Consider the following 57,671-nt stretch of genomic DNA (forward strand, 5'->3'; position numbering starts at 1 on the left):
AGGCGCCGGGCAGCGACAGCAGCGGCTCGTACGCGGCGAGCACGCCGGGGACGGCGTCGGGGTGGGCCATGTTGTCGCCGGTGACGACGACCAGGTCCGGGTCGAGTCCGGCCAGCTCGCTGACCCAGCGCTGCTTGCGCTTCTGCCCGGGGGTCAGGTGCAGGTCCGACAGGTGCAGTACGCGCAGCGGCTCGGCCTCGGGGGCGAGCAGCGGCACGTCGTACCGGCGGAGGGTGAACATGTTGCGTTCGATCAGCGTGCCGTACGCGAGGGCGCCCGCGCCCACCACGACGGCACCGACGGCGATTTTCCCGAGCGGACCCATGTCCCTAAGGGTAGTTTCATCGCCCATGAGGAAGCACACTGCGTGTCGCGCGTCCGGCGCCGACCGCGAGCCGGGCAGGGAGTCGTCATGGGCCTGAAGGAGCAGCTCACCGAGGACATGCGGGCCGCGATGAAGGCCCGCGACGAGGTGACGACCGGCACGCTGCGGATGGCGCTGGCCGCGGTCGGCGTGGCCGAGGTCGCGGGCAAGGCCAAGCGGGAGCTGAGCGACGACGAGGTGCTCGCCGTGCTGGCCAAGGAGGCGAAGAAGCGGCGTGAGGCCGAGGTGGCGTTCGCCGACGCGGGCCGCGCCGAGCAGGCCGCCAAGGAGCGGGCCGAGGAGGAGGTGCTGGCGCGTTACCTGCCCAAGCAGCTCTCCGACGCGGAGCTGGTGGACCTCGTGACGCAGACGCTGGCCGCCGGCGGCTTCAGCGGCATGGGGGCGATGGGCCCGGCCATGAAGGCGGTCCAGGCCGCGGTGGCGGGCCGGGCCGAGGGCGGCAAGGTCTCCGCGGAGGTACGGCGCCAGCTGGCCGCCTGAGCCCGCCGATGACGAAGGCCCCGGCCGCTGTACGTACAGCGGCCGGGGCCTGATCGTTTCCTCGTCGTGCTATTCGAGCAGCTTGCGCAGCCCGGTGACCAGGTTGGCCGGGGGCGGGATGATCGGCCCACGGTGATTGTTGCCACCGCCGTTGCCGCCCGGACCGCCGTTACCGGGGCCGGGGGGCGTGCTCGGCGCGACACCCTTGCCGTCGCTGACGTTGATGATCACGATGGCGCCCCGGACCGTCTTGCCGGTCGGGCCGGTGCCGGCCGCGGTGCCCTTGGGGCACGGAGACGCGATCTCCTTTGTCGCGACGCTGACGTCGAAACCGGCACCACGCAGGATCGACTTGGCCTCGGGGATGGGCTTGCAGGTCACCGGCGGGATGTTGATCAGGTTGCCGGTCACCAGCTTGTTGCTGCTGGGCTTGCGGAACTGGATGCTCTCCTTGCCCTTCATGGCGTCTCGCATCGCGTTCTGCACGGCCGGGTTGATGATGTTGTGCGACATCTTGTGCGTGCTGACCTGAGCCCAGTCCGGGTCGGTGAAGAAGCCGGACATGGCCAGCTGCTTGGTGGTGATGGTCAGCGTCACCGACTTGGAGTTGTCGGTGGTGCCGGTCTTGCCCGCGATCGGGTGCTTGATGATGTCGTTCGAGTCGCCGGCGGTGGTGGCGCCGTCGCACCGGCCGTAGAGCGAGGAGTCGCCGACCGGGCAGCGGGCCGCGTCGATCGCGGCGCGGGCCACGTCGGTGGAGACACCCTGCTTGCAGTTGGTCTGCGAGCCGATCTCCAGCTTCTCGCCCTTGCTGTTCGTGATCGACTCCACCGGGATCGGCGCGCAGTACTTGCCGTCGGCGGCCAGCGTCGCGAAGGCGTTGGCGATCTGCAGCGGGGTCTGGTCCGAGGCGCCCAGGGTGAACGGGCCCCAGTCGTCCGGGTGCTGCGAGTGGTAGAAGTCGTCGATCTTCTGGTTCGGGTTGTCGTAGAACGTCAGCCCGAGCCGCTTGGCCACGTCGATGACCTTGGCGCCGCCGACCATCTCGAACAGCGGCACGAAGTACGTGTTGACCGAGTGGCCGAAGCCGGTCCACATGTTCTGCTGGCCCCAGTCCTTGTTGCCCGAGTTGTTCGGGCACCAGTAGCCGCCGCAGTTCGGGTCGCCGTCGATCTTCATGTGCGACACGTAGGGTGCCGTGGTCTGGATCGGCGTGGCCAGCGGGAAGCCCGCTTCCAACGCCGCCACCAGCGTGAAGATCTTCATCACCGAGCCGGCCTGGTAGCCCGCGATGTCCGGGCCACCGGACATGAGCGGGTTGGTCGTGTTCGGGTACGAGCCCTTGTAGCCCTTGTGGGCCAGCGCCGGGTTCGACGCGGGGCCGTTCTGCGGCTTGGTCTTGCTGTCGATCTTGAAGTTGCGGTTGGTGGCCAGGCCCCGCACCCGCCCGGTGCCGGGCTCGATGGCGGCGAGCATCACCGCGTCGGACTTCCACTTCCAGTCCGAGCCGGTCCGCTTGTTCTTGCTGCTCAGCGCGGAGGTGATGCTGGCGCGCATGGCGTTCTGGGTCTGGACGTCCAGGGAGGTCTGGATGCGGAAGCCGCCCGACTTGAGCGCGCGCTCGCGGTCGAACGTGGTCGCTCCGAACTGCTCCTGCTCGTTCCACCAGCGCTGGAAGAAGTCACAGAAGAAGCCCCAGCTGTTGTTGACCGCCTGCACACAGCCGTTCGGGGTGATCTTCCCGGTGATCTTCAGCTCCTCGGCCTTGCTCTTGGCGGCCGCGTCGGGGGTGAGCGCACCGGTCTGCACCATCTCGTCGAGCACGTAGTCGCGCCGCCCGATCGCCTCCTGCTTGCCCTTCCCGGTCTCGACGTTGAAGTCGCCCGGGAACTTGACCAGCGCGGCCAGGAAGGCCGCCTCGGCGGCGGTGAGGTCCTTGGGCTCCTTGCCGAAGTACACCGACGCGGCGGCGAAGATGCCGTAGGCCCGGTTGCCGAAGTAGGCGGTGTTCAGATACCCCTCGAGGATCTTCTCCTTGCCCATCTTCTGCTCGATGGCCAGCGCGTAGCGCATCTCGCGCACCTTGCGCTTGGTGGTGTCCTCGGTGGCGTCCACGACCTCCTGGGCGGTGTTCGCCGAGTACGAGATCGACAGCCGGACGAACTGCATCGTCAGCGTCGAAGCGCCCTGCTCGACCTCGCCGGCGGCCTTGTTGTTGATGAAGGCGCGCGCGATGCCCATGACGTCGACACCGTTGTGCTCATAGAACTTCTGGTCCTCGGCCGCGATGATCGCGTCCTGCATCACCTTGGGAATCTCGGCGAGCGGGAGGTCGCGCCGATTCTCGTCGTACATGGTGGCGATCAGCGTCTTGTTGTCGGACGCGTACAGATAGCTGATCTGCGGCGAGGTCTTCACGGTCAGCTCGTCCGGCAACTGGCCGAACGCCTCGCTGCCTGCCTTCGTCGCCAGACCGGACAGTGCCACCGCGGGGAAGGCCGCCGCAGCGACGACCACTCCGGCGAGCAGGCCGCAAATCAGTAAGGATGCGGCATTCACCAGAAGGTTGTGGTCGCTCTTACGCATGGGGGTCACCGCCTCAGGTTACGTGAGCTGCTTTCGTTCTCGCATACCGCGTCGAGGCGGCCACGCATGGGGCCGCAACCGGAGTCGGAATGCGTCGTTGTCCAAGACGCACGACCCCTGGCGTGTGGTTGCGTTGCCAGCCGTGTGATGTCTCCCCGGATGTCACCGACGGCTCATGTGTTACTCGCGATGCGACGCTCCGTGTCCGGTCGGGCCCCCGCCCACCGGTACGCGGAGTGTCGCGCCTTGGCGCGCACAACTCCAGGTCAGGTACTTGAGATGCGCCGTTTAAGACCTTTTTCAGGCATTTTGGCTGACAACGTTGCGTAATCGTCCGACTACGGAGCATGATGGGCGGGCGAGTAACGCACGCCGTTCGCGTCGGTTCGGGGGAACCATCGGGGGGATGTGTCCGCTTCCGCAGGAGCAGCTTGTCCTGCGGGAAAGGGCAGGTCGCGAGCGGTAGGGAACGTCAGGGGGGACGTGGACACATGGGCATGGTCAACGATTGGCCCAGTCTCGCGGCGTGCCGGAACGGAGATCCGGACGCGCTGTTCGTACAGGGAGCCGAGCAGAACGTGGCCAAACGGGTCTGCCGAGGCTGCCCGGTGCGGTACGAGTGCCTGGCGGACGCACTCGACAATCGCATCGAGTTCGGGGTCTGGGGCGGCATGACCGAGCGGGAGCGCCGCGCACTGCTGCGCCGCCACCCGCACGTGGCCAGCTGGAAACGAGCCTTCGAGGTGGCGATGCAGGAGCAGGACCGCCGCGAGCTGGTCCGCGCCTGAGCGGCGACACCTCACGACGCATGGGAGCCGTCGGCGAACCGGACATCCGGTCCCGGCGGCTCCTGCGTGCGCTGGCTCCTGCGTGCGCCGGTCGGGGGTTGACAAGGGGCCCCTCCGCTACGTAAAGCGATAAGAAGGGGCCCTTCCTTGCCTCGCTAGGAGGCGAGGGCGTCGCCGACGGCGCGTAGGCCGACGAGGTCGTGTACGTCCGTGGGTTGGGCGGGTACGTAGGCGACCGGGATGTTGGGGAATTCGTCGGTGAAATCGGCAGATACCGAACTTTCGCGCACCACCTGGCGCATCAGCAGCGCGTGCACCCGCAGGACGTCGGCGGTCACCGAGTGCTCGCCGGGCAGCTCGGTCGCCGCCTCCGTGCTCTGCTTGGCCGAAAGTTCGGGCAGGTCGGTGCGGTGCACCCGGTTGAGCACCAGGCCGACCAGGGGCATCCGCTCATCGCCCAGGCGCCGGGCGAAGTAGCTCGCCTCGCGCACCGCGTCGGGTTCGGGCGCGGCCACCACCAGGAACGCCGTCTGCGGGTCCTGGAGCACCCGGTAGGTCTGCTCGGCGCGCTCACGGAAGCCGCCGAACGTCGAGTCGAGCGCCGAGACGAAGCCCGACAGGTCGGTCAGCAGCTGCGCCCCGAGGATCTTCTGCACCGCCTTCGAGAACACCCCGAACGACGCGGTGACCAGGTTGAACATGCTCTTGCCGCCGGCCCGCGCGGGCACCATCAGCAGCCGCAGCATCTTGCCGTCGAGGAACCTGCTCAGCCGCGCGGGCGCGTCCAGGAAGTCCAGCGCCGACCGCGACGGCGGGGTGTCCACCACGATCAGGTCCCACCGGTCGCTCGCCCGCAACTGCCCCAGCTTCTCCATCGCCATGTACTCCTGCGTCCCGGAGAACGTGGAGCTCATCGCCTGGTAGAACGGGTTCGCGAAGATTTCGCGAGCCCGCTCGGGCGCGGTGTGGGTCAGCACCACCTCGTCGAAGGTGCGCTTCATGTCGAGCATCATGGCGTGCAGTTCGCCCGGTCCGTCGACGTCGTCGACCACGCGCGGGGTGTTGTCCAGCTCGGTCAGGCCCAGCGACTGGGCCAGGCGGCGGGCCGGGTCGATGGTGAGCACCACGGTGCGGCGCCCGTGCTTCTCGGCGGCGCGCAGCGCGAGCGCGGCGGCCGTCGTGGTCTTGCCGACCCCGCCCGAACCGCAACACACCACGATGCGCACCCTGGGGTCACCCAGCACGGCGTCCACGTCGAGCATGTGCTCAGCCTAAGCCGCGGCGCGCAGCAGCCCGGCGAGGTGCCGGACACCGGCCAGGTCGACGCCGTCGGGCAGCAGCGGCAACTCCACCATCGGGCGGCGCAGCGCCTCGAGCTCGCCGCGAAGTTGCTGCTCCAGGGCGTGCCGGGCCTGGTGGTCGCGCGCCTCGGCAAGCAGGGTCGTCACCGTACGCCGATCGCCGGGCAGGCCGGCGGCGACCAGCCCGCGCTTGAGCTCGGCCTGGGTGACCTTGGCGTCGGCCAGCAGCGGCGGGTGGGTGCAATTGACGATGATCTTGCCGATCGGGATGTTCAGCGCGGACAACTCCGCGATGGCGTCGGTCGTCTCCTGCACCGGCATCTCCTCCAACAGGGTGACCAGGTGCACCGAGGTCATCGGCGAGCGCAGCAGCGCGGCCACACTCTCGCTCTGGGTCTTGATCGGGCCCAGCTTGGCCAGGCGCGCCGCCTCCGCGGTGACGTTGAGGAAGCGGCCGATCCGGCCGGTCGGCGGGGCGTCGAGCACCACCGCGCGGTACACCCGGCGCCCGGCGTCGTCGGTGCGCGTCGTCGCCTCCTTGACCTTGCCGGTCAGCAGCACGTCGCGCAGGCCGGGGGCGATGGTCGTGGCGAAGTCGATCGCGCCGAGCTTGCGCAGGGCCCGCCCGGCCCGGCCCATCCGGTAGAAGAGCTCGAGATACTCCAGCAGCGCCTCCTCCGGGTCGACGGCGAGCAGGCGCACGTCGGGACCGGCGTCGGGCAGCCGCCGCTCGGCGTACGGCAGCGGTTCCAGCTCGAACAGCTGGGCCAGGCCCTGCCGGCCCTCGACCTCCACCAGCAGCGTGCGGTGCCCGCCCGCGGCCAGCGCGAACGCCAACGCGGCGGCCACGGTCGTCTTGCCCGTGCCGCCCTTTCCGGTGACCACATGCAGACGGGCCGGCCAGGCAGTGTCGTGTGCACTGTGCACAGACTGCCCAGACGGCCCGATCGAGTCGCTCAGCACCACATGTTGATGGTGCCAGGTGGCTACTTCACCTCGCAGACGAACCAACCCTCGTGCTTGACAAGGGTCAATGTGAGGTTCTGCTCCGACATCTTCTCGTCGCTGGTGACCAGCTTGACGGTCACCGCGGCGGTCGCCTCGGTGGTCGTCTCACCGGAGATCTTGGGCGTCTCCCAGGTGAAGGAGGGGTTCTTCAGCTTCGCCTTGTCGGCCTTGATCTGGTCGACCTTGGCCGCGATCTCCTTGTTGTCGCGGGCGCCCTCGCAGACCAGCTTCTCGGCCGCGGTCGTGTCGCCGTTCTTGTACACCGCGGTCAGGAAGCTCTGGGTCGCCTCCTTGGCCGTCGGCGCGCCGATGCCCTCGGTGTTGCGCAGCACGAAGTACGCGGTGATGCCGCCGGCGCCGCACAGCAGCACCAGCACACCCGCGATGATCCCCAGCACCAGACCCAGGCGGCCCTTCTTCGGCGGGGTCGCCGGCGCGCCCGGGAACTGCATGGGCGGGTAACCCGGGGTGCCCGGGTAGGTCGGCTGGCCGCTCACGGGGTAACCGGGCTGGCCCGACACGGGCTGGCCCGCGACCGGGTACGCGGCGGTGGGGTAGGTCGGCTGGCCACTCACCGGGTAGCCCGGCTGGCCCGACACGGGCTGGGGCGCGGGCTGGCCCGAGACGGGGTAGGCCGCGGTGGGCGCGGTGTACGGCGGCTGGGCCGCGGGCTGGCCGGAGACCGGGTACGTCGCGGTGGGCGCGGTGAACGTCGGCTGCGGCGTGACAGCCGGGGGCACCGGCACAGCCGGGGCGGGCGGCGTCGCCACGGGCGGCATCGGCACGGCGGGCCCCGTCGTCGGCTGCGTGAGCGTCGGCGGCACCGGGGTCGGCTCGGGCGCCTCGGCGATCGGCGCGGGCTCGACCGGCAGCGTGGCGGTGGGCTCGACCGGCGCGGCGGCCGGGGGCAGCGGGACCACGGGCTGCGCGGCGGTGGGGGAGTCGACCGGACCGGCAGCGAACGGGTCGACCGCAGGCGGGTACGAGCTGCCCGGTTCGACAGACGGCTGCTGGTCGTTCGGCTGCGACATGTGATCTCCCCCTGGTCGTCACTGCGCGGCGCGACACACCGGCCCCGCAGCGGCTCAGCTTAGCGGCATCCCCCACATTCCCGCAGTAGGGATCAACGGGCCGCGGTCCTGGGCAGGTTAGGTTGTGGCCATGACGAAGTGGGAGTACGTGACTGTTCCGCTGCTGGTCCACGCGACCAAGCAGATCCTGGACAACTGGGGTGCAGACGGCTGGGAGCTGGTGCAGGTCGTGCCCGGCCCCAACAACCCGGAGCAGCTCGTCGCCTACCTGAAGCGGCCGAAGACCGACTGAGTCGGGCCGCGGCCGACAGCCGTGGCATGAACAAGGAGAGACAAAGATGTCTGACCCGTACGCGAAGCTCGCTGAACTGGGCCTCAAGGTGCCCGAGGTGGTGCCGCCGGTGGCGGCCTACGTCCCCGCGGTGCGCACCGGCAACCACGTGTACGTCTCGGGACAGCTCCCGATGGCCGAGGGCAAGCTGCTGGCCACCGGCAAGGTCGGGGCCGAGATCACCCCCGAGCACGCCAAGGAGCTGGCGGCCCGCTGCGCGCTGAACGGCCTGGCCGCCCTGGAGTGGCTGGTCGGCCTGGACAAGGTCGTCAAGATCGTCAAGGTGGTCGGCTTCGTGGCCTCGGCGCCCGGGTTCTCCGGCCAGCCGGGCGTCATCAACGGCGCGTCCGAGGTGTTCGGCGAGGTGTTCGGTGAGGCCGGTCGGCACGCGCGCTCGGCGGTGGGCGTCGGCGAGCTGCCGCTCAACGCCCCGGTCGAGGTGGAGCTGATCGCCGAGGTCGCCGACTGACCGGCAAGGTGGGCTGACCGCCGGGTCGCCGTTTGGGTGGAACACCGCGCCGATGGGCCGAAGTTGACACCCAAACGGCGATCTTGTGTCAGCTACAGCGCCGAGGGGTGGGCGTACGCGGAAAGCTCAGTAGCATCGCTGGCATGACGCAGCAGGTGGGACCGGTGGCGCTGCCGGGGTGGGTCACCCTGGTCAAGGCGCCCAATCCCGGGCCGATGACCCTCGACGGCACCAACACGTGGCTGCTCGACGACGGAACGGTCATCGACCCCGGTCCGGACGAGCCTGCCCACCTCAAGGCGATCATGGATGCCGGGCCCGTGCGCCGCATCCTGGTCACCCACGGCCACCCCGACCACCTCGACGGCGTCGCCCCACTGGCCGCCCTGACCGGCGCGGTCGTCGGCGAGGTCCCCGACTGGGTGCGGGAGCTGAAGACCCCCGGCCACACCGCCGACTCCGTCTGCTTCGTCGCCGAGCGCGACGGACAGCGCGTCGTGTTCACCGGCGACACCATCCTGGGCCGGGGCAGCAGCGTGGTGGCCTGGCCCGACGGAGATGTCGGGGCCTACCTGGCCAGCCTGGACCAACTCGGCGCGTACCCGGTGCCGGGCCTGCCCGGCCACGGCCCGGTGCTGCCCGACTGCGCCGCCGCGGCCGCCTGGCTGCGCGCCCACCGCCTGGAACGCCTCGACCAGGTGCGCGCGGCGATCGCCCGGGGCGCGCACACCCCGGCCGAGGTCTGCGAGATCGTCTACGCCGACGTCGACCCGGCGATCCGCTTCGCCGCCGAGTGGACCGTCCGGGCACAACTTGCGTACCTCGAGACGTTGAGCGAGCTGTGAAGACGCCATGACCTGCCCCGTCTGCGGGACCGTGCCGGTGCCGGCGGCCCGCTTCTGCCACCACTGCGGCGCGGCCCTGCCCGCGGCGGCGACCCTGCCCGCCACCGAGCGGCGGGTCGTCACCGTGCTCTTCGGCGACCTCTCCGACTTCACCTCGTGGTCGGAGGAACTGGACCCGGAGCGGGTCGGCGCGGTCACCGACCGCGTGCTGTCGGCGCTGGCCGGGGCGGTCAAGACGTTCGGCGGGCATGTGGACAAGCTGACCGGGGACGGCATCATGGCCGTCTTCGGCGCGCCGGTGGCGCATGAGGACGACGCCGAGCGGGCGGTGCGGGCCGCGCTGTCGATGCAGCGCGCGGTGCGCCGGGTGCTCGACGACGAGCGCGGCGGCAGCGCCCCGACCGGGCTGCGGCTCGGTATCAACACCGGACCGGTGGTGGCGGGTGTGCAGGCCGGGCTGGAGTACACGGTCATCGGCGACACCGTGAACACCGCCGCGCGGCTGGCCGACGCGGCCGCCGTCGGCGCTGTGTACGCGGGTGCGCGGACCGTCGCGGCGACCCAGTCCGTGGCGGGCTGGCGCACCCTGCGGCCGCTGCGGCTGAAGGGCAAGCGGGAGCCGGTCGAGACGTACGAGCTGCTGGGGCTGCACGACGCCCGGGGCAGCCGGGCCGGGCTGGGCGAGGAGGGACCGTTCGTCGGCCGCGAGGCCGAACTCGGCCGAGTCGCCGGACGTCTGGCCGAGGTCGTCGACCGCGACGAGCCCCGGGTGCTGGTATTCACCGCCGAGGCGGGCATCGGCAAGTCCCGGTTCGCCAGCGAGGTCGAGCGCTTCGCCAACGGGTACGAGGTGAGCGCGGGCCGCTTCGCCAGCCGTACCCAGGCGCGGGTGCTGTCGGTCCGCTGTGCCGCGTACGGCGAGCGCCGCCGCCTGGCGCCGCTGGCCGACCTGGTCCGCCTGGCCGTCGGCCTGCCCGCCGACCCGAACACCGCCGTCACCCGGCAGGTGGCCGAGGAGCGGCTGCGCCGCCTGACCACCCGGCTCACCCAGCGCAGCGAGCCCGGCCGCCCGGTCAACGTGGACGTCGACGCGCTGCTGGCGCTGCTCGGCTACGCCGACCCGACCGAGCTGGCCCAGTGGCACGGCGTGTCCGGGGACGACCCCGAGCAGCCCGGCCGGGAGACGGCCGTGCTCGCCGTCGCCGTGGCCCGGCTGCTCGACGCGCTGGCCACCGAGTCCCCGCTGGTCGTGATCGTGGACGACCTGCACGACGGCACCCCGGAGACCCTGGACGCGCTCGGCTTCGCGCTGGAGGAGCTGACCGGCCCGGCACTGGTGATCCTGCTGGGCCGCCCGGAGCTGGTGCGCCGGGCAGGGCAGCTGACCCGGGTCGCCGACGCCGAGGCGACGGCGCTGCCGCCGCTGCGCGGCGCGGACGCGGCCCGGTTGCTCACCGCGTACCTCAAGGGCGGGCGGTTGCCGCAGGCCGACGAGGACCGACTGCTCACCACCGCCCAGGGCAACCCGTTCTACCTGGCCGAACTGGTCACCCTGCTGATGGAGCGCGGGGCGCTGACCAAGGCCGGGGCGCAGCGTGGCCTGCCCGCCGCGCCGAACGCACCCGGTTGGCGGCTCACGCCCGGCTCACTGGACGCGACCCTGCTGTCCCGGGACCTGGCCGCGGTGCTCGCCGCGCGTATCGACGCGCTGCCCACCGAGGCCCGCGCGGTGCTGCGCGACGCCGCCGTCGTCGGCGACTCGGTGCCCGCCGGGGCGCTGGAGGCGCTACGCGAGCGCCGGTCCAGCCGCGACGGCCGCCCGGCCGCCGTGGTCGCGGTCGAGTTGGAACGCGCCGTCGACGAGTTGCTGCAGCGCCGGATGCTGCGCCGGGTGCGGGGCGCGTTCGCCTTCGCCACCCCGCTGCTGCGCGAGGCCGCGTACGCCGGGGTCGGCAAGGCCGATCTCGCCGACCGACACGCGTTCCTGGCCCGCTGGGCCGCGCCCGGCCAGACCCAGGTCACCGTCTCGTCCGGACGAACCGTGCCCGCGCTGACCGGGGTCACCGACGACGTGCGCGACTCGTTCGTGGCCGAGCACGCCGAGCGGGCCACTCGGCTGGCCGACGCGGTGCGGCTGCGCCCCGACGTGCCCGCCCGGCAGGTCGCGCCGCTGGGCGTGGCGGCACTGGGCCGGGCCGCGCGTCGGGCCGGGCAGGCGGGCGAACCCGCCGAGGCGGTGGCGTACGGCGAGCGCGCCGCGCGCCTGGCCCCCGGTGCCCTGCCCCTGCCCGACCGGCTGGTCCACGCCCGTTCGCTGCTGCAGTACGGCCGCATCGCCGAGGCGCTGCACGACGCCGAGAAGCTGATCGCCGACGCCGCCGAGGACCCCCGCGTGCGCGCGGGGGCGCTGCTGCTGGCCGGGCGGGGGCAGGTGGCGCAGGGCGATCCAGACCACGCATACCGGTCGTGGTCGGAGGCGTTGAAGACGGCCACCGACTCGGAGCTGCCCGGCGAGCGGGCCGAGGCGATGCGGCGGATGGGCATGGCCGACTTCCTCAGCGGACGGCTGGGCGACGCGTCGAGCCGGTTCGCCGGGGCGTACCAGATCGCGGTCAGCGCGGGCGACCGCAAGTCGCAGGCCTGGTCGCTGCAGAACCTGGCCTGGGTGACCACCACCCGGGGCGACTTCGCCGGGGCCGACGCGGCCCTGGCCCGCGCGGCGCGGCTGTTCGCCGAGACCCGCGACCCGGTGGGCCGGGCCTGGCTGCGCGGCACCACCGCGTTCGCCCGGCTGCTCGCGGGGCGGCTGACCGAGGCGCAGCGGCTGGCGCATGTGTTCCTGCCGTTCGGCGAGCGGGTCGGCGAGGCCTGGGCGGTCGGCACGTTGCGCGCCGTGGCCGCGTTCGCCGCCGCCGAACTGGGCGAACTCGGCGAGGCCGACCGGGAGGCGCGCCGCGCCTACCGCGACTTCGCCGCCGCCAAGGACGTCTGGGGGCGCGGGTTCGCGCTGGTGGCGCGCGGTGTCGTCGCGCGTGGACTGGGCGAGTACGGCCACGCCGAGGACCTGCTCGCCGAGGCGCTGGAAGAGGGTGAGAAGGTCGGGCACCCGCTGCTGGTCGGCATGGCCGGGACGGTACGCGGCTTCGTGGCGCTGGACCGGGGCGACTGCGCGGCCGCCGAGACCGACGCCCGCTCGGTGCTGACCATGGTCTCGCCGTACGGCGTGCTCGATCCGGCCCGGGTCGGCCCGCGCGCGCTGCTGGCCGCCGCCCGGCTGGGGGCCGGGGACGCGCCGATGGCGCTGCGGCTGCTCGCTCCGATCGCGGCCGCCCCGCACGGACCGTCCATGCTCTACTCCCGCCGCCAGGGCATCGCCCTCTACAGCGAGGCGCTGTTGGCCGACGGGCAGGTCGAGGCGGCGCTGACCGCGGCCGAGCTGGCCCAGTCGCTGCCCGCCGTCGACGTGCGCAGCCGGGTGCGCTCGGCGGTGGCGTACGCGAAGGTGCTGTCCGCGGCGGGCCGCGACGCCGAAGCCATCGAAGCCGCTGCCCAGGCGCGTACGTTGGCGGAGGGCACACAGCAGGCGAGCGAGCGCAGCGTTGCGTTGGCGACATGGGGTGCCGTGAGTGAAGGCCGAAGCGCTACCGTCTAGCGCGTGACTGACACCCCGCCAGCCGGGCCCAAGATTCCCGGACTCACCGATCTGTCGCTGCTCGCCGTCGGCGGCTACGCGACGATCTTCCGTGCGGTGCAGGGATCGGTGGGCCGCGAGGTGGCGGTCAAGATCGAGAACCGGACCATCGACTCGGACCGGGACCGGTCAAGGTTCCTGCGCGAGGCGCGGGCGGCGGGCAAGATGTCCGGGCACCCGCACGTGGCGGACCTGTTCGACGCCGGGGTGACCGAGGACAACCACCCATACCTGATCATGGAGTTGTACTCGGGGTCGTACCAGGACCGGATGCCGCTGCGCCCGCACGAGGTGCGCGACATCGGCGTGAAGATCGCCGACGCGCTGGCCGACGCGCACGAACGCGGTGTGGTGCACCGCGACGTCAAGCCCGCCAACATCCTGATCAGCGACTTCGGCGAGCCCGCGCTGGCCGACTTCGGCCTGGCCATCCTGGCCGAGCTGCGCGACCCCGACATCACCCTCGACGTGATGACCCCCGCGTACGCCCCGCCGGAGGCGTTCCGCCGCGCCGAGCCCGCTCCGCCCGGCGACGTCTACGCCCTCTGCGCCACCCTGTACGCCCTGCTGCGCGGCACCCCGCCCCGCTGGGAGCCGGACAGCCCGCCCGGCCTGCTCACCCTCATCGAGATGTTCGCGCTCCCGGTCCCCGACCTGCCCGACGTGCCGCCCGCCCTGTGCGAGGTGCTGCGCCAGGGCATGGACAACGACCCGGCCAACCGCCCCACCGCCCGCGCCCTCGAGGAACTCCTCGCCGCCGTCGACCTCGACGGCACCGACAGGTCAGCCGCACCCCGCAACGCCAATTCCGCCGCCGCCGACCAGCCCACGGTCCACGTCCCCCAGCAGCCCCAACGCCGCAGCGGCCTGGGCGCCTTCCTGGACAACCTCTTCGGTAGGTAGGCCCCCGCCCGTCCCCCGATCGGGTCCCACGGCCGCTGAGATCACCGCAGTTTCGGGGAAACTGCGGCTATCGAGCTGCGGATTTGTGCACTTTCCCCGAAACTGCACCCTCGCCGCCTCCGTGTCGGCAGCGTCGAATTACTCGTTGCTCTGGTGTCACCAAGCCGGAGAGCAGGTTCACCATGGCGACGCTCGACACCGCGCTGGACCCCCGCGCGCCCGCCTTCCTCGACAACCGGAGCACCGCCCAGGCCGCGCTGCGAGTGCTGGAGCAGGCGCACGGCCAGGCCCGCGACGGCGGCGGGGAGAAAGAGGTAACCCGCCACCACGCGCGCGGCAAACTATTGCCCCGGGAGCGGCTGGAACTGCTCGTGGACAGCGACACGGCCCTGTTGGAGCTGGCCGCGACGGCAGGCCGGGCCAGCGACGAGCCCGCCGGTGCGGGTCTGGTGACGGCCGTGGGCGTCATCGACGGCGTCGAATGCATGCTGGTCGCCAGCGATCCGACGGTACGCGACGGCGGCCCGGCCCAGACCGGTCGGCGCAAGCTGGCCCGCGCCGTCGAACTGGCTGGACGGCAGCTGCTGCCGCTGGTGCTGCTGCTGGAGGCGACGCCCGACGCGGGCCGCCCGGCCGCGCCCGACCCGGGCCTGGCGCAGCTGAGCCGCCTGGCCACGCCGGTGCTGTGTGCCGTGTTCGGGCCGCTGGACGCCTGGCTGGCGCCGCTGCCGGACCTGTCCGATCACGCGATCGTGGTGCGCGGACGGGCCGAGGCGGTGCGGGTGGACCTGGTCGCCGAGGACGACCGCGATGCCCTGCGGCTGCTGCGGCAGAGCGTACGGCGGTTGGTGACGTACCGGCCGGGGATTCCGGTCGCCGAGGGGGTGCCGCCCCGGTACGAGGCGGAGGAGCTGCTAGCCGTGGCCAGCGCCGACCCGGGCCGCCCGGCCGACGCGCGTGAGGTGCTGGCGCGGGTGCTCGACGGCTCCGACTTCGACGAGTTCCGCCCGCAGCAGGGGCCGGGACTGCTGGCTGGGTTCGGCGCGGTGCACGGGCACCGGGTTGCGGTGCTGGCCGGGACCGACACCGTGATCGACACCGGGTCGGCGGCCAAGGGTGCCGAGCTGGCCCGGCTGGCCGCGGCCGCCCGGATGCCGGTGCTGGTGCTGGCCAACCCGCCCGTGCCGGGACCGGACGACCACTCGGCGCTGCTGCTGCGCGAGCTGGGCCGGGCCGAGCGGATCACCGTGGTGCTCGGCGCGGAGCCGGGCGCGTGGGCGGTGGCCGGGCCGGGCTTCCGGTTCACCTGGCCGGTGGGCGACCTGTCGTCCGACCCGTACGACGGAGTGATCGATCCCCGCGACACCCGGACCGTGCTCGGCATCTGCCTGTCGGTGGTCGCCCGGTCCGCCCCCGCCGACCGAGAGGTGACGCCATGATCCGTCGACTGCTGGTGGCCAACCGGGGCGAGGTGGCCCGGCGCATCTTCGCGACCTGTCGCGCGGTCGGCGTCGAGACGGTGGCGGTCTACTCCTCGGCCGACGCCGACGCGCCGTATGTGGCCGAGGCCGACTACGCGGTGCAGCTGCCCGGGTCGGCGCCGAGCGCGACGTACCTGCGCGGCGACCTGATCGTCGCGGCGGCCCGCAAGACCGGCGCGGACGCGATCCACCCGGGCTACGGCTTCCTGGCCGAGAACGCCGACTTCGCGGCGATGGTCACCGACTCCGGGCTGACCTGGGTCGGCCCGCCCGCGAAGATCATCTCAGTGATGGCCTCGAAGATCGACGCGAAGCTGCTGCTGGCCGAGGCCGAGGTGCCGGTGCTGCCGAGCTGGACCGACCCGACCGCCGTCGACGAGTTTCCGGTGCTGGTCAAGGCCGCGATCGGCGGCGGTGGTCGGGGCATGCGCATCGTGCGCGACGCCGACTCGCTCGGCGAAGCCGTCTCCTCGGCCCGCCGCGAGGCGTTCGGCGCCTTCGGCGACTCGACCGTCTTCTGTGAACGGTACGTCGAGCAGGCCCGGCACATCGAGGTGCAGATCGCCGCCGACGAGCACGGCAACACCATCACCCTGGGCGAGCGCGAGTGCTCCATCCAGCGGCGACACCAGAAGATCATCGAAGAGGCGCCGTCCCCGGCCGTCTCACCCGAGCTGCGCGAGAACCTGTGCGCGGCCGCCGTCGCGGTCGCCGAAGCCATCGGGTACGTCGGCATCGGCACCGTCGAGTTCCTGCTCAGCCCCGAGGGCGAGTTCTACTTCCTGGAGATGAACACCCGGCTGCAGGTCGAGCACCCGGTCACCGAGCTGGTCACCGGCCTCGACCTGGTCCGCCTGCAACTGTTCCTGGCCGAGGGCGGCCAGCTGCCGTTCCCGAGCGCGCCGCCCATGCGCGGGCACGCCATCGAGGTCCGGCTGTGCGCCGAGGACCCGGCCAGCAACTGGCTGCCCGCCACCGGCCAGGTGCACCTGTTCGAGGTGCCCGAGGTGTCCGGCCGGTTCCGACCGATGCTCCAGCCGGGCATCCGCGTCGACTCCGGTATCGAGGCCGGTTCCGTGGTCGGTGTGCACTACGACTCGATGCTCGCCAAGATCGTCGCCTGGGCGCCGACCCGCTACGAAGCGGCCCGCATGCTCGCCGGGGCGCTGGCCCGGACCCGCATCCACGGCCTGATCACCAACCGCGACCTGCTGGTACGCGTGCTGCGCCACCCGGCCTTCCTCACCGGCCAGATCGACACCGGCCTGCTCGACCGCCAGCCCGAAGTGTTCGCCCCGCTGCTGTCCTCCGTCGAGGCCGTCCGCCTGAGCTGCCTCGCCGCCGCGCTCGCCGCCGCGGCGCAACGCCGCGCCCAAGCCCCCCTCCAGCGCGGCATCCCGTCCGGCTGGCGCAACGTTCCCACCGTCGCCCAGACCGTCGTGTACGACGGCCCCGCCGGCCCGGTCGAAGTCGGCTACCGCCTCGACGGCACCGGCGCGCTGGCGCAGTGGTGGGTGCGCGCGGTCGACCCGGAGGAGCTCGACCTGGCCGGGCTCGGGCAGGTCGGCGTGCTCGACGACCACCCGCCTGTCGCCGTGGTCTCGGCCACCGGCGACGACGTGGTGCTCGACGTCGCCGGCATCCGGTTGGCGCTGCAGGTGCACCGCGTCGGCGAGATGTCGTACGTCGACAGCGCCGAGGGCTCGCTCGCGCTGCGGCGGCTGCCGCGCTTCCCGTTGCCTGTACAGGAGCTGGAGGAGGGTGCGCTGACCGCCCCGCTGCCCGGCGCGGTCGGCCGGGTGCTGGTCGCCCCCGGCCAGCGCGTCGGCGCTGGCGACCTGCTGCTGACCCTGGAGGCGATGAAGCTGGAGCACCCGGTGCACGCCCCGGCCGACGGCATCGTCGCCCAGGTCACCGTCCGCCCCGGCGCCCTGGTCGCCACCGGCGCCCTCCTCGCCGTCCTCACCCCCGCCTGACCCCGAGGTAAGGAAGGGCCCCTTCTTATCGCTTTGCGTAGAAGAAGGGGCCCTTCTTGACGCGCTCCCAGCGCGCAGATGCCACGCGCCATGCGCTGACGAACGCGCTGGGCCGGGCGAGCGCGGGCCGGGCGAGCGCGGGCCGGGCGAGCGTGCAGTTTCGGGGAAACTGCACGAATCCGGCCCATGATTCCAGCACTTTCCCCGAAACCGTCGCCATGCCCGGGTGCCCGGGTGCGGGGTGCGGGTGTCGGGTGCTCGGGCGGGGGAAAGGGACGTCCCCCGGGAAGCGGGCCGGATGGGTAGCCCGTCCTCGGGGGACGTCGGGTGGTGCGGGTACCGCGTGCGGACTACTCAGCGAAAGGGGCCCGTACGCATAGAACGTGGCGAGAGGCCATGTTCGTTGTCCGGCCTGCCCGCCGAGCCAGGCGGTGCAGTGTTTTGCCTGGTCGGTCCGGAAGCGACGGGAGAGAGTCGTTCGGGGCCGGGCTCGGCGGGCAGGGCCGGGGTCTACTGCTGCGCCGAGGCGCCGCCGACGCTCCACGCGGCCGCGTCGCCGAGCACGCCGACGGCCACGCTGCTCACGTTGACCGGCACCTGGATCGGCGCGTACACCTGGGTGCCGTTGAGGATGCCGTGGTTGCCCGCGCTGAGCAGGTTCACGTCGTGGTCGTGCCGGGCGTGACGGCCGTGGTCGTCACGGTGGTTGTGGTCGGTGCACGGCCGGGGCCGCGGGCGCGGGGTCGGGTGGTGGCCGTTGCCGCCACCACCGCCGCCGCCCGGGTGGGTGCCCGTGCCGCCGCCGGTGCCGCCGCTGCTGTGGTCGACGTCGTCGCTCTCGGTGGCGAAGCGGTCGACGGTGCCGACCGAGTCCAGGGCGTCGAGGTCGATGGCGTCGGCGCCGGTCGCGGCGCGCTGGCCGCCGGTCAGGCCGCCGAGCAGCGGGCCGACCAGGGGCAGGCCGTTGCCGAGGCCGCCACTGGTGAGGCCGCCGACCACGGGCAGGCTGCCCAGGCTTCCCACCAGCGGCAGGCCGCCGCTGGTCAGGTCGCCGACGAGCGGGAGACCGCCGTTGGCGAGGCCGCCGACCAGGGGCAGGTTGCCGACCACGGGCAGGTTGCCGACCAGCGGCAGGCCCTCGGTGGGGGCGGACTCGCGGCCGCCGTACCCGTCGTGGTCGTGGTGGCCGCAGCCGCAGTTGTGACCGTGGCCCTGGTCGGGCCGAGGCCGGGGACGCGGGGTCGGGTAGTGGCCGGGAGTCGGGTGGTGGCCCGGCTGCTCGGCGGAGGCGCCGCCCTCGCAGAACGCCACCGCGGATCCGAGCACACCCGCGGCCACGCCGCAGACATTGATCGGGGCCTGGATCGGGGCGAAGACCTGGGTGCCGTTCAGGATGCCGTGGTTGCCGGTGCTGATCAGGTGCGCGTCGTAGACGCCTTCCAGCTCGGCGGCGCTGCCGCCCTCGCAGCCGGCCAGCGCGTCACCGGCGACGCCGACGGCCACGCCGCACAGGTTGATCGGCGCCTGGATCGGAGCGAAGACCTGGGTGCCGTTCAGGATGCCGGTGTTGCCGGCACTGATGACACTGGCCTCGGCGTAAGCCGCGGTGCCGGTGGCCATGACCGCGCCGGCGGTGAGCGCACCGGCCTTCAGGGAACGTCGAACCCACGTGTTCATAGTGGTGAGGACCTCTTTCGATCGTCGGAGTCGTTCCGACAGACCGATCGAGGCGGCGTGAGAGGTGGTCCCTTGTCCCGGGCAGGGGCGCTGGGTCACCGCACGATCGGTCACTGTGGACACGTCTAGCCGCGCGCAATTTGCGAGGTTCGCGACCACTCGGACCAACGAGGTCTACCCAGGGGCTGACGTGTCAGGGACAGGTTCCCGACACTTCAGCGATACTATATGCCCGATTTTAGCCCGTTTTGGTATGACTCAGACGCGGGCGCGCCGAGCCAGCCGCTCCGGGTCCAGGATGATCACGCTCTTGCCGTCCAGCCGCAGCCAGCCCCGCGAGGCGAAGTCGGCCAGCGCCTTGTTGACGGTCTCCCGGGAGGCGCCGACGAGCTGCGCCAGCTCCTCCTGGGTGAGGTCGTGGGTCACCCGGAGCACGCCGCCGTCGCGGGTGCCGAACCGGCCTGCCATCTGCAGCAGGTTCTTGGCCACGCGGCCGGGCACGTCGGTGAAGATGAGGTCGGCCAGCGCGTCGTTGGTGCGGCGCAGGCGCCGGGCGAGCACGCGCAGCAGCTGCTCGGCGATCTCCGGGCGGTTGTTCAGCCAGGGGCGCAGCGCCTGCTTGCGCAGCCGGGCCAGGCGCACGTCGGTGACGGCGGTGGCGGTCGCGGTGCGCGGGCCGGGGTCGAACAGGGACAGCTCGCCGAGCATGTCCGACGGCCCCATCACGGAGACCAGGTTCTGTCGGCCGTCGGCGGCGCGGCGACCCAGCTTGATCTTGCCGGAGAGTACGATGTAGAGGCTGTCGCCCGGCTCACCCTCGTTGAACACGATCTCGCCCTTGCGGATCTCGATCGTCTCCATTTCGCGGGCAAGCGCCTCCGCGGCCTCCGGGTCGACACCCTGGAAGATTCCGCTGCGAGCCAGCACCTCGTCCATCGCCATACCTCCATCGGCGCGGGGTGCGTGGGACCGCCATACGCCGCGCGAGGTCAGTCTAGGCGCAACCGGTCTCCAACCGGACGCCAACCCCCAGAATCCGCTTCGGTCGACCGATGCCGCAGGTGGCGCGCCGCGGGTAGAGTCCCCGGCGATGTCGACAGAGCCCCTCACCCCTGCTGACCTGCCCGCCCCCGACAGCCAGCCCGTCACCCCAATCGCTGTGACGACCATGGATGTTCGACCGTCGGTGTCGACGCGGTTGCGGAACGTGCTGCGCGCCCGCCCCGGCGCCTCGGCGGCGGGTGGAGTCGTGCTTCTTGTCACAGTGATCGGCCTGGTGGTGACCGCCACAAACTCGTCGGCCGAAGTCGGCCAGTGGCACGACCCGGTCGTCGCCGCCCCGCCCGCGAGCGCGTCGGCCGCCGCGCCGACGACGGGCAAGACCATCAGCCTCTCCGCCACCGGCGACATCGTCATGGGCGACGCGCCGGGCAAGCTGCCGCCCAACGACGGCAGGGGCTACTTCGACAAGGTCAAGTCGCTGCTGCCCGCCGATGTGGTGATGGGCAACCTGGAGCAGCCGATCACCGACGAGACCGGCACCGGCAAGTGCCCCCGCCCCGTCGCCAACCCGACCCCGGCCAGTCCGGCCCCGGGCGCCAGCCCGAGCCCGAAGAACAACTGCCACCAGTTCCGGGTGCCGCCGTCGTACGCGGGACATCTCAAGGACGCCGGGTTCAACCTGCTGAACATGGCCAACAACCACGGCAAGGACTACGGCACCGCGGGCTATGCCAACACCCAGCGGTCGCTGGAGAAGTTCGGGCTCAGGCACACCGGCGAGACCAACGAGATCACGATCGTGGAGGTCGACGGGGTCAAGGTGGCGGTGCTGGGCTTCTCGTCGTACTCGGGGAACAACAGTCTGCTCAACCTCACCTCGGCCAAGAAGGTCGTGTCCCAGGCGGCGGCGAAGGCCGACATCGTGGTGGTGCAGGTGCACATGGGCGCCGAGGGCGGCGACAAGAGTCATGTGCGGCCGGGCACGGAGTTCTTCCTGGGCGAGAACCGGGGCGACCCGATGAAGTTCGCCCGCGCGGTGATCGACGCCGGGGCCGACCTGATCATCGGGCACGGGCCGCACGTCGTGCGCGGGCTGGAGTTCTACAAGGGGCGGCTGATCGCGTACAGCCTGGGCAACTTCGCCGGGGGCGGGGCGCTGAGCAGCGGGGACCGGGTCGGCTGGGGCGGCGTGCTCACCGTGTCGCTGAACCCGGACGGCAGCTTCGCCTCGGGCCGGTTCCGGTCGACCTACTTCTCCGGGTCGTACGGCATTCCGCAGCCCGACAAGGACGAGCGTGCGCTCAAGCTGATGAAGCAGATGACCGAGCAGGATTTCGGCGCGAACGGAGCGCGCGTCTCCGCCGACGGGTCGATCGCGGCACCCGCGACGTAGGCTCTCTGCCGTGGCAGCGGTGAAGCCTGAGACCGAACTGGGGCGCAAGCGGCGCGTGCGCAGGATGGCGCGCGAGCTGGCGCTGATCCACCCCGACGCGCACTGCGAGCTGGACTTCACCACGCCGCTGGAGCTGGCCGTCGCCACCATCCTGTCCGCCCAGTGCACCGACGTGCGGGTGAACCTGACCACCCCGGCCCTGTTCGCCAAGTACCGCACCGCGGCCGACTACGCCGGGGCGGACCGGGTCGAGCTGGAGGAGATGATCCGGCCGACCGGCTTCTTCCGGAACAAGACCGAGTCGCTGATGGGGCTGGGTCGGGGCCTGGTCGAGCGGTTCGACGGCGAGGTGCCCAGCACGCTCGAGCAGCTGGTCACCCTGCCCGGCATCGGCCGCAAGACCGCCAACGTCGTGCTCGGCAACGCGTTCGGCAAGCCGGGGATCACCGTGGACACGCACTTCCAGCGGCTGGTCAACCGGTGGGGCTGGACCGACGAGAGCGACCCGGTCAAGATCGAGCACGCGGTCGGGGCACTGGTCGAGAAGCGCGACTGGACCATGCTGTCGCACCGGGTGATCTTCCATGGACGGCGGGTGTGCCACGCCCGCAAGCCCGCCTGCGGGGCCTGCCCGCTCGCGCCGATGTGCCCGTCGTACGGCACCGGTCCGACCTCGCCGCTGGAGGCGGCCAAGCTGCTCAAGGGCCCGCGCGCGCCGGAGATCGCCGCGCTGGCCGGGATCGGGGTCACCGCGTGAGGCGCGTGCTGACCGGGCTGGCAGCCCTGTCGCTGCTGGCCGGGTGCACCGGGTCCCCGCCGCCGGACGAGCCGGTGCCGCAGCCGTTCGCCGCCTGCGCGCCGTACGGCCCGGCCGACCCGTCCCGCCCGTCCCCGCCCGCCTCGGGGCAGCCCCGGCCGAAGACCGTCGCGCTGCCCGACCTCGACCTGGATTGCATGGCCGGTGGCCAGCAGGTCAACCTCGCCGCCTTGCGGGGCCCGCTGGTGATCAACGTATGGGCCACCTACTGCGGCCCGTGCCGCACCGAGCTGCCCGCCCTGCAGCGCCTGGCCGACTCCGGCCGGGTGCCGGTGCTGGGCGTCGTGGGCCGCGACACCCGCGACAACGCCTCCTGGCTGGCCGACGACCTCAAGATCAGCATGCGCACCCTGTTCGACGAGGACGGCCGTCTGCTGGCCGGACTCGGTCTGATCGGCATGCCGCTGACCCTGTTCGTCGGCGCCGATGGCCGCGCCACCGTCTACCACGGGACGGCGCTGACCGACGAGAGCCTCGACACCCTGGTCAAGCAGCACTTCGGCGCCGCCGCATGAGCGCCCGCAGCGACGGGCCCATCGACCGAGCCGCGGCCGGGGCACTCGCGAAGATCGCCGCAGGGCGCGGCGCCATGGCAGACGGACTCGGCGACGCGGCCATGGAAGCGCAGCCGCTCGGCCTGCTCGGGGAGGCGACGTGAGCCGTACGCCGCCGCAGTGGCTGGAGCCGCTGCTGACGAACCTGGGCAAGGCCAGCGCCGTCGACTTCACCCGCATCCCCACGCCCGAGGACGGCGGCCGCCCGGCGGCGGTGCTGATCCTGCTGGCCGACGAGCACGAACCCGGCGCCGGACCCGATGTGCTGATCATGCAGCGCGCCGCGACCCTGCGTACCCACGCCGGACAGCCCGCCTTCCCCGGCGGCGCGGTCGAGCCGCAGGACACCGACGCGTCCGCCACCGCGCTGCGCGAGGCGCAGGAGGAGGTCGGGCTCGACCCCGACAGCGTCACCGTGCTGGCCGAGTTGCCGACCCTGTGGATCCCGGTCACCGACTTCCTGGTCACCCCGGTGCTGGCCTGGTGGCATGCGCCGCACCCGGTCGGGGCGCACCAGCCGGAGGAGGTCGCCCACGTGGCCCGGCTGCCGCTGGCCGAACTCGCCGACCCCGTCCACCGGGTGCGGGTGCGCCACCGCAGCGGCTGGATCGGCCCGGCCTTCCACGCCCGCGGCATGCTGGTCTGGGGTTTCACCGCCGGGGTGCTGTCGACGCTGCTGGATCTCGGCGGCTGGGCCCGGCCGTGGGACACCAGCCGGGTCGAGAGCCTGCCGGAGGTGGTGGTGCCGCCACACGTCACTCCGGTTAGTGGCAACCCCGATCCCCCTTCCGTAGGCTGAACCGATGTCGGTCGTCGACGTAGTCCTGCTAGCCCTGCTGCTGCTCTTCGGTATGAGCGGCTACCGACAGGGCTTCGTCGTGGGCGTGCTCTCCTTCGCCGGCTTCTTCGGCGGCGCCCTGCTCGGCCTGCAACTCGGCCCGCTGGCCGCCGGTCTGGTCTCCGACGGCGCGCTGAAGCTCGTCGTCTCTCTGATCGCCGTGTTCGGGCTGGCCGTGCTCGGCCAGTCGTTGGCGGGCTGGTGGGGCGGCAAGGTGCGCCGGGCGATCACCAACCCGGCCGGGCAGACCGTGGACGACCTGGGCGGCGCCGTCGTGTCGGTGCTCGCCGTGGCGGTCGTGGCCTGGTTGGTCGCGGTGCCGCTCAGCGACGCCGGGCAGCCGTGGCTGGCCAAGGCGGTCCGCAACAGCATGGTGCTCGGCGTCATCGACAAGGTCATGCCCGGCGAGGCGAAGAACCTGACCGAGGCGCTGCGCGAGACCGTCGACACCAACGGCTTCCCCGAGGTCTTCGGCGACCTGGTGCCCACCCGGGTCAAGGAGGTGCCCGCGCCCGACCCGAAGCTGGCCGGCTCGCAGATCGTGCTCAACGCCAAGAAGTCCGTGGTCAAGGTGCTGGGCAGCGCCCCGAGCTGCAGCCGCCGCATCGAGGGCTCCGGGTTCGTGTTCGCCAACGAGCACGTGATGACCAACGCGCACGTGGTCGCGGGCACCAAGACCATCCGGGTGGAGGTCAACGGGGCGCGGCTGAACGGCAAGGTCGTCGTGTACGACCCCGAGCGCGACCTCGCCGTGATCCACGTGCCGGAGCTGTCCGCGCCGGTGATGCGGTTCGCCAACTCGCCCGCCCGCACCGGCTCCGACGCGATCGTGCTGGGCTACCCGCTGGACGGACCGTACAACGCGCAGTCGGCGCGCATCCGCGATGTCGGCGACATCACCGGACCCGACATCTACGAGGACGGCACGGTGACCCGCGAGGTCTACACCATCCGCGGTCTGGTGCGCAGCGGCAACTCCGGCGGCCCGTTGGTCTCCGCTGACGGGCAGGTGCTCGGCGTGATCTTCGCGGCCGCCGCGGATGACCCGAACGTCGGCTACGCGGTCACCGCCGACGAGGCCAGCACCGTCGCCCTGATGGGCCGTACCCGCACCAACGCCGTCGGCACCGGCAAGTGCGCCTGACCCTGCCCGGGGGTTCGGTTGGCGGCGGGTGCCGGTGAGGTTTTCCGGCAGTTTCGGGGAAACTGTTGGAATCTTGGGCCGCTTTCGTGCAGTTTCCCCCAAACTGCACCCTCAATCGCGGCACGCGGCGCGCGCCGCCCGGGGCGTGGCGCACGGGCGCGGGTCAGTCGCGGGGGCGGCTGAGGCGGCGTAGGAGGGTGAGGGTGCCGCCGACCAGGAGGACCACGCCCGTCACGGCGACGGTCAGGCCTCGGCGGCCCGGGGCGGGCACGGGGCGGCCGGGCGTGGGCGGTCCTGCTTCCGGGGTGGGCGAGGGCTCCGGGCTGACGCCGGGGGCGGCGCCGAACCCGGCCCGTCCGGGTGGGGGCACCGAGTCCAGCCGGTTGCTCTCCACCGGGGCGACGTCCTCGGTCAGCGCGGCGACGGGGTCGACCAGGCCGAAGCCGTACTGCTCGTCGCGGCCCGGTGCGCCGAGGTCCTGCGCGGTGGCGGTCAGGCGCTCGACGACGTCCGCCGCCGACATGTGCGGGAAGCGGGACCGCACCAGGGCGGCCGTGGCCGACACGAGCGGCGCGGCGAAGCTGGTGCCCTGCACCCGCCAGTAGCCGCCCGGCCGGGCGCCGACCAGGTCGGTTCCCGGCGCGGCCAGCACCGCCTGTTCGCCGGTGAGCGAACCCTGCCACAGGCTGTGTTGCACGCCGGGGCTGACCGCGGTGACGGCCAGCACGCCGGGCTCGCGGGCCGGATACCAGACGTCGGAGGGCCCGTCCGGGCTGACGTTGCCGACGCAGGCCACCACGACCACGTCCCGCGCGAACGCGTAGTCGATGGCCTCGGCCAGGGCGTCGCTGGCGGCGCCACCGCCCAGCGACAGGTTGATCACTCGGGCGCCGTGGTCGACGGCCCAGCGCACGCCCTCGGCGACGACATGCGCGTCGTCGTAGCGGTTCTCGGCGTCGAGCACCCGTACCGGGAGGATCTTGGCGGCGGGGGCCAGGCCGACGACGCCGCGGTTGTCGTCGTCGCGGCCCGCGATCAGTGCCGCCACGGTGGTGCCGTGGCCGACCCGGTCGTCGCTGCCGTCACCGTGCTTGGCCACCAGGTCTATCCCGGTCAGCACCTGCCCGTTCAGGTCCGGATGATGCGCCGACACGCCGGAGTCGATCACCGCGACGGTGACGTTCTCGCCCCTGGACAGCTTCCAGGCGTCGGGGGCGTCCAGGGTGCGCAGCTGCCACTGGTCGTTGCGGACCGAGTCGCGGGAGGCACGCAGCGCCCCGGCGCGGTCGACCGTGAACGAGTCGGAGGTGGCCGGTGCCGCCGCGGTCAGCGACAGACCCGCCACGACCAGCATGAAGACTCCGGACACACGAAGCAGCGCCGTCGCTGGGTTACGCGGCACGGCGCTGCGGTCGGTGGAAGGGCGTCTGGGCACAGTGCCGCCATTCTCACACGCGCCTCGTCGATGCCGGAAGAAATGTCAGGCGGCCCAGCTCTGAATCAGCCCGTAGAGACCGAGCACCCAGGCCGCCACCGGCACCACCGAGATCACCACGAGCAGATCGAACAGATCCGCGGCGCGGCCGACGTACGGCGAGGGCGAGCGCCGCGACCAGGTCTGCCCGGCCAGGACCACCACCAGCGCCAGCAGCACCGCGCCGACGGCGAAGAAGGCACGCGGCCCGCCGTCGGCCAGCCACACCGCCGCGCCCAGCAGCAGCACGTGGCCGAGCAGGCCCGCCGCGATCAGCGGGGTGCGCTGGCGCACCGTCACGAACAGCCGCGAGCGCAGCAGCAGCGCCGTCGCGGCGACCGCGACCAGCACCCGCCCGGCCAGCCCGCCCACGGTCACCAGCACCAGGCTGGCCCCGGCCATCAGCACCGTGTATCCCATGAGCATGCCGGTCAGCAGCTCCTCCGAGCGCGCCACCGCCGCGAAGACGCGGGACCGGTCGGGCAGCCCCGCGTTGCCACCGCGCCGCTGGTACGGGCTCTCCGCCTCGCCGGGCGCCCGCAGTTGCGTCACCGACGGCACCGGCACCTTGCCGAACCGGATCGCCAGCACCGGCACCAGCCCGATGCCGCAGACCAGCGCGCTGACCAGCACCGCCGCCGAACCGGCCGCGCCGAGCGAGCCCAGCAGCGCGGTCAGCGCGCCGAGCAGGCCCGCGGTGCCGCCCGCGGTGAACACGCGCAGCCCGTGGCCGACACCGGCGGCGCCGAGCACCGCGAACAGCAGCACCGCCACGCAGCCGACCAGCAGCTGCCCCGCGCCGAGCCAGCCGCCCGCGCCGAAGAAGCCGCCGGGGCCGTCGCCGCCGAGCACCAGCGCACCACCGGCGAACGCGTACGGCAGGGCGAACCCGGCCAGCGCGCTGCCCGCGACGCCGTCGCCGTACGCCCGCGACGCCAGCACGCCGCCGACCAGCAGCAGCGCCGCCACGGTCAGGCCCAGGTAGCCGCCGGGGGTCCACAGGGGACCGCCGCGCAGCAGCGCCAGCACGCCCGCGACCAGCAGCACGCCCGCCCCGGCCAGGGTGGCGGTGCGGGTCGCGGCCGGGGTCCAGGCGGCGCCGCGGCGCCGGGCGCCCTCGGCGATCGCCTCGACGACGTCGTCGTATTCCAGCTCGGGCCACTCCGCGTGCGCGGCGACCAGGTGCAGCAGCTCACCGTCGCGGACCGCCTGCTGGTTGAGCGACTTGCCCTCGTCCAGCGGAGATCCGTCGCCGCGGCGCAACAACCAGCCGCCGTGCTGCTCCCCGTCGTCGGCCAGGCCCATCCCGGCGTGGCGCAGCAGGTCGGGCAGCAGTTCGGCCAGCGGCACCTGCTCCGGCAGCGCCACGTCGACGCGGCGGTGCGGCGTGTGCACGGTGACCCGGGCGAGTCCGGCGGCCGAGGGCGTCGTGGCGGCGGTCGAGGGGTAGCTCACCCGGTACGTCTACCACGTTGTGCCGCAACGCGTCACCCCGTACCGGTCGCTGTCCACACCGGCGCAGCGGAAGTGAGCGGCAGCGATTAACCTGTGGTGCGTCAGCGCCTGGGGGAGGAGTCGCCATGGGAACGGTGATCGTCAAGCGGGCACCACGTCGCCCCGCTCCCGAGATCCCGGGCGGTGAGCTGGTCATCGACGCTCCGCCCGAGATCCCGCAGGCCGCGGGCGGGCGGTGGCAGCAGGCCATGATGATCCTGCCGATGCTCGGCAGCGGTCTGGGCATGGCGATGATGGTCGGCAACGGCCAGGGCAACAAGATGTCCTATCTGGCCGGCGGCATGATGGGCGTGTCCAGCCTCGGCATGATCGCGGCGAGCCTGATGAGCGGCGCGGGCCAGCCGAAGAAGGCCGAGATGATGGCCGCCCGCCGCGAATACCTGCGGCACCTGGCCGCGCTGCGGCGCCGGGCCCGGCACGCGGTCCAGCAGCAGCGGATCGGCCTGTTCTACCGCCACCCCGACCCGCAGCGGCTGTGGTCCACGGTGGACAGCCATCGGCTGTGGGAGCGGCGGGGCAGCGACCCCGACTTCGGCATCGTACGGGTGGGCGTCGGCCCGCAGTCGCTGGCCACCCCGCTGATCCCGCCGGAGACCCGGCCACTGGAGGAGCTGGAGCCGATGACGGCCGGGGCGCTGCGGCGCTTCCTGGACGCGTACTCGGTGGTGCCGGACCTGCCGGTGGCGCTGTCGATCCGCGGCTTCGGCCGGGTGTTCCTGCGCAGCGAGGGCGGCACCCGGGCGGACAACCAGCGCGCCGACGGCACGTACCAGGGCGGGGTCTTCGGCGGCTCGGCCGGGTTCGCCCAGACCGACCACCGCGACGGCACCGACGCGCACGGCCTGACCCGGGCGATGCTGGCGCAGCTGGCCGTCTTCCACGCCCCCGACGACCTGATCATCGCGGTGTGCGCCTCGCCGCACCGGCGCGACAGCTGGGACTGGGCCAAGTGGCTGCCGCACCACAACCACCCCACCGACAACGACGCGCTCGGGCCGGTCCGACTGTTCGCCACCTCGGCGGGGCAGCTGGAGGAGATGCTGTCGGGCGTGCTGGCCGGGCGGGCCCGCTTCGGCGTCGCCGACGCCGCGCCGCACGTGGTGGTGGTGCTCGACGGCGGCGACCTGGCCGACTCCAACCAGCTGGTGCTGCCCGAGGGCCTGGCCGGGCTGACCGTCCTCGACCTCGACACCGAGCCGCCGCGCCTGCTCGACCGCAGCATGCTGGTGCTGGAGACGCGCGGTCGTGAGCGCAGCCTGCACACCATCACCGCCACCTCGGCCGCCGAGGTCGGCACGGCCGACCGGATCGGGGTCGCCGAGGCGGAGGCGATCGCGCGGCGGCTGGCGCCGCTGCGGCTTTCGGCGGTCGCGGTCGCGACCAACACCGCGATGACCGGCGAGCGCGGCCTGGCCGACCTGCTGGGCATCCCGGACCCGGAGCGCTTCGACACCGCGTATGGCTGGTCGCCGCGCGCCGACCGCAACAAGCTGCGGGTGCCGATCGGCGTGGGCCCGGACGGCTCGGCGATCGAGCTCGACATCAAGGAGTCGGCGCAGGACGGCATGGGTCCGCACGGCCTGCTCGTCGGCGCCACCGGCTCCGGCAAGTCCGAGCTGCTGCGCACCCTGGTGCTGGGCCTGGCGGCCACGCACTCGTCGGAGCAGCTCAACTTCGTGCTGGTCGACTTCAAGGGCGGCGCCACGTTCGCCTCACTGGACCGGTTGCCGCACACCTCCGCGGTCATCACCAACCTGGAGGGCGAGAGCCACCTGGTCAACCGCATGGGCGACGCCATCACCGGCGAGGTGCTGCGCCGCCAGGAGTTGCTGCGCGCGGCGGGCAACTTCGCCAACCTCAAGGACTACGAGAAGGCCCGCACGGGCGGGGCGGCGCTGGCGCCGCTGGCGTCGCTGTTCATCGTCTGCGACGAGTTCTCCGAGCTGCTGACGGCCAACCCGGACTTCATCGAGATCTTCGTGCAGATCGGCCGGGTCGGCCGGTCCATCGGCATGCACCTGCTGCTGGCCAGCCAGCGGCTGGAGGAGGGCCGCCTGCGCGGTCTGGACACGCACCTGTCGTACCGGATCGGTCTGCGCACCTTCTCCGCGATGGAGTCGCGCGCGGTGCTCGGCGTCGGCGACGCGTACGACCTGCCCAAGGCGCCCGGCCACGGCTACCTCAAGTTCGGCTCGGAGCCGCTGCAGCGGTTCAAGGGCGCGTACGTGTCCGGCTCGTTCAAGCGGGCCGGGGAGGCCGTGGCCCGCCGCCGTGTCGACGGCGAGCAGTTCGTCTACGACTTCAGCAACCACTACCTGCCGGTGCCGAAAACCCCCAAGAGCACTGAGCTGGAAGTGAAGTGGGACGTCAAGCCGGGCGAGAGCCTGATGGACGTCATGATCGAGCGAATGGTGGGCCAGGGCCCGCCCGCGCACCAGGTGTGGCTGCCGCCGCTGGACCGCTCCGACCCGCTCGACCTCGCGTTCGGGCAGGTCGGGTTGGTCGAGGGCCGCGGCCTCACGGTCGCCAACCCGGAGCTGCGCGGCGCGCTGCGGGTCCCGGTCGCGGTCGTGGACAAGCCTGCCCAGCAGCTGCGCGACCTGCAGTGGGTACGGCTGGCCGACGGTGCCGCCGGACACGTGGCGGTCGCGGGCGGCAACCAGAGCGGCAAGTCCACCCTGCTGCGCACCCTGGTCACCGGCCTGGCCCTGACCCACACCCCGCAGGAGGTGCAGGTCTACTGCCTCGACTTCGGCGGCGGCACCCTGGCGAGCCTGCGCGAGCTGCCGCACGTCGGCGGCGTCGCCGGGCGCCAGGAGGCGATGCTGGTGCGCCGGACCGTCGGCGAGGTCGCCGAGCTGCTGAACAACCGCGAGGCCCGGTTCCTGGAGAGCGGCATCGACTCGATGGCGTCGTACCGGCGGCTGCGGGCGGCCGGACGGTTCGCCGACGACCCGTACGGCGACGTGTTCCTCGTCGTGGACGGCTGGGCCACGCTCAAGGAGAGCTACGAGGACCTGGAGCCGGTGATCACCGACATCACCACCCGGGGTCTGGCCTACGGCGTGCACGTGGTCGCGGCGACGCTGCGCTGGCGCGACTTCCGCCCGGCCATCGCCGACCAGTTCGGCACCAAGCTGGAGCTGCGCCTGGGCGACCCCAGTGACACCATCTGCCGGGTCCGCAAGGTCGCTCCGCAGGTGCCGCAGCGCCCCGGCTTCGGCTGCACCCCCGACGGCCTGTTCTCGCTGGCCCTGCGCCCGGATGTGGACCAGGTCGGCGACCGGGAGGAGCTGGTCCGGCAGATCGCCAAGCACTGGAGCGGCGCGCCCGCCCCGCGCGTGCGCGTGCTGCCCAACGTCTACGCGTACGACCGGATGCCGGTCGAAGGCGGCGACACCTGGACCATGCCGATCGGCATCGCCGACGACCTCACCCCGGCTCTGGTCGACTTCTACGCCGACGTGCACCTGTCCGCGTTCGGCGAGAGCGAGTGCGGCAAGTCGACGCTGCTGCGCCAGATCGCGACCACGATCACCCGCCGGTACAGCCCGGACGAGGCGAAGCTGCTCATCGTCGACCCGCGCCGCAGCCTGCTCGGGGCGGTGACCACGCCCCACCAGCTGGCGTACATCACCAGCCTGGACCAGGTGCCCGACTACATGGACGCGATCGCGGCGAAGATGGCCGAGCGGCGCCCGCCCGCCGACGTCACCCCGCAGGAGATCCCGCGCCGCCCGTGGCTGGCGGGCCGGGGCGAGTTCTTCCTGATCATCGACGACTACGACATCGTGGTCTCCTCCGGTGTGCACCCGCTGCGCAACCTGGAGCCGTTCCTGTTCGAGGCCCGTGACGTCGGCCTGCACCTGATCACCGCGTCGAACGTGAACTGGAGTCGGGCGTCGTATGACGCGGCACTGTCGCGAGTGCTGGCCACGAACGCGCCGTACCTGCAGATGTCGGCCGACCGCAACGTGACCGCGCCCTTCGGCAGCCCGTTCCGCAACGAGCGGATGACCGCCGGGCGCGGCCGCCTGATCACCCGGCGCGGGGCGCGGCTGGTGCAGCTGGCGGACCTGCCCGCGTACTGACGGATATACGACGATCGGCCGCCCGGGGTTCCGGGCGGCCGATCGTCATGTCAGTCGGCGAGAAGACCGGCAGGTCAGTGACCGGCGCCGCTCTCCTTGCGGTCGACCTCGCGCTGGAACGAGCGCTTGATCTCGGCCTCGGCGTCGGCGCGGCCGACCCAGGTCGCCCCCTCGACGCTCTTGCCCGGCTCCAGGTCCTTGTAGACCTCGAAGAAGTGCTGGATCTCCAGCCGGTCGAACTCGGCGACGTGGTGGATGTCACGCAGGTGCTCCAGCCGCGGGTCGTCGGCCGGGACGCACAGCACCTTGTCGTCGCCGCCCTTCTCGTCGCGCATCCGGAACATCCCGATCGCCCGGCACCGGATCAGACACCCCGGGAAGGTCGGCTCCTGCACCAGCACGAGCGCGTCCAGCGGGTCGCCGTCCTCGCCCAGCGTGTTCTCGATGAACCCATAGTCGGCGGGGTACTGGGTGGAGGTGAAGAGGGTGCGGTCAAGCCGGATCCGTCCGGTCTCGTGGTCCACCTCGTACTTGTTGCGCTGCCCCTTAGGGATCTCAACCGTGACGTCGAAATCCATTTCACACTCCCAATGGCCTGTAAGTTCGCCGACGTTGGCGAATTTTAGTTAGTCTCGCCTGGCTGAGTCCGGGCATCCAAGGAGGGCACCGTTGGGGAGGCAAGGTTCACATTACGGTGCCGACCCTGCGGGTGGCGCCGGTTCGCCGGGCGGTTCGGGCGCGCCGGGCGAATGGGTGTGGAACGGCCGCGAGTACGTGTGGCAGTCCTCCCCAGGTTATCCACAACCCCAGGACCAGGGGATGTACGGCTATCCACCGTCTTATCCACAGGCGACGGGCCCCCGACCGGGTGGTTATCCACAGGATGTGCACAATCCGTGGCCTGGCAATACCCAGCCTGAACCTTATCCACAGGGCTACGACCAGCGCGGATCCTACGGGTACGAGCAGGCGGCCCAGGACACCCAGCGGCTGCCGGGCGCCCCGGGTGGCCCCGGCGGTGCCCCCGCGCCGACCGAGCGGAGCGCCGCCCCGCACAACCGGCGCCTGAAGAAGAAAAAGAAGAAGAGCCGCCGCGGCCTGCTCGCCACCTCGCTGGTGCTGGTGTCGGCGCTGGGCCTCGGCCTGGTCGGCGTCGGCCTGGCCAAGCCGAGTCTGGTCGCCGACCTGTTGTCCACCCCTGGCTGGCAGTCGCCGTCGCCGACCGCGTCCGCCGAGCCCGCCCCGGCGGCGGTGCTCGCCGCGGCCGCCGCCGACGCGCCCATGCCCACCACGGCCGGGCTTACCGCGGTGCTCGGCCCGCTGGTCACCGGCACCGCGTTGGGCAGCCACATCAGCGCCTCGGTGGTCGACCTGCACACCGGCCAGGTCCTGTACGAGCTCGACCCCACCGAGATGATCACCCCGGCGTCCAACACCAAGCTGGTGACCGCCGCGTCGGTGCTGGCCACCCGGGGTCCGACCTACCGCATCACCACCCGCGTGGTCGCCGGGCCCAACCCGGGCGAGGTCGTGCTGATCGGCGCGGGCGACGCCACGCTCGGCGTGAACAGCAAGAAGTTCTACGAGGGCGCGGCGCAGCTGGACACCCTCGCCGCCCAGGTCAAGAAGGCGATGGGGACCACCCCGATCACCAAGGTGATCACCGACGGGTCGCTGTTCCCCGGCTCCGAGACCGGCCCCGGCTGGTCGTCGGACGCGCCGCAGGAGGGCAACGTCTCCAAGATCACCGCCCTGATGATCAACGGAGCGCGTACGGACATCAAGGACCGGGAGATGCCCTTCAACCGGTACACCAACCCTGAGCGTGCCGCCGGGGAGGCGTTCGCCAAGCTGCTCGGCCTGCCCGCCGGCGCCGTGGCCAAGGGGGTCGCCCCGGCCGCGCCCGCCGCCGATCCGGCCGCCCAGCCCAGCACCGCCGCGTCCGCCGCACCCGTGGCGATTCTGCCCGGAGTCCAGCTCGGGGCGGTGCAGTCCGCGCCGCTGCTGCGCCAGATCGAGCAGATGCTCACCGAGAGCGACAACACCCTGGCCGAGATGCTGGCGCACCAGGTGGCGCTGGCCAAGGGCAAGCCCGGCTCGTTCGTGGGTGCGTCGGCGGCGATGGAGGAGGTCGTCACCGAACTCGGCCTCGACCCCGCGCAGATCGACCTGTCCGACGGCTCCGGCATGTCCGGCCGCAACAAGATCTCACCGAAGCAGTTGACCGCGCTGCTGGTGAAGGCGGCCAGCGGAGACCACGCGCAGCTGGCCGACTTCTTCAACGGCCTGCCCGTGGCGGGCTGGTCCGGCACCATGCTGCCCCGGTTCGCCAAGGTCAAGACCGCGTACGGCCTGGTCCGCGCCAAGAGCGGCACCCTGGACGGGGTCAACTCACTGTCCGGTGTGCTGCAGACCGCCGACGGCCGGATGCTCGCCTTCGCGGTCCTCGCCGACAACGTCCCCGGCGGCCGCTACCCCGCCCAGGACGCCCTCGACAAAATCGCCGCCGCCCTGGCCTCCTGCGGCTGCCACTAACCCCAAGACCATCCAAGTTGCCGGGCAACCGGGCGTAACGAGCCCCAAGATACGCCCGTTTGCCCGGCAACTTCCGCGCTCCGGCCACGGCCCGCGACACCGCACCGATCATGGCGTCCTCAGGCGACGACGGGGACCAGAAGTCCGGCGGAGCGGGTGACGGTGACGGCGCTCGGGAGGTATACGGGGCCTTGCCCGCGCCAGGCCGTGACCAGGGCGTTCATGGCCTCGACGTGGCGGTGGGACAGGGCTGTGCGTGGCGCTCCCAGTTCGGCGGCCCACTCGTGCAGCACCCGGGTCCGCACGGGCGCGGGTAGGTCACGTAGCGCGGACACCGACAGGCCCCCGGGCACCCGGCAGGTGGCGAGCGCGGTGGCGGCCAGTTCGTCCAGGTAGGCGGTGTCCTGTGCGAGCAGCCCCGCCGTGCGGGCGAGGTTGGCCACCACCCCCTCGCCGAGGGTGGCGATCAGCGCGGGCAGGGCCTCGGCGCGGACCCGGGAGCGGGCGTAGGCCGGGTCGGTGTTGTGCGGGTCGTCCCACTGGGCCAGGTGCTGGGCGGCGCAGGCGGCGCGGCAGTCGGCGCGGGGCAGATCGAGGAACGGGCGGCTGAACCGTACCCCCGCCTGGTCGCGGTGGACCGGCATGCCGGACAGGCCCCGCGGCCCGGACCCGCGCGCCAGCGCGAGCAGGACCGTCTCGGCCTGGTCGTCGCGGGTGTGCCCGAGCAGTACGGCCGCCGCCGCGTGCCGACGCGCCGCCTCGACCAGCGCGTCGTACCGCGCGTCTCGCGCCGCCGCCTCCGGCCCACCCTCGGTTCCGACGGTCACCGTCGAGACCTCCACCGGCTGCATGCCTCGTTCGCGCGCCCAGGCCGCGACCCGTTCGGCCTGCTGCGCGGAGCCCTGTTGCAGCCCGTGGTCGACGGTCACCAGGCCGACCCGCCAGCCGAGCCGGGGCCCCACGAACGCGGCTGCCGCCGCCAGCGCGAGTGAATCCGCGCCGCCGGAGCAGGCGACCAGCACGAGACCGCCGTGGGGTGTGGGCAGTTGGCGTAGGAGGGCGCTGACGGCGGTGCGGGTGCGGGCTACGGCGGGGTGCAACGCGGCCATGGAAGCGGTGGCGGTCAGGGGGTGGCGGGCGTGGCCACGCGGGCGACCCAGGCGCCCGGGTCGGTGAGCTCGGTCGGCCGGGGCAGGGTCTGCGGCGAGGTCCAGATCTTGTTGAAGCCGTCCATGCCGACACGGTCGAGCACACCCTGCACGAAGGCGCGGCCCTCGGCGTACTGACGCATCTTGATGTCGATGCCGAGCAGCCGCCGCAGGTACTGCTCGACCGGGTTGCTCGGGTTGCGTCGCCGGTCGAACGCGGCCCGGATCTGGGCGACGCTCGGGATGACCCGCGGCCCGACCCCGTCCATGACCACCTCGGCGTGCCCTTCGAGCAGGGTGAGGATGGCGGTGAGCCGGTCCAGCACGGCCCGCTGCTGCGGGGTCTGCATGGCGTCGAGCAGCGTGGTGCCGCGCTCGTCCCCGGCGGCTGACTTCGCCGCCTTGACCGCGGCCTCGACCTGGCGGAACGTCTGCCCGATCACGTTGGCCGTGGGTGGCTCGGTGGCCTCGACGAAGCGGCGCACCTCGCCGAGGAAGTGCTCGCGCAGCCACGGCACGGCCGTGAACTGGGTGCGGTGGGTGACCTCGTGCAGGCACACCCACAGCCGGAAGTCGCGCGGGTCGGCCTTGATCCGGCGCTCCATGCCGACGATGTTCGGGGCGACGAGAAGCAGTTGGCCGGGGTCGGTCGCGAACACCTCGTACTGGCCGAGCACCTTGCCGGACAGGTAGCCGAGCACCGCCCCGGTCTCCACCGCGGTGACCTTCGCGCCGACCAGGTTGCCGACGACGCCGACCTTCGCCTCCAGCTTGTCGGTCAGCGGGTGGATCACCTGGCGCAGGCCGCGAATGTTGACCTCGGCCCAGGTGCGCCGGTCGACGACCCGCACCGGGGCGTCATCGACGCGCGCGGTGAGCCCGGTGTACGCCGAAACGTGCGCCACCGCCTCGTCGGCGAGTTCGCGCAGCTCGCGCACTGCCGCGTTGGCCTGTTCGTAGGTGACCGACGGTCCGGTCGGCCCGAACCGCGCGGCGGCCGAGGTGGCCAGGTCCCAGTCCACGAGTGCCATGCCTAGAACCTACCCGCGTGGCTCCACCTGATGCCCGTGTCGCGAAGTTACGTGGTTTGATCGACGGCATGCGACGTCAGGCTGTGTACGCGCCGAACGGGGTGGTCGCCACCAGCCAGCCGCTGGCCGCGCAGGCCGGGCTGGCGATGCTGCGTGAGGGCGGCTCGGCGGTCGACGCGGCCGTGGCCGCGGCGGTGACGCTGACCGTGGTGCAGCCGGGCTCCAACGACATCGGCTCGGACCTGTTCGCGCTGGTCTGGGACGGGCAGCGGCTGCACGGGCTGAACGCCTCCGGCCGCGCCCCGGCCGCGCTGACCCGCGAGCTGCTGGCCGCGGGGGGTGAGTCGCCGACCGACGCGCTGGGCGCGGCGCAGGCGCAGGCCGCGCTGGCACCGCCGTCGCGCGGGTGGCTGCCGGTGACCGTCCCGGGCGCCCCGGCGGGCTGGCGGGATCTGCACGACCGGTTCGGCCGGGTGCCGTTCGAGCGGCTGTTCGCCGACGCGGTGTCGTACGCCGAGCACGGCTGGACGGTGTCGCCGACGGTCGCGGCGAACTGGGCCCGTTCGGTGCGCCTGCACAGCGGGCTGACCCAGGCCGAGTGCCGGGCGTGGGCGGATGTGTTCGCCCCGGACGGGCGGGCGCCGCGGCCGGGGGAGCGGTTCCGCAACCCGGGGGCGGCGCAGGCGCTGCGGTTGATCGGCGGCAGCCACGCCGACGCGTTCTATCACGGCGAGATCGCGCACGCGCTGGCCGCGCACGCGGCGGCCACGGGCGGCCTGCTCACCGCCGACGACCTGGCCCGGCACGAGAGCACCTGGGTCGAGCCGATGCGCGCCGACTACCGGGGCTTCAGCGTGTACGAGCTGCCGCCCAACGGCCAGGGCGTCGCCGCGCTACAGGCGTTCGCGCTGCTCGACGGGTTGGCCGGGCACGGGCTGCACGAGCAGATCGAGGCGATGAAGCTCGGCTTCGCCGACGCGCACGCGTACGTCGCCGATCCCGCCGCCGGTCCGGTGCCCGACCTGCTGGAGCCGGGTTACCTCGCGGCGCGGCGGGCGCTGATCGGCCCCCGGGCCGGGGATCCGCCGCCCGGCGACCCGATGCGCGGCGGCACGGTCTACCTGGCCGCCGCCGACTCCGACGGCATGATGGTCAGCCTGATCCAGTCGACGTACATGGGCTTCGGTTCGTTCGTGGTGCTGCCCGAGTATGGCTTCACGCTGCAGAACCGGGGTGCCGGGTTCAGTCTCGACCCGGCCCATCCGAACGTCGCCGCGCCGGGCAAGCGCCCGTTCCACACGATCATTCCCGGGTTCCTGTGCCGCGACGGCGCGGCTGTCGGCCCGTTCGGGGTGATGGGCGGCCACATGCAGCCACAGGGGCACCTCCAACTGATCCTGTCCACCGTGGACGAGGGCCTGGACCCGCAGGCCGCGCTGACTCGCCCCCGCTGGTACTGGCACACCGCCCGCCAGGTCGAGGTCGAACCCGAGTTCGACCCTGATCTGGTCAGTGACCTGCGCGAACGAGGCCACGAGGTGACCGTGGCCGACGACCGGTCCACCTTCGGCATGGGTCAGGCGATCTGGTGCCTGCCGGACGGCGCGGGCTATGTGGCGGGTTCGGAGCCGCGCGGCGACGGGCAGGCCGCCGCGTACTGAGAGGTGCCCGTAGCCAAGTCCCCGCCGGTCGCGGGGTCGTTTGACGCGATGTGAGAATAGCGACGATTGTCCGGATCGTTTGCGGGCTTGCGCTGGTCGCGGGCTCGGCTGCGGTTCCGACGGGTACGAGCGTGGCGGCGCCGACCAGCCCGCACAAGCTGCAACCCCAGTCCCGGGCCCTGGTCGGCCGCGCGCCCTCCAGCCGCCTCGCCCGCACCGACCGCAGCCTGCTCGGTCGCACCGACCACGAGCGCATCCCGGTCCTGGTCAAACTCGACTACGACGCCGTCGCCAGCTACCCCGGCGGCCTGCCCGGACTGGCCGCGACCAGCCCGGCGGTCACCGGAAAGCGGCTGCGCGCGAGCAAGGCCGAGCGCGACTACGAGGAATACCTCATCGGCCGGGAGCGCACCTTCGCCGCGACGCTGGCGTCGAAGCTGCCGTCGGCGCAGCTCGGCCGCTCCCTGCGTACGGTGTACGGCGGCCTGTCGCTCACTGTCCCCGCCGACCAGGTGCGCAAGCTCGCCGCGCTGCCGGACGTGGTGGCGGTGCAGCGCGACGAACTGCGCGAGCCGCTGACCGACTCGTCCGGCTCGTTCATCGGCGCTGACGCGCTCGCCCCGGCCGGTCCGACCGGCACGGCCGACGTGTCCCGGGCCGGGCAGGGCGTCATCGTGGGCGTACTGGACACCGGCGCCTGGCCCGAGCATCCGTCCTTCGCCGACCAGGGCATCCTCGGCACGCCCCCGGCCAAGGCCGACGGGACCAAGCGGCGGTGCGACTTCGGGGACAACCCGCTGACACCGGGCAAGGACGTGTTCCGCTGCAACCACAAGCTGATCGGCGGGGCCCCGTTCCTGGACGGCTACCTGTCGGCGTTCCCGAAGGAGAAGTACCGCACCGCGCGCGACTCCGACGGGCACGGCACCCACACCGCCTCGACCGCGGCGGGCAACGCGCTGGCCTCGGCGAAGATCTTCGGGGTGGAGCGCGGCCCGATCCACGGCATCGCCCCCGGCGCCTGGGTCAGCGTGTACAAGGTGTGCGGCGAGCAGGGCTGCATGTCTTCGGACTCGGCCGAAGCCGTCGCGCAGGCGGTGCGCGACGGGGTCGACGTCGTCAACTTCTCCGTCTCCGGCGGCACCGACCCGTTCACCGACCCGGTCGAGATGGCCTTCCTCGACGCGTACGCAGCGGGCGTGTTCGTGGCCGCGTCGGCGGGCAACTCCGGCCCGGCGGCGGGCACGGTCAACCACCTGTCCCCGTGGGTGACCACGGTGGCCGCCTCGACCCAGCGCCGCGAGTTCGCCGCCGACCTGACCCTGCGCTCCGGGGACGCGACGCAGACGCTGCGTGGCGCCTCGCTGATGGGCGCGGCCGGGCCTGCCCCGATCGTGCGCGCGGGCGGGACCCCCGGGTATACCGGTGGCGCGACCTGCGCGAAGGCGGCCAAGCCGAAGACCTTCACCGGCAAGATCGTGGCCTGTGAGCGTGGTGGCAACGCCCGGGTGGAGAAGGGCTGGAACGTCAAGGCCGGCGGCGCGATCGGCATGGTGCTCTACAACCCGACCATCCAGGACACCGAGACCGACAACCACTGGCTGCCGACGGTGCACCTGCCCGACGCGACGCTGCTGGAGTTCCTGGACGCCCACGCCGACGTCACCGCGACGATCAGCGCGGGCACCCCGGTCAACGGCCCCGGCGACGTGATGGCGGCGTTCTCCTCGCGCGGCCCCGGCGGCCTGATGCTCAAGCCGGACGTGACCGCGCCGGGGGTGCAGATCCTGGCGGGCAACACCCCCACCCCGGCCGAGACCACCGCCGGGCCGACCGGCCAGTACTTCCAGGCCATCGCGGGCACCTCCATGTCCTCGCCGCACGTGGCGGGGGCGGCGGCCGTGCTGGCCGCGCGGCATTCGGACTGGACCCCGGGCGAGCTCAAGTCGGCCCTGATGACCACCGCCGTCACGGACGTGGTCATCGAGAACGGCGTGGACCGCGCGGGCCCGCTGGACCTGGGCGCGGGCCGGATCGCGGTGGACCGCGCCGACGCCGCCGGGGTCACCATCGCCGAGACCGCCGACCGCATGTACGCCCTGGCCGACGACGAGGTGCGCGCGGTGCAGCTCAACCTGCCCTCGATCAACGCGCCGATCATGCCCGGTCGTCTGTCCACGGTCCGCACCCTGCGCAACATGACCGACCAGCCGCTGACCTACCAGGTGTCGAGCACCTCGCCGGACAGCAGCACGATCAGCGTCCCGCAGACGGTCACCGTCCCCGCCCGGGGCACCGTGCCGCTGCCGGTGACCATCTACTCCCGCGCCGTCTCGGCCGGATTCCTGTTCGGCGAGATCCGGCTGGTCCCGTCCGGTGCCGGGCAGCCGCTGCACCTGCCGGTCGCGTTCCGGCCGACCCAGGGCCAGGTCACCCTGGCCAGCGCCTGCACCGCGAAGAAGGTGCAGCTGGCGCATACCGTCGACTGCACCATCACCGCCCGCAACACCGGCTACGACCAGGCGCCGGTATCGCTGGCGACCCGGCTCGACAAGGGCATGGCCCTGGCCGACGTGGACGGCAAGGTGCAGTTGGGCCGGGAGGGCGAGGTGCGGCACAGCTCCACCCTGCGCGGTATCGAGCCGGGCACGCCTGCCCTGTCCGACCGGTCCGACCGGACCTGGCAGCCGCTGGGCATCACCCCGGACCCGATCGGTGACGAGGAACTGATCAACTACGAGGTGCCGGAGTTCCGGTATGCCGGGCAGGCCTACACCAGCATCGGCGTGGTCTCCAACGGCTACCTCGTCGTCGGCGGCGGCACCGGCCAGGACGTCCGCTTCGAGCCGCCGAAGTCGGTCGAGGTCGCCCGCCCCAACAACGTGCTCGCGCCGTACTGGGCGGACCTGGACGGGTCGGCGGCCGAGGGTGTGCGCGTGGCCGAGGTGGACCGCGACGGCGAGAAGTGGATCGTGATCGAGTGGCGGGTGAACCGCTTCGGCACCGACGAGGGCCAGCGCTTCCAGGCGTGGCTCGCCGCCGGTGACGACGAGGACATCCGCTTCGCGTACGACGAGAAGGCGCTGCCCAAGGGTGCGACCGTCTTCGCCGTCGGCGCCGAGAACGCGCTGGGCAAGGGCGTGCTGTCCACCGACGCCCCGGCCGCCGACCGGGCGGTCGCGTCGACGGGCGGGCACCCGGGCGGGGTGGCGTCGTACACGGTGACCCTGCGCGGCGTGACGCCTGCCGACGGGACGCTGGTGACGGCGATGACCAGCCCGGACGTACCGGGGACGACCGTGGTGCGCAACCGGCTGCCGGTGGTGCTGCGCTGAGTGCTCGTCAGCCGCTTCGCGGCTGACCCTGCGGTGCCGAGTGGTCCCGGAGATGGAACCGTCCATCTCCGGGACCACTTTGTTTGACGGCGATGGCCGGGGTGTCGCCGGTGGCACCAGCACTTGTCGCTTCAGTCGATAGTCGACTGAGCCTGTTGTAAGCGCAGCGTGACGCAATACTTACGGATCGCTGACGGATCGGAGTGCGCAGGCGATCAGGCGGTACAGCGTACGGTGTTCGACCGGCTGCCCACCGTGATCAATCGATGCGGCCGCTTGCCTGTTGACTATTCAGGAAACCGGCACCGACCAATTGCGACCGTGAAATCCGTGTGCGATTCGCGAAATCGCGAGCGGATGCTCGGTTTCTTACTCCAGTCCTGAAGGGAGCCGTGGCGGCGCCATGCCCGAAATCTTTGTCAACCACCGAACCACGGACACCGCGACAATGGCTTACAATATCGAGAAGGCAATTGTCGAGAAGTTTGGTGCCAGGGTTGTCTACCGTGACAACTCGTCGATTCCGCCAGGAGTCCACTTTGAGCCTCACCTGTGGGCCAACCTCGCAGTTTCCAAGGTCATCCTCGTGCTCATCGGGAATCATTGGCTGACGCCGGACAGCACTGGAAACATCCCGCTCTTTGCCCCGAAAGACTTCGTGCGGCGGGAGATCGAGAAGGCCAAGGAACTCAACATACGCATCCTTCCGGTGCTGATCGGCTGGACCGAAGACCGTATCAATCCCGATGACCATGACGCGAAGCTCTTCGCGGCGGGAACCGGATACGTGCTCCACCACGACCATCGCCCCGTCATCGAGGTGAGGGGTGCCTGCTTCGTCCGGCGCCAGGTCAGCGGATGCGGAAGGTCTGGCGGTAGGTGAGGGGGGTGGTGCCGAGGCGGCGGTTGAAGTGGTGCCGCAACGTCGCCGAGTCGCCGAACCCGGCGCGGGCCGCGACCGACTCCACGGTCAGCTCGGTCTCCTCCAGCAGCCGCCGGGCCAGCAGCACCCGCTGGTGTGTGATCCAGTCGTGCGGGGTCGCCCCGGTCTCGGCCCGGAACTTGCGGGCGAAGGTGCGCGGTGCCATGTGCGTCCGCCCGGCCAGGTCGTCGACGGTCAGCGGCTGTTCCAGGTGCCGCAGCAGCCACTCCAGCAGCGGTTGCAGCGTCTCGCACTCGACCGCGTCCGGGATCGGCGCCTCGATGAACTGCGACTGCCCGCCCGCCCGGTGCGGCGGGACGACCATCCGCCGGGCCAGCTTGGTGGCCACCACCGACCCGTGCACCTGCCGGACCAGGTGCAGGCAGGCGTCGATCCCGGCGGCGGTGCCGGCGCTGGTGATCACTTTGCCGTCCTGCACATACAGCTCGTCCGGCACCACCAGTGCGGTCGGGTAGCGCTCGCGCAGCAGGGCGGCGTGGTTCCAGTGCGTGGTGCAGCGGCGCCCGTCCAGCAACCCGGCCTGGCCGAGCAGGAACGCCCCCGAGCACACCGCCATCACCCAGGCCCCACGCTGCGCGGCCGTCCGCAGCGCCGCGACCGCGGCGGGTGGGGCGTCGCAGCTCAGCGGGTGCGCGGGCACCGCGATCAGGTCGGCGGTGGCCAGCGGCGCGAGGTCGGCGTGCGGTTCGATCAGGAAACCCGATCGGGTACGAACCGGGCCGCCGTCCACGCTGCACACCGCGAACTCGTACCCGGGGAAGCCGTCCGCGGTGCGGTCGGTGCCGAACACCTCGCACAGCACCCCGAGCTCGAACGGTGCGATCTGGTCCAGCGCCAGCACGGCGACACGCGTCAGCATGCCCTGAACGCTAGCCCATGATTGGCAGAAATTCGACGGGCAGTGGCATCTCTGCCACTGTCGGCGGCACGGCCTGCGGCGGAGACTGGATACCGACACCGGTGCACAACTTCGTCAAACTTCTCGAAACGGTGAGGCCGTCATGGGGATCTTCGTCTTCTTCGTGGTGTTCGCGCTGGTCCTCGGTGTCGCGGGCCAGCTGGGGATGATCGTCACCAATTCCGACCCCGACGTGCGGCAGAGGTCCTTTATCGGGCACGCTTAGGCACATGGGCTGGTACGACGCGGACATTGACCGTGTGATCATCACTGAAGAGGAGCTCCGCGCTAAGACCGCCGAGCTCGCCAAGCAGGTCGCCGCCGACCACGCGTCGGTCGACGGCCTGCTGTTGGTCTGCGTGCTCAAGGGCGCGGTCATGTTCATGGCGGACTTCGCCCGCGAGCTGGGCCGCGTCGGCGGTCCGCCGGCGGAGCTGGAGTTCATGGCGGTCTCGTCGTACGGGCAGGGCACCACCTCCTCCGGAGTGGTGCGCATCCTCAAGGACCTGGATCGTGACATCGCCGGGCGGCACGTGGTCGTGGTCGAGGACATCGTCGACTCCGGCCTGACCCTCAGCTGGCTGCTGAAGTACCTGGAGTCCCGCTCGGCGAAGTCCGTCGACGTGGTGGCCCTGTTCCGCAAGCCCGAGGCGATCAAGGTGCCGGTGCCGGTCAAGTACGTCGGCTTCGACATCCCCAACGAGTTCGTCGTCGGCTACGGCCTGGACTATGCCGAGCGCTACCGCGAGGTGCCGTACGTCGGCATCCTCAAGCCCGAGGTCTACCAGCGCTGAGTGGTCGGTGCCGATCGCCGTTCGCGACCGGATCCGGTGCTCCGCACACGGGTTCGGGCCGAGGGCGGCGATCATGCTTTGCGCCCGTATTCGCTCTCAGCGAACAGCGGTACGATTTGTCCGTAATAGTGGGTAGCTGAGCTGAGAAAACGCTGAACGTTGTGCGATCGGCACCACGCATCACTCAACCGAAGGTTTCTACGGTGTACCGTCGAGTGACCGGGCCGCGCCCGGTGAGCTGACCGCCTCTATCGATCAGGAGGACACGGGCGCGATCAAGCGTCCGGTAACAGCATGGAGCGTACGCGTATCTTCCGCCGGCCGATCTTCTGGATCTTCATCGTGGCCATCTGCGCGATCCTGCTCAGCCAGCTCTTCACCAGCGGCCCGAGCTACCAGCCGGTTGAGACCTCTGTCGCCCAGAGCGCCATCGCCCAGGCCGGTCCGGGTGGCATCAAGAAGGTCGAGCTGCGCGACAAGGAGCAGACGATCCGCATCGACCTGGCCAACAAGGCCAAGTTCAACGATGTGGAGACCGACAAGATCGAGGCGCAGTACCCGGCCGACGCCGGGCTGGAGTTCTTCAACCAGGTCGTCGAGGCGAAGAAGGACGGCAAGATCTCCGAGACCTACAACACGGAGGTCACCGAGGAGAGCGTCTTCCTCTCCCTGCTGGTGAGCCTGCTGCCGATCGCGATCCTGGTCATCCTGCTGCTGCTGTTCATGTCGCAGATGCAGGGCGGCGGCTCCCGGGTGCTCAACTTCGGCAAGTCGAAGGCCAAGCTCGTCAGCAAGGACACCCCGAAGACCACCTTCGCGGACGTGGCCGGCGCCGACGAGGCCGTCGAGGAGCTGCACGAGATCAAGGACTTCCTGCAGAACCCGGCGAAGTACCAGGCGCTCGGCGCCAAGATCCCGAAGGGCGTGCTGCTGTTCGGCCCGCCCGGAACCGGCAAGACCCTGCTGGCCCGCGCCGTCGCCGGCGAGGCCGGGGTGCCGTTCTACTCCATCTCGGGCTCGGACTTCGTCGAGATGTTCGTGGGTGTCGGCGCCTCGCGGGTCCGCGACCTGTTCGAGCAGGCCAAGGCCAACGCGCCGGCGATCGTCTTCGTCGACGAGATCGACGCGGTCGGCCGCCACCGCGGCGCCGGCCTGGGCGGCGGCCACGACGAGCGCGAGCAGACCCTCAACCAGCTGCTGGTCGAGATGGACGGCTTCGACGCCAAGGGCGGCGTGATCCTGATCGCCGCCACCAACCGCCCCGACATTCTCGACCCGGCGCTGCTGCGTCCCGGCCGCTTCGACCGCCAGATCGCGGTCGACACCCCGGACATGGTCGGCCGCAAGTCGATCCTGCGGGTGCACGCCAAGGGCAAGCCGTTCACGCCCGACGTCGACCTCGACGCGGTGGCCCGCCGGACGCCCGGCTTCACCGGTGCCGACCTGGCCAACGTGATCAACGAGGCCGCCCTGCTGACCGCGCGCCAGGACAAGCGCGCCATCAGCAACGACTCGCTCGAGGAGTCGATCGACCGCGTGGTGGCCGGCCCGCAGCGCCGCACCCGGGTCATGTCGGACCACGAGAAGAAGATCACCGCGTACCACGAGGGCGGGCACGCCCTGGTGGCCTGGGCGCTGCCGCACTCCGCGCCGGTGCACAAGGTGACCATCCTGTCGCGCAGCCGCTCGCTGGGCCACACCCTGGTCCTGCCGACCGAGGACAAGTACACCCAGACCCGCGCCGAGATGATCGACACCCTGGCGTACGCGCTGGGCGGTCGGGCCGCCGAGGAGTTGGTCTTCCACGAGCCCACCACCGGTGCCGGCAACGACATCGAGAAGGCTTCGGCCCTGGCCCGCGCCATGGTCACCCAGTACGGCATGAGCTCCAAGCTCGGTGCGGTCAAGTACGGCACCAGCGGCGACGAGCCGTTCCTGGGCCGGTCCTACGGCCACGAGCGCGACTACTCCGACGCCGTCGCCGCCGAGATCGACGCCGAGGTGCGCCAGCTCATCGAGCTTGCCCACGACGAGGCGTACGAGATCCTCGTCGAGTACCGGGACGTCCTCGACGCGATCGTGCTGGAGCTGATCGAGAAGGAGACCATCTCGACCGCCGACATGGCGCGCGTCTGCGCCCGCGTCGTAAAGCGGCCGCCGATGGCCCCGTTCAACGGCTTCGGCAAGCGCACGCCCTCCACCCAGCCGCCGGTGCTGACCCCGGCCGAGTTGGAGAAGAAGGCCAGCGAGAACGCCGCCCAGAACGACGCCCAGAACGACGGTGAGGTCACCGTCGGCTCGTCCGCGGAGAGCACGAACTGAACGGCGAGCAGCACCTAGATCACCTCGCCGCCCGCCTGGTCGACGGCTCCCTCACCGGTGTTCCGGTGGAGGACGCCGTCGACCTCGGGCGGATCGAGAAGGCGATCCGCGAGCTCCTGATCGCCCTCGGCGAGGACCCCGACCGCGACGGCCTGCAGCGCACCCCCGCTCGGGTCGCCCGTGCGTACGCCGAACTCTTCGCCGGGCTGCGCGTCGACCCCACCCAGGTGCTGACCACCACGTTCGAAGCCGACCACGACGAGTTCGTCCTGGTCCGCGACATCCAGGTGTTCAGTCTGTGCGAGCATCACCTGCTGCCGTTCAAGGGCGTCGCCCACGTCGGCTACCTGCCCGGCGCCGACGGGCGCATCACTGGCCTGTCCAAGCTCGCCCGCCTCGTCGAGGTGTATGCCCGCCGCCCGCAGGTCCAGGAACGCCTCACCTCGCAGATCGCCGACCTGCTCCAGCAGCAGCTCGCCGCGCGCGGCGTGATCGTGGTGCTGGAGTGCGAGCACATGTGCATGGAGATGCGCGGCATCCGCAAGGCCGGCGCCCGCACCGTCACCAGCGCGCTGCGCGGCCTGTGCAAGACCGACCCGAAGACCCGCGCCGAAGCGCTGGCCCTCATCAACGCCCGCTGACGGTCACCCGAGCGCGTAGAGCACCGTCGCCAGCAGCACCGGTGCGAAGCAGGTAACCGCGCCCAGCGGCGCCGTACGCGAGCCCTTCGGGAAGACCAGCCCCACCAGCACCCAGCCCGTCGCGAACGCCAGCAGTGCCAGCGACAGCCCACCGACCAGCAGGTAGAACAGGCGCGCGTCGGCGTCGGCCAGCCCGGCCAGGGCCAGTTGCACCACCAGCACGGTCAGGCTCAGCGGGGCGTAGATGAGCAGGTTGCGGGGCAACCCTCGGCTGGCCGTACCCCCGAAACGCGCCAGCGACCCGTCGGTGACCTCCAGCGTCGCCCGCGCCTGGCGCAGCGCCGCCAGCGCCACCGCCGGACCGCCCGCCACCGCCTGCGCCGCGACGTGCTGCTCCGACGGTCCCGGCAGCAGCACGGGCGCAGGCACCCCCACCCGGCCCGCGCTGGCCAGCAACCGGGTCGCCTGCAGACTCAACTGCGCCTGCACCGTCGGCAACTCGTCGCGGGCCGCGGCCAGCGCCGCCGCCTCCACGGACGCGACCTCGGCGGCCTCCCGCCGCACCGTGTCCAGCCGCTGCGCCGCCGCGAGATACTCCGTCCAAGCCGCGCTACGTTCGCTCACGCCATCTCCTCGCTGCTCGACCCGATCAGCACCACCGGCGGACCCGAATCCAGGTCCCGGGCCTGCCACAGACGTTGCCGCAGCGCCGTCAGCACCTGCAGATCGGTGTGCGGGTCGGGGAAACGCACCGTCTTCTCATGCCCCCGAGTGGCGTTGCGCGGCCCGCCCAGGCCACCCGCCGTGTTCACCACCGCGCAGCCCACCGGCAGCGTCGCCGCCGCGTCGTTGGTCGCCTCCAGCACATCCGCACCGCCGGGCAGCGCCACCCGCACCGGGAACTGCCCGAACGCCGAATCGCGACGGGCGTGCAGCTCAGCCACCGCACGCACCGAACGCGAACTGAGAATCAGATGCATCCCGTACGCCCGAGCACGGCGCGCGATCGACTCCAGCAGCGCCACCGCCTCCTTCGCGACCGGATCGTCCCCGGCCAGCAGCACCGGGAACTCCTCCAGCACGCACACCACCCGGGGCAGCTGCGCCAGCTCGCGGAACTCGCCGAACCGCGACACGCCCTCCTGCCCGAACAGGTCCACCCGGCGGTCCAGCTCGGCCGCGAGGCCGCGCAGCACCTCCAGACCCGCCTCGCGCGTGCAGCGCCCCCCGATCACGCGAGCGTGCGGCAGCCAGGCCGGATCGGAGCCGCTGGGCGCGAACTCCGCGTACGCCCCGTCCCGCGCGAAATCCAGCAGGTAGAGAGCCAGCTCGTCAGGGTCGTAGCGGGTGCACAGGCCGTACAGCACATTGGTCACGAACGCGGTCTTGCCCGCGCTCGCGCGACCCGCGACCAGCCAGTGCGGCGTCAGCTCGGTGAAGTTCAGCGGAATCGACGCCTCCCCGGCCAGGCCGACGGTCGTCGACAGCCCTGCCGCCGACGACTCCGCCCACCACTGGTCCGGGTCCGGCAGCAGGTCCATCAGATGCACCTGGCCCGAGGCGGCATAGCGCGCGGCGAGCTCCCGGCACACCCGGTGCACCAGCTCGGCGGGCGGATCGGGATCCAACTCCACCGGCACCGCCAAACCCGGCCACGTCGAGGTCGGGCTCGGCAGGTCACCAGGCGGTTGGGTGGCGAAAGGCCCGCCCCCCACCAACGCGTACGGGTTGCGCAGCACGATCTGCGTGCTCATCGGCAGTGGTGCCTGCGCCGACGGCTGCGAGGTGTGCGGCGACAGTGGTGGCGGCGGCCAACCCGCCACCATCAGATGCAGCCCCGCCGCCGGGCCCGCCTGCGCCAACGCGGTGATCCGCGCCAACTCGGCGCCCTCCACGTTCGACGGCAGCGCCGCGATGAGCAACAGCATCGTGCAGTCACGTCGGCGCGGTCGCGCCGCCGGGCGTCGCTGCGCGATCGGCCGACTGGGCCGCACCCAGTGCTCCGCCTCGGCCAGCACGCCCTGCAACCCGGCCAGATCGTGCACCGGCGGCGGCATCAGGCCCGCGTCCGCCAGCGCCCCGAACGGCGCGAACAAAGCCCCGCCGACCGCGTCCACCGCCCGCACCACCAGCGTGCCCGACGGCGCCGTCGCCAACAGCCGCAGCAGCAACGACCGCAGCGCACCGGCCACCCGCGGGTCGCGCGAATCCGCACCAAACGTCAGATGGCCCGCGCCCAACAGGGGCACCACCAGCGGAAACTGATCGTCGTCCAGTGGTCGGGCCGTGCCGACGCGGACGAACTCGGGGCGGCGCTGATCGCCCAGCGGCGTACCGGAAGCGATGCCGTCCAGTCGGGCGCCCAGCCAACCCGGCGCGAGCTTCGCCGCGGCCCCACGCAGCCGCTCCGCGAGATCATGCTGCTCGGCCAGATCCGTCCGCGGTGGCGGCAGATAGCTGTCCAAAGCCGACATCGCAGCCTGTACCACAGCCGCCGCATGCCGGTGCAGACCAGCGGCCTGGTCGATGCGCGCGTTCCATCCAGCCAACGCCAAGCCCTCCGCTGCGTCCTCCCCCGGGGGAGGTTAGCGCAGCGCACCCTACACCTGCCGCACATACGCGCGGCGGGCTTTCACGTACTTGCGACAGATCGACTTTTCGAAACGGCTGCGCCGCGCGACCAGGTGGGGTATGGCCCGGTGCGCTACTACTCGGCCTCGTTCTTCGACAGGTAGTCGATGAAGCGGGCTCGGATCAGCGGCTCGTTGTCGCCGTAGTTGTGGCCGGTGAACTCGCGCCAGAGCGAGACCGCGTCGTCGACGGCGGCGCCGATGTCGGCGAGCTCCCGCTCCTCGGTCTCCGGGGCGGTCGGGAGGTGGCGGAACAGGTCCCAGAAGAAACCGAGGTCATGCTCCTCGCGAGCCCTCGCGAACGCGCGCTCGCGCAGCTGCTCGGTCGACAGGGCGTCCAGTTCGGCGAAATCGGTCACCGTGCCAGCGTACCGGGAGGTCTGGAGAACGCCTCGGCGCGTGTTGGGAGATCACTAGGCGGCGGGGCGGTTTGGTCATAGGGTGTCGGTCATGCAGCCTCAGCCGCCAAAGCCGCCGTCGCGACTGCTCGGATTTTTGAAGAAGCCAGTTGGGCTCGTACTCGCGGCTGTCGCGGTGGCGTTGATACTGGTGATCATGTGCTGCTGCGGGCTGTGGGCGGCGGGATCGCTGAACCGCGGGTCGGTCTAGTTCGCCAAGTTCACGTATCGCTTACGGTGATCGCCACGCAACCATGGACAGCACCCGTCGTGTTCGATGCGTCGTCGGCGAACTACGGCGAACGAAGGATCGGTCGATTTCGCGGCGGCAACAATACGCACGTGGCGGTACCGGCATCGATGTGTCACGCTGACCTGAACTCACGTGATCGGTTGGTCTTGCGAGAATGGCGAGATGGTGCGACGGATAGGGTGGCGGAAGCTCCTTCTGGGTCTAGTGATCGCGATTGTCGTCGCCGGGATCGGTGTGGCCGTAGCCACGGTCGTTACCTACCATGAGGCCACCAAGATCGACCGGACTAACCCTAGAGTCGTTCTGGACGAGTATCTTCGCGCTGCTGTCGTCAAAAAAGACAGTGTCGGAGTCGACCTGTATTCCTGTGCGGACGCGAGCGGACTTGAGCCGGTGAACGTCCTGCGGACCGAGCTGGACCGTCGTCAGGCTGAGTTCGGCGTGGATATCGAGGTCAGCTGGGGTGCAATCGATACCACCGATAACGGTGCGGCGAAGACGGCGACCGTCAGCTTGTCGATCACCGCGCGGAACGAGGGCAAGGTCGAGAGCCGGAGCCGAGAAGAATGGCAGTTCACACTGCGTGATGAGGACGGATGGCGAGTCTGCTCTGCCAACAAGGTCGTCGTGCCGACGCCTTCGCCGAGCGACTCGCCGTCCTCCCTCGCTTAGTCATTCGAGCCATAGATCAGCCAGCGGCACGGCACGTGTGGCGGGCGCCTGGCCGGTCGCGGCCCAGCGGTACCACTCATGCTCCTGCGCCACCCGTACCTGGGGAGAGCCGTCCGCGCCGAGATGAGCCTCAGTGACCGCTCGAAGGCCTCGTTGTTCACCCTCGCTGCCCATTTGAACCAGGCGGCGACCGGTCAGTTGCCCGGGCACCTGCGATGCGAATGTCTCAGCAGGCACTGCGCCTCGAGTTGGCGGTGCATCGAGTGACACGAGGGCGAGCCCATCGACCGGTGCTCTTCGTTCCGCTGACGTACTGATGGTCTCGACCCAGACTCGCTCGATTGGTACGAGAGCGGCGAAGACCTCGATGCGTTCACGTTCCGCGCGATACCACTCAGACTCGGACAACACTGGAATCATGCTCCGAGCCTGTTGCAGCACTACCGTGTCGCCACGCAATCCGGTTCGCCATCCATGGCCAGGTAGTCCGATCATGACCCGCGCACCTCGTAGTGCGCCGCCACTGCTGAGGAGTGTCATCGCTGGCACGGGCACGATTGGCGCTGGCGGAGTGCGCCACTCGGCGGCCCATGCTGCGAAGTCAGCCTCCGTCATGCGTTGTTTCCTCCGTCTTCGTTGCCCAGCGCCGCCCCCTTGGCAGTCATGAAAGGGATCGGGTCGACGGCGCCAGTGCGCGAGCGGTCCCCGTCGAGGTGCACCTCGAAGTGCAGGTGGGGTCCAGTCGAATGACCGCTGTTTCCTACGTAGCCGATGACCTGCCCGGGGGAGATGCGGTCGCCGACCCGCACGAGCGGCTGGCTCTGCATGTGGCAATACCGCGTGATGACCTGATCCGCATGCAGGATGTCGACATACCAACCACACCCAGGCGTCGAGAGGGAGCCGTCTCGATCGCAGTTCCCCAGGTCACATTTGCTGATGATGACCACGCCGGCGGCTGCAGCATGGATTGGAGTGTGCCGCGCGGCCCCCAGGTCGACGCCGTTGTGGCCGGGGCGTGACGCGGTGCGGAAGCCGGAGTTCAGTGAAGCCTTGACTGGGACGGTCCAGCCGGACGCGGCGATCTGTCCGAACGAGGCACAGCGCAGCGCGTTACGGACTACCACCGCGCGGGCGGCGCCATCGGTCAGCTCGTTGACGATGCGTGTCGCCAACGGCTCGTGCTTCGCATAGGCGTTTGGGTAGGCACTGATCTGAACTCGTTGAGCGGCGACAGTGAGAGGGAGTGTTTCCCATTCTTTGACCTTCAAAAGCTTTTGGTAAAACTTAGTGGCCGCATAGACTGGATCCATCACCTGGGCTGGCGTGCCCCATCCCTGGCTCGGCCGCTGTTGGAACAGCCCAAGTGAATCGTGGTCGTTACGGTCTCCGAGAAAGCCGTGGTTGGTAAGGCTGCTTTCCTGCATGGCGGTGGCGACAGCGATGACCCAGCCCCGAGGTGGAACCTTGAGTTGCTGACCCGTTTTGATGATGATCGCCGCATTCCGAATCTTCTCTTCGCCGTAAGGGCCGATGCTCGGAAACTGTCCGGTTATGCTCACCGTCTTGGCGCTGCCGCAGTTTAGAGAGTTGGTTAGGGGTGACGGTTTGGTGGCGAGGTCGCCGAATATGAAGGCGGTAACCGCCCCGCCGCAGCACAGCAACGCCAATGCGGCGGTCGAAGCAACAATCACTGCAGGTCGCAGGATCCGACGGCGGCCTTCGCGTATCGGGTGAGTGACGATCGGTGGGATGCTCATGCTCGCTCCCAGTCGATGCCGTCCACCAGCCACGTGCCCGCTGAGGCGATCATGCGCAGTCGAAGTGTTCCTGCGTCGATGGGGATTGAGACCTCGACGTATGTCTCCGCGAAAGCATCAACGATGGCTGGACCAGTAATGCGACTGGCGGGAACGCCCGCGGGATCGACTCCATCCAGCTCGGCCGTCAGCGCCTCCGTGCACATGGGTCGTAGTGCCTTAAGCCAGGCCGCTGCGTCGCGATCGTGCCGGATCCAGTTCTTCGCGAAGCTAGTCGCGAGTGTGGCCGCTTCCGGCCCGCTGCTCGGTTTGAGAGGGCTGAGGCTCGCCTCGACCTTGACGACCCCGTCATCACCTTCATCGGGATCGATCGTGCTGTGAGGCGCTGGTGGAGCACTGGTGAGGGGAGTGGTGGTGCCACCCAGCAGTTTGCCGATCGTGACGATGAAGACGACGACTATGGCTAGCCCGAGTGCCACCACGGTGCGGGGCCGCAGAGGGATTCGGGAGAGCATGTCTACCTCGACTCGGACCGAGTCTCGGCCCGGCTGAGCCGGGTTGACTCGGTCGGGGTATCGGTCCTGGCCTCAGCCCGCGTGGTCGCCTGGTGCGGGACTCCGGCGGGTCGGTAGACCGCGTAGCTGGGCTCATTTTCGGGCACGTCCGCTGACCGCCAAGCCTCCACCCGGACAGGGTCCGTGCCGCCACGAGCCTCTGCTCGGACCGTCGACGCCGGATCCTCGGCGGCAACGGCGAGCTCAGGCCGTGCTTCTGGTACCGACGGTGCGGACCCTGCGCCCGGGGTTGACGAACGACCTGGCACACTGCGGTCGGCTGCCTGACTGCTAGACGCCGGTGCCGAGGGCCGAGCGGTCAACAAGGACCGGCCACTGCTTCCTCCGGCAAGTTGAGTGATTCGGCTATAAGGCCGGAGCAAGATCCATCCGACGGCTCCACACAGCAGTACCAGAGTCACTTGCAACCATCCGGCCAGGGAAGCGGTGCTCATGATCAGGTCGACCGCAAACAGATAGATCGCGGCCCCAGTGCCGAAGATTGCGATGTTGAATAGTGCGGCAAGGACGGAGTTCACCAGCCGGCGCAGGCCTGCGCTAGCGGGCCGCAGCATGCCCACGGTTCCCAGCGCCGGAGCGGCAACAACAGCCCAGCGAATGATCAAGAATCCGAGTAGAACGAGAATTGACGCGACGACATCGAACGCTGCGAAGCAGATGGCGGACAAAATGGCCACGAATCCGGCACCGATGCGCTCCATTCCCTTAGTACCCTGGAGGTACTGATAGGCCTCTGGATCTTCGGTTTTGATCTGCTCGGCGACCTTCATCCAGTCGCTCTGCCGCTGACGGATGATCCCGTCCCGCCGGCTCGGGTCGTTCTTGATGGCCTCTACGTCTTCCCAGCTCAGAGACTTAGCGCGGTAGAGGGCGGGGCCATACTTTCGGGCGGTGTCACTGTCGGCTGATCCGAGCGCGCCTCGCAGCCAGTTTCGGTAGAGCAGCGTCTCGACGGCGATGTCCCCCGCGCGGACTGCCGGTGGCCGATGGTCTTCACATGCTCCGGGCTCGGGGTTGCTGCACGTGCCGGATGTGGGCGCCGCATCGGGGCCGACCGCATCATGTACGACGCTCAGAACCCCGACCAGCGTGGAGTCTGCCGCCTTAGCGGATTGAACTGGCCAGTTGGCGATAGCGGTCACGCCGACCATGACCAGAAGCGCCCAACCGATCGTGGTGACTGCCATCGACATCTGCGCCTGACGGGACCGCCAGAGCAGGTACACGCCGATCACCGCGAGCGTGATGGCGCCGAATACGCTGAACACCTGCGTGTAAAGGGATTTGGTCGCCTTTTCGATCAGCGGGTCTGCCCATCCCCAAAGTTCGCCGGGTGCCCAGGCGCGCTCACGCAGCGCGTTCGATGCGCCCACGATGCCGCTGGCGAACATGAACTCGCCGTTCGCAATCGTGTTCTCGAGCTTGTAGTCGGGATGCATCGCAGTCTGGACGCAATTGATGTCGTATGTCGTGTAGTCGTAACCGGCGTAGCCGTACGTGCTGTACAGCAGTTGGCTCGTGCCGTCGGCGCCCATGGTCCACGTGGGTGTCGACGCGAACCACCCGGCGAGACCTGAGTCCGGCGCGGCAGGATTCGGTGCCTGAACGCACTGCAGGCGTGCAGCGCTGATGTCTTGCATCCGCGAGATGCACTCATCCAGACCTCGCTTGGTCCACTCCTCCAGCGAGCACAGCTTGTCCCCCGGAGCGGCCTTGGCTGCCGCGGCGGTATCCGCCGCAGCCTGCACCGGTGCGCCGAAGAGCGTGCCCAGCGCCAGTACGACCGCGGCAACCGCCGCCGCCCCCAGCCGCTTCACCGCCCGCCCCCCTGCGCACCCCGCGCCTCAGCCTGCCCGGTAGGCGTCGTGTCCAGCGTCTCCAGCAGCCCTGGCACGTACGACACGTCGACCCGCACCCGCTGCACCCGACTGTCCACGTCCCGCAGCACGAACTCGCGATACCCCAACCGCCCCGCACTGTTGGCGTCCGGCGCCGACAGCGACGCCAGCACCTCCTCGTACCCGACCTCGGTCGGCACCCGCAGCAGCCGCAGGGCCTCGGAGGCGATCTCCGGGTCCTGCGCGATACGGCCGACGAACACGGTCGAGACGAGGTTCTGCACGTCGAGCCCGAGGATGTCCTTCGGGTTCTGGGAGGCGACGAGCGCGGCGAGGTTCCACTTGCGGCTGTCGCGGGCGAGCCGGACCAGGAACGAGCGGCCGGACCGCCACCCTTCCATGAAGTGCGCCTCGTCGAGGCCGACGAGTTTGCGCTGGTGCATGTCGCCGGAGTAGCAACGGCGCACGGCGAGCCGGTGTGCGGTGTGCAGCATCGGCAACGCGAGCGCCTCCTCGGCCGACCAGTACTCGCGCTCGATCTTGAGGTCGGGCAGGCGCAGGCCGGACATGGTGATGACGGTGAGGGCCGCGTCCGTGCTGAGCAGGTCGCCGGGCGGGGTGCCGAAGAACAGCAGCGCCAGCGGCATCTCGGCGGTGTCGAGCAGCAGGTTGGCCAGCTCGCGTCCGGTGTCGTCGATACCGGCCAGGCAGCGGACGACGTCGTCGAGGGTCGCGGTCTCCTCGGCCGGGACGGTGCGGACGGCGTGGCGCAGCAGCGTGGCGGTGGACGCCTCGCGGGCGACCTGCGGCGGCACCAGCATGGCGCAGATGTCCTGCACGAGCATGCGGCGTTCGGCGCGGGCGTTGCTGACGGCGATCTCGTACTCGCGGTCGCCGTTGGCTCCGGGTGGGAACTCGGTGCGCTGCGGGGTCGGGATCAGGGAGTACGGCGCGAGCGTGCCCTGCTCCCCGCCGGTCAGGTTGAGCACGCGCGAGTACGGCCGCAGCTCCGGCATGTTGGCCAGCCGGGCCAGCGGGCCGCTCGGGTCGAGCAGGGTGACCTGGACGCCGCGGCGGGCGTTGAGGTAGCCCATGGCGCCGAGCAGCGTCGACTTGCCACCGCCGGGCTCGGCGACCATGACGGACAGGCCGGAGCGCTCGCGCACCTCCATCGGGAAGTGCGGGTCGAGGAAGACCGGTCGTCGGCAGGTGCCCGCGGTGCGGCCGAGCAGGTCGCCGCGGCGGTCGCCGACGGTGGAGGCGGCCTGGGGCAGCGCGGCGGCGAGCAGCCGGACCGGCATGCGGCGCAGGTAGCCGGTGTTGGCGATGGGCTCGCCGGGGATGAACTCGCGGGCGAGCTGGTCCTGCTGCTTGGGGTGCTGCAGGGCCACGCGCAGGTCGCGGCTGTACGCGGAGATGACCGAGCGAGCCCGTTCCAGGCACTCGTCGCGGGTGGCGCCGCTGATGGCGATGCGGTGCCAGCCGTGCGCGCGGGCGGAGTCGACGGGCAGGCCGGTGGTCATCTCGTCGCCCATGACCAGGGCGCGACTGGCCAGGCGCTCCAGCTCGGGCGGGGCGTCCATGCCGTGCTCGAGGTAGTCCAACTGCTGCGAGCGGATCATGCGCAGCCGGTGTTCGAGGTTGCGGAAGCTGTCCTGCGGGCCGAGGATGTCGACCCGCGACGACAGCTCCATGGGCCACGGGAGGCGCTCGTGGAAGTGCAGCCAGGGCTCGTGGCGCTCGGGGATGTCCAGCGGCTCCATCCGGCCGACGGTGAGCACGGCGACGTGCCGCTCCTCGCCGGTCATCCGGTTGACGAGCTTGACCGTGCTGCCGTACGGCGCGCGGTAGCGCTCGATCTGCTCGGTGAGGGCGAGCAGGTCGCCCTCCTCCCAGCGACCGTGCCCGACCGAGCTCATCATGCTGGGCGGGCTCATGCCGAGCGCGACGGACCGGTAGAGCAGCCATTCCAGGTCGGAGGCGGCGGCGCGCTGGCCGCGCATGCCGAACGCGGCTAGGACCTCGTCGAACTGCTCGACCTGCTTGCCGAGTTTGCGGCGCTCGGAGTCGGCGGTGCCCTTGCCGAAGGCGCGCAGCAGCTTCTCGCTGAACGAGTCGCCCAGCGCCCGGCGGGCGAAGGTGACGCCGAGGAAGGTCTGGCCCTCGCTGTGGTTGATGTCGAGCAGGTGCCGCTGGGCGTTGACCAGGTGGTCGCCCCAGCCGGGCGCGCCGGGCACGGCGGGCAGCGGCCGGGTGGTGAGCTGGTCGAGCTGCTGCGCCCACTGGTCGGCCGGGAACGGCCGGGTGGTGCGCCGCAGGTGCAGCCGGAATCCGGCCAGGCCCGCGTACTGCTCGCTGATGGCCGACAGCAGCGCCTCGCGCTCGGCGTCGGGGCGGAACGCCCAACGGACCTCGGGCAGCAGATACCAGGCCGTCACGGCGTGCGGAGTGAACGTG

Annotated in this window: 45 protein-coding genes and 1 pseudogene (2 of these 46 running past the window's edge); 25 read left to right on the top strand and 21 right to left on the bottom strand. The window is 71.3% G+C overall.

Going from position 1 to position 57,671, the window contains the following annotated elements; genetic code table 11:
- A protein-coding gene (locus KUA19_RS24975; protein ID WP_217399562.1) for a metallophosphoesterase crosses the window boundary here: on the bottom strand, positions 1-325 show its beginning. It extends 551 nt beyond the left edge of the window; only the first 325 of its 876 coding nucleotides appear in the window; the start codon lies at positions 323-325; its stop codon lies beyond the left edge, outside the window.
- Between the two features lie 87 nt (positions 326-412).
- Here KUA19_RS24975 and KUA19_RS24980 point away from each other — a divergent pair, with 87 nt between their 5' ends.
- Positions 413-865, top strand: coding sequence for a GatB/YqeY domain-containing protein (locus tag KUA19_RS24980; RefSeq protein WP_217399564.1), 453 nt, complete (start codon positions 413-415; stop codon positions 863-865).
- 69 nt (positions 866-934) lie between these two features.
- Here the strand turns inward: KUA19_RS24980 and KUA19_RS24985 are convergent, their stop codons facing one another.
- Positions 935-3,451, bottom strand: coding sequence for a penicillin-binding protein (locus KUA19_RS24985; RefSeq protein WP_217399726.1), 2,517 nt, complete (start codon positions 3,449-3,451; stop codon positions 935-937).
- 491 nt (positions 3,452-3,942) lie between these two features.
- Between KUA19_RS24985 and KUA19_RS24990 the strand changes: the two genes are divergently transcribed.
- Positions 3,943-4,239, top strand: coding sequence for a WhiB family transcriptional regulator (locus KUA19_RS24990; protein WP_166381528.1), 297 nt, complete (start codon positions 3,943-3,945; stop codon positions 4,237-4,239).
- Positions 4,240-4,394: 155 nt separating this feature from the next.
- Here the strand turns inward: KUA19_RS24990 and bagB are convergent, their stop codons facing one another.
- From bagB to KUA19_RS25005, 3 genes are read right to left on the bottom strand one after another with little or no spacing between them, the layout of a single operon-like run.
- Positions 4,395-5,501: an ArsA family ATPase gene (bagB, locus tag KUA19_RS24995; RefSeq protein WP_217399566.1), complete on the bottom strand. Its 1,107-nt coding sequence runs from the start codon at positions 5,499-5,501 to the stop codon at positions 4,395-4,397.
- Positions 5,502-5,510: 9 nt separating this feature from the next.
- Positions 5,511-6,467, bottom strand: coding sequence for an ATPase BagA (gene bagA, locus KUA19_RS25000; RefSeq protein ID WP_217399728.1), 957 nt, complete (start codon positions 6,465-6,467; stop codon positions 5,511-5,513).
- A 59-nt stretch (positions 6,468-6,526) separates the two neighbouring features.
- A complete protein-coding gene (locus tag KUA19_RS25005; RefSeq protein WP_217399568.1) occupies positions 6,527-7,579 on the bottom strand; it encodes an Rv0361 family membrane protein in 1,053 nt (350 codons plus the stop codon).
- A 130-nt stretch (positions 7,580-7,709) separates the two neighbouring features.
- Here KUA19_RS25005 and sp36 point away from each other — a divergent pair, with 130 nt between their 5' ends.
- From sp36 to KUA19_RS25040, 7 genes and pseudogenes are all read left to right on the top strand, one after another.
- Complete coding sequence (sp36, locus tag KUA19_RS25010) at positions 7,710-7,871, top strand: Sp36 family protein (RefSeq protein WP_217399570.1); 162 nt, start codon at positions 7,710-7,712, stop codon at positions 7,869-7,871.
- 46 nt (positions 7,872-7,917) lie between these two features.
- On the top strand, positions 7,918-8,379 hold the full coding sequence (locus KUA19_RS25015) for a RidA family protein (RefSeq protein WP_217399572.1): 462 nt from the start codon (positions 7,918-7,920) through the stop codon (positions 8,377-8,379).
- 143 nt (positions 8,380-8,522) lie between these two features.
- Entirely contained in the window at positions 8,523-9,224 is a 702-nt protein-coding gene (locus tag KUA19_RS25020; RefSeq protein WP_217399574.1) for an MBL fold metallo-hydrolase, read from the top strand.
- Between the two features lie 7 nt (positions 9,225-9,231).
- Complete coding sequence (locus KUA19_RS25025; protein WP_217399576.1) at positions 9,232-12,876, top strand: adenylate/guanylate cyclase domain-containing protein; 3,645 nt, start codon at positions 9,232-9,234, stop codon at positions 12,874-12,876.
- 3 nt (positions 12,877-12,879) lie between these two features.
- Positions 12,880-13,767, top strand: a pseudogene (locus KUA19_RS25030) (serine/threonine-protein kinase); the annotation flags it as partial.
- Between the two features lie 233 nt (positions 13,768-14,000).
- Positions 14,001-15,257 carry a carboxyl transferase domain-containing protein gene (locus tag KUA19_RS25035; protein WP_217399580.1) on the top strand — a complete coding sequence of 419 codons (1,257 nt, stop codon included), beginning with the start codon at positions 14,001-14,003 and terminating at the stop codon, positions 15,255-15,257.
- Complete coding sequence (locus KUA19_RS25040) at positions 15,254-17,275, top strand: acetyl/propionyl/methylcrotonyl-CoA carboxylase subunit alpha (RefSeq protein ID WP_217399582.1); 2,022 nt, start codon at positions 15,254-15,256, stop codon at positions 17,273-17,275. The genes KUA19_RS25035 and KUA19_RS25040 overlap by 4 nt, the downstream gene beginning before the upstream one ends.
- A 510-nt stretch (positions 17,276-17,785) precedes the next feature.
- On the opposite strand, the gene KUA19_RS25045 is transcribed toward KUA19_RS25040, so the two are convergent.
- Together KUA19_RS25045 and KUA19_RS25050 are read right to left on the bottom strand one after the other, a co-directional pair.
- Positions 17,786-18,952, bottom strand: coding sequence for a chaplin family protein (locus KUA19_RS25045; protein ID WP_217399584.1), 1,167 nt, complete (start codon positions 18,950-18,952; stop codon positions 17,786-17,788).
- Positions 18,953-19,210: 258 nt separating this feature from the next.
- Positions 19,211-19,888, bottom strand: coding sequence for a Crp/Fnr family transcriptional regulator (locus tag KUA19_RS25050; protein WP_120317442.1), 678 nt, complete (start codon positions 19,886-19,888; stop codon positions 19,211-19,213).
- 232 nt (positions 19,889-20,120) lie between these two features.
- Here KUA19_RS25050 and KUA19_RS25055 point away from each other — a divergent pair, with 232 nt between their 5' ends.
- Genes KUA19_RS25055 through KUA19_RS25080 form a run of 6 tightly spaced genes read left to right on the top strand, consistent with a single transcriptional unit; the run spans position 20,121 to position 24,700 of the window.
- A complete protein-coding gene (locus KUA19_RS25055; protein ID WP_217399730.1) occupies positions 20,121-21,347 on the top strand; it encodes a CapA family protein in 1,227 nt (408 codons plus the stop codon).
- Positions 21,348-21,357: 10 nt separating this feature from the next.
- Entirely contained in the window at positions 21,358-22,104 is a 747-nt protein-coding gene (nth, locus tag KUA19_RS25060; RefSeq protein ID WP_308167623.1) for an endonuclease III, read from the top strand.
- Positions 22,101-22,679 carry a TlpA family protein disulfide reductase gene (locus KUA19_RS25065; RefSeq protein ID WP_217399586.1) on the top strand — a complete coding sequence of 193 codons (579 nt, stop codon included), beginning with the start codon at positions 22,101-22,103 and terminating at the stop codon, positions 22,677-22,679. Before nth ends, KUA19_RS25065 begins: the two co-directional genes overlap by 4 nt.
- Complete coding sequence (locus KUA19_RS25070) at positions 22,676-22,822, top strand: hypothetical protein (protein WP_217399588.1); 147 nt, start codon at positions 22,676-22,678, stop codon at positions 22,820-22,822. Before KUA19_RS25065 ends, KUA19_RS25070 begins: the two co-directional genes overlap by 4 nt.
- The gene (locus KUA19_RS25075; protein WP_217399590.1) at positions 22,819-23,517 is read left to right on the top strand and encodes an NUDIX hydrolase; all 699 of its coding nucleotides are present in this window, start codon (positions 22,819-22,821) and stop codon (positions 23,515-23,517) included. The genes KUA19_RS25070 and KUA19_RS25075 overlap by 4 nt, the downstream gene beginning before the upstream one ends.
- A gap of 4 nt (positions 23,518-23,521) precedes the next feature.
- Complete coding sequence (locus KUA19_RS25080) at positions 23,522-24,700, top strand: MarP family serine protease (RefSeq protein ID WP_217399592.1); 1,179 nt, start codon at positions 23,522-23,524, stop codon at positions 24,698-24,700.
- Positions 24,701-24,863: 163 nt separating this feature from the next.
- Here KUA19_RS25080 and mycP read toward each other — a convergent pair whose 3' ends face one another.
- Both mycP and eccD read right to left on the bottom strand, forming a co-directional pair.
- A complete protein-coding gene (gene mycP, locus KUA19_RS25085; RefSeq protein ID WP_217399594.1) occupies positions 24,864-26,054 on the bottom strand; it encodes a type VII secretion-associated serine protease mycosin in 1,191 nt (396 codons plus the stop codon).
- 126 nt (positions 26,055-26,180) lie between these two features.
- Positions 26,181-27,629 carry a type VII secretion integral membrane protein EccD gene (eccD, locus tag KUA19_RS25090; RefSeq protein ID WP_217399596.1) on the bottom strand — a complete coding sequence of 483 codons (1,449 nt, stop codon included), beginning with the start codon at positions 27,627-27,629 and terminating at the stop codon, positions 26,181-26,183.
- A gap of 125 nt (positions 27,630-27,754) precedes the next feature.
- On the opposite strand from eccD, the gene eccCa reads away from it, so the two are divergent.
- Positions 27,755-31,780 (top strand): type VII secretion protein EccCa, encoded by a 4,026-nt coding sequence (eccCa, locus tag KUA19_RS25095; protein WP_217399597.1) that lies wholly within the window; start codon positions 27,755-27,757, stop codon positions 31,778-31,780.
- 74 nt (positions 31,781-31,854) lie between these two features.
- Here eccCa and KUA19_RS25100 read toward each other — a convergent pair whose 3' ends face one another.
- Positions 31,855-32,358 (bottom strand): inorganic diphosphatase, encoded by a 504-nt coding sequence (locus tag KUA19_RS25100; protein WP_217399599.1) that lies wholly within the window; start codon positions 32,356-32,358, stop codon positions 31,855-31,857.
- A 307-nt stretch (positions 32,359-32,665) separates the two neighbouring features.
- Here KUA19_RS25100 and dacB point away from each other — a divergent pair, with 307 nt between their 5' ends.
- The gene (gene dacB, locus KUA19_RS25105; RefSeq protein WP_217399600.1) at positions 32,666-34,315 is read left to right on the top strand and encodes a D-alanyl-D-alanine carboxypeptidase/D-alanyl-D-alanine endopeptidase; all 1,650 of its coding nucleotides are present in this window, start codon (positions 32,666-32,668) and stop codon (positions 34,313-34,315) included.
- 119 nt (positions 34,316-34,434) lie between these two features.
- On the opposite strand, the gene tilS is transcribed toward dacB, so the two are convergent.
- The gene (gene tilS, locus KUA19_RS25110; RefSeq protein ID WP_217399601.1) at positions 34,435-35,424 is read right to left on the bottom strand and encodes a tRNA lysidine(34) synthetase TilS; all 990 of its coding nucleotides are present in this window, start codon (positions 35,422-35,424) and stop codon (positions 34,435-34,437) included.
- Between the two features lie 14 nt (positions 35,425-35,438).
- Positions 35,439-36,494 (bottom strand): Rv3626c family coenzyme F420 biosynthesis-associated protein, encoded by a 1,056-nt coding sequence (locus KUA19_RS25115; RefSeq protein ID WP_217399602.1) that lies wholly within the window; start codon positions 36,492-36,494, stop codon positions 35,439-35,441.
- A gap of 68 nt (positions 36,495-36,562) precedes the next feature.
- Here KUA19_RS25115 and KUA19_RS25120 point away from each other — a divergent pair, with 68 nt between their 5' ends.
- The 3 genes from KUA19_RS25120 to KUA19_RS25130 all read left to right on the top strand — a co-directional run bounded on the left by KUA19_RS25120 (position 36,563) and on the right by KUA19_RS25130 (position 42,373).
- Positions 36,563-38,155, top strand: coding sequence for a gamma-glutamyltransferase family protein (locus KUA19_RS25120; RefSeq protein WP_217399603.1), 1,593 nt, complete (start codon positions 36,563-36,565; stop codon positions 38,153-38,155).
- A 131-nt stretch (positions 38,156-38,286) separates the two neighbouring features.
- Positions 38,287-41,490, top strand: a complete 3,204-nt coding sequence (locus KUA19_RS25125) for a S8 family serine peptidase (protein WP_217399604.1) — start codon at positions 38,287-38,289, stop codon at positions 41,488-41,490.
- 403 nt (positions 41,491-41,893) lie between these two features.
- Positions 41,894-42,373 carry a TIR domain-containing protein gene (locus tag KUA19_RS25130; protein ID WP_217399606.1) on the top strand — a complete coding sequence of 160 codons (480 nt, stop codon included), beginning with the start codon at positions 41,894-41,896 and terminating at the stop codon, positions 42,371-42,373.
- On the opposite strand, the gene KUA19_RS25135 is transcribed toward KUA19_RS25130, so the two are convergent.
- Positions 42,342-43,292 (bottom strand): GlxA family transcriptional regulator, encoded by a 951-nt coding sequence (locus KUA19_RS25135; protein ID WP_217399608.1) that lies wholly within the window; start codon positions 43,290-43,292, stop codon positions 42,342-42,344. The genes KUA19_RS25130 and KUA19_RS25135 overlap by 32 nt on opposite strands.
- Before the next feature lie 142 nt (positions 43,293-43,434).
- On the opposite strand from KUA19_RS25135, the gene KUA19_RS44050 reads away from it, so the two are divergent.
- The 4 genes from KUA19_RS44050 (at position 43,435) to folE (ending at position 47,088) form a co-directional block, all read left to right on the top strand.
- Positions 43,435-43,557 (top strand): hypothetical protein, encoded by a 123-nt coding sequence (locus KUA19_RS44050; protein ID WP_302563208.1) that lies wholly within the window; start codon positions 43,435-43,437, stop codon positions 43,555-43,557.
- 4 nt (positions 43,558-43,561) lie between these two features.
- Positions 43,562-44,125 (top strand): hypoxanthine phosphoribosyltransferase, encoded by a 564-nt coding sequence (gene hpt, locus KUA19_RS25140; protein WP_217399610.1) that lies wholly within the window; start codon positions 43,562-43,564, stop codon positions 44,123-44,125.
- Between the two features lie 294 nt (positions 44,126-44,419).
- Positions 44,420-46,447: an ATP-dependent zinc metalloprotease FtsH gene (gene ftsH, locus KUA19_RS25145; RefSeq protein ID WP_217399612.1), complete on the top strand. Its 2,028-nt coding sequence runs from the start codon at positions 44,420-44,422 to the stop codon at positions 46,445-46,447.
- The gene (gene folE / locus KUA19_RS25150) at positions 46,444-47,088 is read left to right on the top strand and encodes a GTP cyclohydrolase I FolE (RefSeq protein WP_217399734.1); all 645 of its coding nucleotides are present in this window, start codon (positions 46,444-46,446) and stop codon (positions 47,086-47,088) included. Before ftsH ends, folE begins: the two co-directional genes overlap by 4 nt.
- A 3-nt stretch (positions 47,089-47,091) precedes the next feature.
- Here the strand turns inward: folE and KUA19_RS25155 are convergent, their stop codons facing one another.
- The 3 genes from KUA19_RS25155 to KUA19_RS25165 all read right to left on the bottom strand — a co-directional run bounded on the left by KUA19_RS25155 (position 47,092) and on the right by KUA19_RS25165 (position 50,077).
- Positions 47,092-47,712, bottom strand: a complete 621-nt coding sequence (locus KUA19_RS25155; protein WP_217399614.1) for a hypothetical protein — start codon at positions 47,710-47,712, stop codon at positions 47,092-47,094.
- Positions 47,709-49,553 carry an FtsK/SpoIIIE domain-containing protein gene (locus tag KUA19_RS25160; protein ID WP_217399616.1) on the bottom strand — a complete coding sequence of 615 codons (1,845 nt, stop codon included), beginning with the start codon at positions 49,551-49,553 and terminating at the stop codon, positions 47,709-47,711. Before KUA19_RS25160 ends, KUA19_RS25155 begins: the two co-directional genes overlap by 4 nt.
- A gap of 242 nt (positions 49,554-49,795) precedes the next feature.
- Complete coding sequence (locus tag KUA19_RS25165; protein WP_217399618.1) at positions 49,796-50,077, bottom strand: hypothetical protein; 282 nt, start codon at positions 50,075-50,077, stop codon at positions 49,796-49,798.
- Between the two features lie 454 nt (positions 50,078-50,531).
- Between KUA19_RS25165 and KUA19_RS25170 the strand changes: the two genes are divergently transcribed.
- Complete coding sequence (locus tag KUA19_RS25170; RefSeq protein ID WP_443623182.1) at positions 50,532-51,041, top strand: Rv0361 family membrane protein; 510 nt, start codon at positions 50,532-50,534, stop codon at positions 51,039-51,041.
- Here KUA19_RS25170 and KUA19_RS45025 read toward each other — a convergent pair whose 3' ends face one another.
- The 5 genes from KUA19_RS45025 to KUA19_RS25190 all read right to left on the bottom strand — a co-directional run.
- Positions 51,042-51,656 carry a hypothetical protein gene (locus KUA19_RS45025; RefSeq protein WP_372451843.1) on the bottom strand — a complete coding sequence of 205 codons (615 nt, stop codon included), beginning with the start codon at positions 51,654-51,656 and terminating at the stop codon, positions 51,042-51,044.
- Entirely contained in the window at positions 51,653-52,801 is a 1,149-nt protein-coding gene (locus KUA19_RS25175) for a M23 family metallopeptidase (RefSeq protein ID WP_217399622.1), read from the bottom strand. The genes KUA19_RS45025 and KUA19_RS25175 overlap by 4 nt, the downstream gene beginning before the upstream one ends.
- Complete coding sequence (locus KUA19_RS25180; protein WP_217399624.1) at positions 52,798-53,316, bottom strand: hypothetical protein; 519 nt, start codon at positions 53,314-53,316, stop codon at positions 52,798-52,800. Before KUA19_RS25180 ends, KUA19_RS25175 begins: the two co-directional genes overlap by 4 nt.
- A 2-nt stretch (positions 53,317-53,318) precedes the next feature.
- Complete coding sequence (locus KUA19_RS25185; protein ID WP_254550109.1) at positions 53,319-54,911, bottom strand: DMT family transporter; 1,593 nt, start codon at positions 54,909-54,911, stop codon at positions 53,319-53,321.
- 278 nt (positions 54,912-55,189) lie between these two features.
- A protein-coding gene (locus KUA19_RS25190; RefSeq protein ID WP_254550056.1) for an ATP-binding protein crosses the window boundary here: on the bottom strand, positions 55,190-57,671 show its 3' portion. It continues 1,037 nt past the right edge of the window; 2,482 of the gene's 3,519 nt are visible here — the last part of the coding sequence; the start codon falls outside the window, past its right edge; its stop codon occupies positions 55,190-55,192.

This window comes from Catellatospora tritici, from assembly GCF_019083965.1.
GTDB lineage: Bacteria > Actinomycetota > Actinomycetes > Mycobacteriales > Micromonosporaceae > Catellatospora > Catellatospora tritici.

What these genes read in the sequence shown, in the direction of transcription:
- KUA19_RS25040 (WP_217399582.1), top strand. Translation starts at nt 15,254, where the DNA reads ATGATCCGTCGACTGCTGGTGGCCAACCGGGGCGAGGTGGCCCGGCGC.
- KUA19_RS25185 (WP_254550109.1), bottom strand. Translation starts at nt 54,911, where the DNA reads ATGGGCGCCGACGGCACGAGCCAACTGCTGTACAGCACGTACGGCTAC.
- KUA19_RS25100 (WP_217399599.1), bottom strand. Translation starts at nt 32,358, where the DNA reads ATGGATTTCGACGTCACGGTTGAGATCCCTAAGGGGCAGCGCAACAAG.
- KUA19_RS25005 (WP_217399568.1), bottom strand. Translation starts at nt 7,579, where the DNA reads ATGTCGCAGCCGAACGACCAGCAGCCGTCTGTCGAACCGGGCAGCTCG.
- tilS (WP_217399601.1), bottom strand. Translation starts at nt 35,424, where the DNA reads ATGGCCGCGTTGCACCCCGCCGTAGCCCGCACCCGCACCGCCGTCAGC.
- KUA19_RS25055 (WP_217399730.1), top strand. Translation starts at nt 20,121, where the DNA reads ATGGATGTTCGACCGTCGGTGTCGACGCGGTTGCGGAACGTGCTGCGC.
- KUA19_RS25120 (WP_217399603.1), top strand. Translation starts at nt 36,563, where the DNA reads ATGCGACGTCAGGCTGTGTACGCGCCGAACGGGGTGGTCGCCACCAGC.
- KUA19_RS24990 (WP_166381528.1), top strand. Translation starts at nt 3,943, where the DNA reads ATGGGCATGGTCAACGATTGGCCCAGTCTCGCGGCGTGCCGGAACGGA.
- KUA19_RS25130 (WP_217399606.1), top strand. Translation starts at nt 41,894, where the DNA reads ATGCCCGAAATCTTTGTCAACCACCGAACCACGGACACCGCGACAATG.
- KUA19_RS25135 (WP_217399608.1), bottom strand. Translation starts at nt 43,292, where the DNA reads ATGCTGACGCGTGTCGCCGTGCTGGCGCTGGACCAGATCGCACCGTTC.
- KUA19_RS25180 (WP_217399624.1), bottom strand. Translation starts at nt 53,316, where the DNA reads ATGCTCTCCCGAATCCCTCTGCGGCCCCGCACCGTGGTGGCACTCGGG.
- mycP (WP_217399594.1), bottom strand. Translation starts at nt 26,054, where the DNA reads ATGCTGGTCGTGGCGGGTCTGTCGCTGACCGCGGCGGCACCGGCCACC.
- KUA19_RS45025 (WP_372451843.1), bottom strand. Translation starts at nt 51,656, where the DNA reads ATGACGGAGGCTGACTTCGCAGCATGGGCCGCCGAGTGGCGCACTCCG.
- KUA19_RS25070 (WP_217399588.1), top strand. Translation starts at nt 22,676, where the DNA reads ATGAGCGCCCGCAGCGACGGGCCCATCGACCGAGCCGCGGCCGGGGCA.
- eccCa (WP_217399597.1), top strand. Translation starts at nt 27,755, where the DNA reads ATGGGAACGGTGATCGTCAAGCGGGCACCACGTCGCCCCGCTCCCGAG.
- bagB (WP_217399566.1), bottom strand. Translation starts at nt 5,501, where the DNA reads ATGCTCGACGTGGACGCCGTGCTGGGTGACCCCAGGGTGCGCATCGTG.
- KUA19_RS24980 (WP_217399564.1), top strand. Translation starts at nt 413, where the DNA reads ATGGGCCTGAAGGAGCAGCTCACCGAGGACATGCGGGCCGCGATGAAG.
- KUA19_RS25175 (WP_217399622.1), bottom strand. Translation starts at nt 52,801, where the DNA reads ATGAGCATCCCACCGATCGTCACTCACCCGATACGCGAAGGCCGCCGT.
- KUA19_RS25115 (WP_217399602.1), bottom strand. Translation starts at nt 36,494, where the DNA reads ATGGCACTCGTGGACTGGGACCTGGCCACCTCGGCCGCCGCGCGGTTC.
- KUA19_RS25020 (WP_217399574.1), top strand. Translation starts at nt 8,523, where the DNA reads ATGACGCAGCAGGTGGGACCGGTGGCGCTGCCGGGGTGGGTCACCCTG.
- KUA19_RS44050 (WP_302563208.1), top strand. Translation starts at nt 43,435, where the DNA reads ATGGGGATCTTCGTCTTCTTCGTGGTGTTCGCGCTGGTCCTCGGTGTC.
- KUA19_RS25045 (WP_217399584.1), bottom strand. Translation starts at nt 18,952, where the DNA reads ATGAACACGTGGGTTCGACGTTCCCTGAAGGCCGGTGCGCTCACCGCC.
- KUA19_RS24985 (WP_217399726.1), bottom strand. Translation starts at nt 3,451, where the DNA reads ATGCGTAAGAGCGACCACAACCTTCTGGTGAATGCCGCATCCTTACTG.
- KUA19_RS25170 (WP_443623182.1), top strand. Translation starts at nt 50,532, where the DNA reads ATGGTGCGACGGATAGGGTGGCGGAAGCTCCTTCTGGGTCTAGTGATC.
- KUA19_RS25025 (WP_217399576.1), top strand. Translation starts at nt 9,232, where the DNA reads ATGACCTGCCCCGTCTGCGGGACCGTGCCGGTGCCGGCGGCCCGCTTC.
- KUA19_RS25080 (WP_217399592.1), top strand. Translation starts at nt 23,522, where the DNA reads ATGTCGGTCGTCGACGTAGTCCTGCTAGCCCTGCTGCTGCTCTTCGGT.
- KUA19_RS25050 (WP_120317442.1), bottom strand. Translation starts at nt 19,888, where the DNA reads ATGGACGAGGTGCTGGCTCGCAGCGGAATCTTCCAGGGTGTCGACCCG.
- sp36 (WP_217399570.1), top strand. Translation starts at nt 7,710, where the DNA reads ATGACGAAGTGGGAGTACGTGACTGTTCCGCTGCTGGTCCACGCGACC.
- KUA19_RS25015 (WP_217399572.1), top strand. Translation starts at nt 7,918, where the DNA reads ATGTCTGACCCGTACGCGAAGCTCGCTGAACTGGGCCTCAAGGTGCCC.
- hpt (WP_217399610.1), top strand. Translation starts at nt 43,562, where the DNA reads ATGGGCTGGTACGACGCGGACATTGACCGTGTGATCATCACTGAAGAG.
- ftsH (WP_217399612.1), top strand. Translation starts at nt 44,420, where the DNA reads ATGGAGCGTACGCGTATCTTCCGCCGGCCGATCTTCTGGATCTTCATC.
- KUA19_RS25035 (WP_217399580.1), top strand. Translation starts at nt 14,001, where the DNA reads ATGGCGACGCTCGACACCGCGCTGGACCCCCGCGCGCCCGCCTTCCTC.